Annotated in this window: 48 protein-coding genes and 2 tRNA genes (1 of these 50 running past the window's edge); 26 read left to right on the top strand and 24 right to left on the bottom strand. The window is 59.0% G+C overall.

Going from position 1 to position 57,671, the window contains the following annotated elements:
- The 6 genes from ACVWZG_RS06965 to lysS form a co-directional block, all read left to right on the top strand.
- Nucleotides 1-107, top strand: partial view of an AMMECR1 domain-containing protein gene (locus ACVWZG_RS06965; RefSeq protein ID WP_457406184.1) — the final stretch only. 628 nt of this gene lie to the left of the window's left edge; the window shows 107 of its 735 coding nt (coding positions 629-735); its start codon lies beyond the left edge, outside the window; it ends in the stop codon at nt 105-107.
- Complete coding sequence (locus tag ACVWZG_RS06960; RefSeq protein WP_011433124.1) at nt 97-861, top strand: pantothenate kinase; 765 nt, start codon at nt 97-99, stop codon at nt 859-861. The genes ACVWZG_RS06965 and ACVWZG_RS06960 overlap by 11 nt, the downstream gene beginning before the upstream one ends.
- A 53-nt stretch (nt 862-914) precedes the next feature.
- A complete protein-coding gene (gene aroC / locus ACVWZG_RS06955; protein WP_414351901.1) occupies nt 915-2,051 on the top strand; it encodes a chorismate synthase in 1,137 nt (378 codons plus the stop codon).
- Between the two features lie 12 nt (nt 2,052-2,063).
- Nucleotides 2,064-3,458: a DNA repair protein RadA gene (gene radA / locus ACVWZG_RS06950; RefSeq protein WP_457403476.1), complete on the top strand. Its 1,395-nt coding sequence runs from the start codon at nt 2,064-2,066 to the stop codon at nt 3,456-3,458.
- Between the two features lie 240 nt (nt 3,459-3,698).
- Complete coding sequence (locus tag ACVWZG_RS06945; protein ID WP_457406187.1) at nt 3,699-4,607, top strand: Uma2 family endonuclease; 909 nt, start codon at nt 3,699-3,701, stop codon at nt 4,605-4,607.
- A gap of 50 nt (nt 4,608-4,657) precedes the next feature.
- On the top strand, nt 4,658-6,193 hold the full coding sequence (gene lysS / locus ACVWZG_RS06940) for a lysine--tRNA ligase (protein ID WP_457406189.1): 1,536 nt from the start codon (nt 4,658-4,660) through the stop codon (nt 6,191-6,193).
- A gap of 93 nt (nt 6,194-6,286) precedes the next feature.
- On the opposite strand, the gene ACVWZG_RS06935 is transcribed toward lysS, so the two are convergent.
- The 5 genes from ACVWZG_RS06935 to ACVWZG_RS06915 form a co-directional block, all read right to left on the bottom strand.
- The gene (locus tag ACVWZG_RS06935; RefSeq protein WP_457406191.1) at nt 6,287-10,099 is read right to left on the bottom strand and encodes a tetratricopeptide repeat protein; all 3,813 of its coding nucleotides are present in this window, start codon (nt 10,097-10,099) and stop codon (nt 6,287-6,289) included.
- A gap of 158 nt (nt 10,100-10,257) precedes the next feature.
- Nucleotides 10,258-11,880 carry a copper resistance CopC/CopD family protein gene (locus ACVWZG_RS06930; protein WP_457406192.1) on the bottom strand — a complete coding sequence of 541 codons (1,623 nt, stop codon included), beginning with the start codon at nt 11,878-11,880 and terminating at the stop codon, nt 10,258-10,260.
- Nucleotides 11,881-11,897: 17 nt separating this feature from the next.
- Nucleotides 11,898-12,491 carry a YcnI family protein gene (locus tag ACVWZG_RS06925; protein ID WP_457406194.1) on the bottom strand — a complete coding sequence of 198 codons (594 nt, stop codon included), beginning with the start codon at nt 12,489-12,491 and terminating at the stop codon, nt 11,898-11,900.
- Nucleotides 12,492-12,553: 62 nt separating this feature from the next.
- On the bottom strand, nt 12,554-12,901 hold the full coding sequence (locus ACVWZG_RS06920; RefSeq protein ID WP_457406196.1) for a hypothetical protein: 348 nt from the start codon (nt 12,899-12,901) through the stop codon (nt 12,554-12,556).
- Nucleotides 12,901-13,242, bottom strand: coding sequence for a c-type cytochrome (locus tag ACVWZG_RS06915; protein WP_457406198.1), 342 nt, complete (start codon nt 13,240-13,242; stop codon nt 12,901-12,903). The genes ACVWZG_RS06920 and ACVWZG_RS06915 overlap by 1 nt, the downstream gene beginning before the upstream one ends.
- A 159-nt stretch (nt 13,243-13,401) precedes the next feature.
- Here ACVWZG_RS06915 and dnaG point away from each other — a divergent pair, with 159 nt between their 5' ends.
- Entirely contained in the window at nt 13,402-15,342 is a 1,941-nt protein-coding gene (gene dnaG / locus ACVWZG_RS06910) for a DNA primase (protein ID WP_457406200.1), read from the top strand.
- A gap of 147 nt (nt 15,343-15,489) precedes the next feature.
- On the opposite strand, the gene alaS is transcribed toward dnaG, so the two are convergent.
- Nucleotides 15,490-18,144 carry an alanine--tRNA ligase gene (gene alaS, locus ACVWZG_RS06905; protein ID WP_457406201.1) on the bottom strand — a complete coding sequence of 885 codons (2,655 nt, stop codon included), beginning with the start codon at nt 18,142-18,144 and terminating at the stop codon, nt 15,490-15,492.
- Between the two features lie 284 nt (nt 18,145-18,428).
- Between alaS and ACVWZG_RS06900 the strand changes: the two genes are divergently transcribed.
- Nucleotides 18,429-20,090 (top strand): protein kinase domain-containing protein, encoded by a 1,662-nt coding sequence (locus ACVWZG_RS06900; protein ID WP_457406203.1) that lies wholly within the window; start codon nt 18,429-18,431, stop codon nt 20,088-20,090.
- A gap of 241 nt (nt 20,091-20,331) precedes the next feature.
- On the opposite strand, the gene ACVWZG_RS06895 is transcribed toward ACVWZG_RS06900, so the two are convergent.
- Nucleotides 20,332-20,835, bottom strand: coding sequence for a hypothetical protein (locus ACVWZG_RS06895; RefSeq protein WP_414328876.1), 504 nt, complete (start codon nt 20,833-20,835; stop codon nt 20,332-20,334).
- 49 nt (nt 20,836-20,884) lie between these two features.
- Here ACVWZG_RS06895 and ACVWZG_RS06890 point away from each other — a divergent pair.
- The 4 genes from ACVWZG_RS06890 (at nt 20,885) to ACVWZG_RS06875 (ending at nt 22,954) form a co-directional block, all read left to right on the top strand.
- A tRNA-Asp gene (locus tag ACVWZG_RS06890) sits at nt 20,885-20,958 on the top strand.
- Between the two features lie 177 nt (nt 20,959-21,135).
- Nucleotides 21,136-22,317 (top strand): aldo/keto reductase, encoded by a 1,182-nt coding sequence (locus tag ACVWZG_RS06885; protein WP_457394714.1) that lies wholly within the window; start codon nt 21,136-21,138, stop codon nt 22,315-22,317.
- Nucleotides 22,318-22,451: 134 nt separating this feature from the next.
- Nucleotides 22,452-22,703, top strand: a complete 252-nt coding sequence (locus ACVWZG_RS06880; protein WP_457394717.1) for a DUF4258 domain-containing protein — start codon at nt 22,452-22,454, stop codon at nt 22,701-22,703.
- Nucleotides 22,700-22,954 (top strand): DUF2283 domain-containing protein, encoded by a 255-nt coding sequence (locus ACVWZG_RS06875; protein WP_011433140.1) that lies wholly within the window; start codon nt 22,700-22,702, stop codon nt 22,952-22,954. The genes ACVWZG_RS06880 and ACVWZG_RS06875 overlap by 4 nt, the downstream gene beginning before the upstream one ends.
- 298 nt (nt 22,955-23,252) lie before the next feature.
- On the opposite strand, the gene ACVWZG_RS06870 is transcribed toward ACVWZG_RS06875, so the two are convergent.
- On the bottom strand, nt 23,253-23,702 hold the full coding sequence (locus ACVWZG_RS06870) for a gamma-glutamylcyclotransferase family protein (protein WP_457406206.1): 450 nt from the start codon (nt 23,700-23,702) through the stop codon (nt 23,253-23,255).
- Between the two features lie 93 nt (nt 23,703-23,795).
- Here ACVWZG_RS06870 and ACVWZG_RS06865 point away from each other — a divergent pair, with 93 nt between their 5' ends.
- Nucleotides 23,796-26,147, top strand: a complete 2,352-nt coding sequence (locus tag ACVWZG_RS06865) for an AAA family ATPase (RefSeq protein ID WP_457406210.1) — start codon at nt 23,796-23,798, stop codon at nt 26,145-26,147.
- A gap of 227 nt (nt 26,148-26,374) precedes the next feature.
- Here ACVWZG_RS06865 and ACVWZG_RS06860 read toward each other — a convergent pair.
- A tRNA-Pro gene (locus tag ACVWZG_RS06860) sits at nt 26,375-26,448 on the bottom strand.
- A gap of 290 nt (nt 26,449-26,738) precedes the next feature.
- Here ACVWZG_RS06860 and rpsB point away from each other — a divergent pair.
- The 4 genes from rpsB (at nt 26,739) to queG (ending at nt 31,102) form a co-directional block, all read left to right on the top strand.
- Complete coding sequence (gene rpsB / locus ACVWZG_RS06855; RefSeq protein WP_414358039.1) at nt 26,739-27,533, top strand: 30S ribosomal protein S2; 795 nt, start codon at nt 26,739-26,741, stop codon at nt 27,531-27,533.
- A gap of 144 nt (nt 27,534-27,677) precedes the next feature.
- A complete protein-coding gene (gene tsf, locus ACVWZG_RS06850) occupies nt 27,678-28,469 on the top strand; it encodes a translation elongation factor Ts (protein WP_457384367.1) in 792 nt (263 codons plus the stop codon).
- A gap of 222 nt (nt 28,470-28,691) precedes the next feature.
- The gene (locus tag ACVWZG_RS06845; protein WP_457406213.1) at nt 28,692-30,098 is read left to right on the top strand and encodes an amidohydrolase; all 1,407 of its coding nucleotides are present in this window, start codon (nt 28,692-28,694) and stop codon (nt 30,096-30,098) included.
- A gap of 14 nt (nt 30,099-30,112) precedes the next feature.
- Nucleotides 30,113-31,102, top strand: coding sequence for a tRNA epoxyqueuosine(34) reductase QueG (gene queG, locus ACVWZG_RS06840; RefSeq protein WP_457415311.1), 990 nt, complete (start codon nt 30,113-30,115; stop codon nt 31,100-31,102).
- Nucleotides 31,103-31,410: 308 nt separating this feature from the next.
- On the opposite strand, the gene ACVWZG_RS06835 is transcribed toward queG, so the two are convergent.
- From ACVWZG_RS06835 to pyk, 5 genes are all read right to left on the bottom strand, one after another.
- Complete coding sequence (locus ACVWZG_RS06835; protein WP_457415308.1) at nt 31,411-32,628, bottom strand: RNA-guided endonuclease InsQ/TnpB family protein; 1,218 nt, start codon at nt 32,626-32,628, stop codon at nt 31,411-31,413.
- A gap of 132 nt (nt 32,629-32,760) precedes the next feature.
- Entirely contained in the window at nt 32,761-34,137 is a 1,377-nt protein-coding gene (dnaN, locus tag ACVWZG_RS06830; protein WP_457394728.1) for a DNA polymerase III subunit beta, read from the bottom strand.
- Between the two features lie 740 nt (nt 34,138-34,877).
- Complete coding sequence (locus tag ACVWZG_RS06825) at nt 34,878-37,160, bottom strand: RelA/SpoT family protein (protein WP_457407290.1); 2,283 nt, start codon at nt 37,158-37,160, stop codon at nt 34,878-34,880.
- Nucleotides 37,161-37,310: 150 nt separating this feature from the next.
- Nucleotides 37,311-37,541, bottom strand: a complete 231-nt coding sequence (locus ACVWZG_RS06820) for a DUF4327 family protein (protein ID WP_414330443.1) — start codon at nt 37,539-37,541, stop codon at nt 37,311-37,313.
- 137 nt (nt 37,542-37,678) lie between these two features.
- Complete coding sequence (pyk, locus tag ACVWZG_RS06815) at nt 37,679-39,538, bottom strand: pyruvate kinase (protein ID WP_457407287.1); 1,860 nt, start codon at nt 39,536-39,538, stop codon at nt 37,679-37,681.
- A gap of 170 nt (nt 39,539-39,708) precedes the next feature.
- On the opposite strand from pyk, the gene ACVWZG_RS06810 reads away from it, so the two are divergent.
- Entirely contained in the window at nt 39,709-39,951 is a 243-nt protein-coding gene (locus ACVWZG_RS06810) for a hypothetical protein (RefSeq protein ID WP_414351871.1), read from the top strand.
- Between the two features lie 88 nt (nt 39,952-40,039).
- On the opposite strand, the gene ACVWZG_RS06805 is transcribed toward ACVWZG_RS06810, so the two are convergent.
- The 3 genes from ACVWZG_RS06805 to ACVWZG_RS06795 form a co-directional block, all read right to left on the bottom strand.
- The gene (locus ACVWZG_RS06805; protein WP_457407286.1) at nt 40,040-40,702 is read right to left on the bottom strand and encodes a hypothetical protein; all 663 of its coding nucleotides are present in this window, start codon (nt 40,700-40,702) and stop codon (nt 40,040-40,042) included.
- Nucleotides 40,703-40,845: 143 nt separating this feature from the next.
- Nucleotides 40,846-41,592, bottom strand: coding sequence for a GvpL/GvpF family gas vesicle protein (locus tag ACVWZG_RS06800; protein ID WP_011433160.1), 747 nt, complete (start codon nt 41,590-41,592; stop codon nt 40,846-40,848).
- Nucleotides 41,570-42,691 (bottom strand): nucleotidyltransferase family protein, encoded by a 1,122-nt coding sequence (locus tag ACVWZG_RS06795; protein WP_414329069.1) that lies wholly within the window; start codon nt 42,689-42,691, stop codon nt 41,570-41,572. The genes ACVWZG_RS06800 and ACVWZG_RS06795 overlap by 23 nt, the downstream gene beginning before the upstream one ends.
- A gap of 302 nt (nt 42,692-42,993) precedes the next feature.
- On the opposite strand from ACVWZG_RS06795, the gene hisG reads away from it, so the two are divergent.
- The 4 genes from hisG (at nt 42,994) to ACVWZG_RS06775 (ending at nt 47,225) form a co-directional block, all read left to right on the top strand.
- The gene (hisG, locus tag ACVWZG_RS06790; protein ID WP_011433162.1) at nt 42,994-43,701 is read left to right on the top strand and encodes an ATP phosphoribosyltransferase; all 708 of its coding nucleotides are present in this window, start codon (nt 42,994-42,996) and stop codon (nt 43,699-43,701) included.
- Nucleotides 43,702-43,809: 108 nt separating this feature from the next.
- Entirely contained in the window at nt 43,810-44,604 is a 795-nt protein-coding gene (locus tag ACVWZG_RS06785; protein WP_457394739.1) for a photosystem II manganese-stabilizing polypeptide, read from the top strand.
- Nucleotides 44,605-44,971: 367 nt separating this feature from the next.
- Entirely contained in the window at nt 44,972-46,156 is a 1,185-nt protein-coding gene (locus ACVWZG_RS06780; protein WP_457394741.1) for an NAD(P)/FAD-dependent oxidoreductase, read from the top strand.
- A gap of 97 nt (nt 46,157-46,253) precedes the next feature.
- A complete protein-coding gene (locus ACVWZG_RS06775; protein ID WP_457394744.1) occupies nt 46,254-47,225 on the top strand; it encodes a GDP-L-fucose synthase family protein in 972 nt (323 codons plus the stop codon).
- Here ACVWZG_RS06775 and ACVWZG_RS06770 read toward each other — a convergent pair.
- The 3 genes from ACVWZG_RS06770 to ACVWZG_RS06760 form a co-directional block, all read right to left on the bottom strand.
- Nucleotides 47,222-47,959: a DevA family ABC transporter ATP-binding protein gene (locus ACVWZG_RS06770; RefSeq protein ID WP_011433168.1), complete on the bottom strand. Its 738-nt coding sequence runs from the start codon at nt 47,957-47,959 to the stop codon at nt 47,222-47,224. The two genes, ACVWZG_RS06775 and ACVWZG_RS06770, sit on opposite strands and share 4 nt — an antisense overlap.
- Nucleotides 47,960-48,184: 225 nt before the next feature.
- Nucleotides 48,185-49,369 (bottom strand): ABC transporter permease DevC, encoded by a 1,185-nt coding sequence (gene devC / locus ACVWZG_RS06765; RefSeq protein ID WP_414427300.1) that lies wholly within the window; start codon nt 49,367-49,369, stop codon nt 48,185-48,187.
- A 9-nt stretch (nt 49,370-49,378) separates the two neighbouring features.
- The gene (locus ACVWZG_RS06760; RefSeq protein ID WP_414329074.1) at nt 49,379-50,530 is read right to left on the bottom strand and encodes an ABC exporter membrane fusion protein; all 1,152 of its coding nucleotides are present in this window, start codon (nt 50,528-50,530) and stop codon (nt 49,379-49,381) included.
- 294 nt (nt 50,531-50,824) lie between these two features.
- Between ACVWZG_RS06760 and murC the strand changes: the two genes are divergently transcribed.
- The 3 genes from murC to ACVWZG_RS06745 all read left to right on the top strand — a co-directional run bounded on the left by murC (nt 50,825) and on the right by ACVWZG_RS06745 (nt 53,719).
- The gene (gene murC, locus ACVWZG_RS06755) at nt 50,825-52,300 is read left to right on the top strand and encodes a UDP-N-acetylmuramate--L-alanine ligase (protein ID WP_457407284.1); all 1,476 of its coding nucleotides are present in this window, start codon (nt 50,825-50,827) and stop codon (nt 52,298-52,300) included.
- A gap of 61 nt (nt 52,301-52,361) precedes the next feature.
- The gene (murB, locus tag ACVWZG_RS06750) at nt 52,362-53,348 is read left to right on the top strand and encodes a UDP-N-acetylmuramate dehydrogenase (RefSeq protein ID WP_457407282.1); all 987 of its coding nucleotides are present in this window, start codon (nt 52,362-52,364) and stop codon (nt 53,346-53,348) included.
- A gap of 104 nt (nt 53,349-53,452) precedes the next feature.
- Nucleotides 53,453-53,719 (top strand): hypothetical protein, encoded by a 267-nt coding sequence (locus ACVWZG_RS06745; protein WP_041436475.1) that lies wholly within the window; start codon nt 53,453-53,455, stop codon nt 53,717-53,719.
- Nucleotides 53,720-53,768: 49 nt separating this feature from the next.
- Here the strand turns inward: ACVWZG_RS06745 and ACVWZG_RS06740 are convergent, their stop codons facing one another.
- On the bottom strand, nt 53,769-54,419 hold the full coding sequence (locus ACVWZG_RS06740) for a cadmium resistance transporter (RefSeq protein WP_457407279.1): 651 nt from the start codon (nt 54,417-54,419) through the stop codon (nt 53,769-53,771).
- A gap of 4 nt (nt 54,420-54,423) precedes the next feature.
- Entirely contained in the window at nt 54,424-54,741 is a 318-nt protein-coding gene (locus ACVWZG_RS06735) for a hypothetical protein (protein ID WP_414375130.1), read from the bottom strand.
- Between the two features lie 97 nt (nt 54,742-54,838).
- Here ACVWZG_RS06735 and ACVWZG_RS06730 point away from each other — a divergent pair, with 97 nt between their 5' ends.
- The gene (locus ACVWZG_RS06730) at nt 54,839-55,648 is read left to right on the top strand and encodes a DUF3598 family protein (RefSeq protein ID WP_457407276.1); all 810 of its coding nucleotides are present in this window, start codon (nt 54,839-54,841) and stop codon (nt 55,646-55,648) included.
- Here ACVWZG_RS06730 and ACVWZG_RS06725 read toward each other — a convergent pair.
- A complete protein-coding gene (locus ACVWZG_RS06725; RefSeq protein WP_457407274.1) occupies nt 55,614-56,420 on the bottom strand; it encodes an alpha/beta hydrolase in 807 nt (268 codons plus the stop codon). The genes ACVWZG_RS06730 and ACVWZG_RS06725 overlap by 35 nt on opposite strands.
- Before the next feature lie 42 nt (nt 56,421-56,462).
- Nucleotides 56,463-57,236, bottom strand: coding sequence for a ZIP family metal transporter (locus tag ACVWZG_RS06720; RefSeq protein ID WP_457407272.1), 774 nt, complete (start codon nt 57,234-57,236; stop codon nt 56,463-56,465).
- Between the last annotated feature and the right edge of the window lie 435 nt (nt 57,237-57,671).

Genomic DNA, 57,671 nt, shown 5'->3' with positions numbered 1-57,671 from the left:
TGACGACGGAATGGCAGCTCGCCACTGCCAAGAGGTTGGCCGGGATCCCTGCCGACCAGCCGGTGGAGCTGTTTCGCGTGGAGGCAGAGCTGCTGCATGAGTTTTGAGGAGGGGGCAGATCTCAACGCTTCGCACTGTTGTCGTGAGTGGCTGGCAGCCGTGCTGGGCAACACTCACGTGCGCTGGGGTTGGTTTGTGGAGGAGACCCTGGTGAAGGTGGAGCGGTTTCCTGCTCACCAGCCCTTGTCCTGGCCGCAGCAGACAGAGCTGTGGCTGGCTCCTGTGGGCTCTGCCCCCCTGCCGCCAGCATCGCCCTGGGTGCATCAGTTGGAGCTGTCGCAGGTGCCGCTGCGGGATCCCTACCCGGGGTTGGGGCTGGATCGGGCTTTGGCCCTGTGGGCTGCTGGGATCCACTACGGCTGGCCCTGTTTGGTCATCGACGCGGGTACTGCCCTGACCCTCACAGGAGCTGACTCTGAAGGATCCCTGGTGGGAGGGGCCATCTTGCCCGGCCTGGGGTTGCAGGCGCAGGCGTTGGCTGATCACACAGCCCTGCTGCCCAAAGTGCAGTGGGATCCGCAGGATCCCTTGCCCCCTCGCTGGGCCAACGACACCGTGGCTGCCATCCGCAGCGGCATCCTCCACACCCTCTTGGCTGGCTTGCGCGAGTTCATTGCCGACTGGCGTCGCCGCTTTCCCCAAGGCCCCCTGCTGCTGACCGGCGGGGATGGGAAGTGGCTCCACCCTCACTTGGGCCCGCTTGACCCAGAGCTGCGCTGGGATCCCCACCTGGTGTTGCGGGGAATTGCCGGCTGCCGCCAGCTGCACCGCACTGCCCGCCACTCCCCTAGTGCAGAATAGAAAACAGTCTCTCCCAGCCGCCTGCGAGTAACGGCTTCTTGCTTGGGGATCCCATGGCCAACGGCAACTCCTTCGGTGTCCTGTTTTGCGTGACCACCTATGGCGAGTCCCACGGGGGGGCGGTGGGGGTGGTGGTGGATGGCTGCCCGCCGCGGCTGCCCTTGAGCGAGGCCGACATTCAGGCAGAGCTGGATCGGCGGCGTCCTGGCCAGAGCCCCATCACGACGCCCCGCCAGGAAGCGGATCGCTGCCAGATCCTCTCCGGGGTTTTTCAGGGCTTTACGCTGGGCACCCCCATCCACATCCTGGTGCGCAACCAGGATGCCCGCCCCCAGGACTACCAGGAGATGGCCACCACCTTCCGCCCTTCCCATGCCGATGCCACCTACCAGGCCAAGTACGGCATCCGCAACTGGCAGGGGGGCGGACGGGCCTCAGCGCGAGAAACCATTGGCCGGGTGGCTGCCGGGGCCATTGCCAAGAAGATCCTGCGCCTAGCGGCAGGGGTGGAGATCCTGGCCTACGTGCAGCGGGTAAAAGACGTGGAAGCCCAGGTGGATCCCAGCTCGGTAACTGCAGAGCAGGTGGAGGCCAACATCGTCCGCTGCCCCGATCCCCAAGCGGCGGCGGCCATGATCCAAAAAATTGAGGAGGCGGCGCGGGAAGGGGATTCGCTGGGGGGAGTGGTGGAGTGTGTAGCCCGCCGGGTGCCGCGCGGGCTGGGATCCCCGGTGTTTGACAAGCTGGAGGCCGACTTGGCCAAGGCGGTGATGTCCCTGCCAGCCAGCAAGGGGTTTGAGATTGGCTCGGGGTTTGCCGGCACCTACCTGACGGGCAAGCAGCACAACGACGAGTTTTACATGACCCCCGGCGGCTGGCGCACCCGCAGCAACCGCTCCGGCGGCATCCAGGGGGGCATCAGCAACGGCGAAGACATCGTCCTGCGGGTAGCCTTTAAGCCCACTGCCACCATTCGCCAGCCTCAAAACACCGTCACCCTCAATGGGCAAGAGACGGTTTTGGCGGCGCGGGGACGCCACGATCCCTGTGTCTTGCCGCGGGCAGTGCCGATGGTGGAGGCGATGGTGGCCCTGGTCCTCTGCGACCATCTGCTGCGCCACCACGCCCAGTGCGGATCCCTGGTCTTGCCGGAGGTGCCCCTCCCTGTCGCCGCTGCTCCCCAGGCCTAGGAGTCCCCGGCTATGGCCAAGGCCAAAACCGTCTGGGAGTGCAGCCAGTGCGGCGAGCGCTATGCCAAGTTTTTGGGCCGCTGCGACCATTGCGGCGCCTGGAACACCCTGACGGAAGTGGTCGTCGCCCCAGCGGCCAAGTCCCCACGGGCCCAAGCCCTCGCTCCTAGGTCCAACCGCGCCAATGGGATCCCCCGGTCGGCCCTCCCCCTCTCCCAGGTCTCCTCAGATCGCCACCCTCGCCTCTCCTCCGGCTATGGCGAGTTTGACCGGGTGTTGGGAGGTGGCATTGTGCCGGGATCCCTGGTGTTGATTGGCGGGGATCCGGGCATTGGCAAGAGCACCCTGCTGCTGCAGAGCGCTGCCCACCTGGCCAAGAGCGGGCCCATCTTATACGTGTCGGGGGAAGAATCAGCCCAGCAGATCAAGCTACGCGCCGAGCGGCTGGGGGTGGAAAGCGAGCAGCTCTACCTCTTGGCCGAGACCGACCTGGAGGCCATCGTGGCGGAGATCCAGGCTCTGCAACCGCAGGTGGCGGTGATCGACAGCATTCAAGCCATCTTCTGGGGGCAACTCACCTCGGCGCCGGGATCCGTTTCCCAGGTGCGGGAATGCACCGGCCTGTTAATGCGGCTGGCCAAAAAACTGGGGGTGGCTCTGCTGATTGTAGGCCATGTTACCAAAGACGGATCCCTGGCCGGGCCGAAGGTGCTGGAGCATTTGGTGGACACGGTCTTGTACTTTGAGGGGGATCGCTTCCAAAGCCACCGCCTATTGCGCGCCGTCAAAAACCGCTTTGGGGCAGCCCAGGAAATGGGTGTTTTTGAGATGACCGCCTCTGGCTTGGTGGAGGTGGAGAACCCCTCGCAGCTTTTTTTGAGTAGCCGGGATCAGGCCATGCCCGGAACAGCCACCATCGTTGCCTGCGAGGGCACCCGCCCCTTGGTGGTGGAAGTGCAGGCCCTAGTCAGCCCCACCAGCTACAGCTCCCCCCGCCGCACCTCCACCGGCATTGAAATCAACCGCTTTTTGCAGATCTTGGCTGTGCTGGAAAAACGGGTGGGGATCCCGCTTTCCAAATACGATGCTTACATCGCCTCTGCCGGCGGCATTCAGGTAGCCGAGCCAGCTGCCGACTTGGGGGTAGCAGTGGCCGTGGCCGCCAGCTTCCGGGATCGACAGGTGGATCCCTTGACGGTCTTGATCGGCGAAGTGGGGTTGGGAGGACAGGTGCGCCCGGTGGCCCAATTGGAGCAGCGCTTGAAAGAAGCCAGCAAGCTGGGGTTTCGCCACGCCATCATTCCCAACAGTCCCGTTTTGTCAGATTATGGATTGCGCTTGAGCCGGGTGCAGCGGGTGCTGGAGGCTCTGCTCGTGGCTCTGCCCGGTTCCCAGAGCCCAGAATGAGGGCAGTTGCCCAAGAAAATCCCCTTGCACTTCATCCCGTCGCCGGGTTTTGCTGCGCCCTATCTCCAGAGGCTACGCCTGCTGCAGGAACATCGTCGGCTGCTCTGGTGGTGCCTTCATCACTTTCCCGAAGACTTTTGTTACTCTCAAAAAAGGTTACGCCTGCTGCGCGAACAGCTCAGTAGCATGAGTCAAACCCCAGCCCTCAGTTAGCGGCACCAGCAACGGATCCCGGTGAGCATGGTTTCTGCACTCTCCAGCCCAGTCCAGCCCTCGATGCCGGAGGCGGCATTTCCTCTGCCAGAGCCACCGGATATTAGTGACCTGGTCATCGAGGACGATGAGCCTGTGGACAGCATTCACTCGGAGAAGCTGCAGCGCCTGCTCACCGGTGCCCTCTACACCTCATTCCAGCCCAAGGCCAAAGACACCGGGGAACCGATCCCCTTTTTGGCCACGGCCAATGTCGGTCTGTTCTATGCCCTCAAACTGCCCCCCCTGATGCCCGATGTGACGCTCAGCCTGGAGGTGGCTCCCCCCGCCAGCTTTGAGCGCAAGGAAGATCGCACCTACCTGGTCTGGGAGATGGGTAAGCCGCCGGATGTGGTCATTGAGATTGTCTCCAAGCGCAAAGGGGAAGAGCTGGGCCGCAAACGCAAAGACTATGCCCGCGCCGGCGTCAGCTACTACGCGGTCTACGATCGCACAGCGGGCGTAGCCTCTCCCTTGCGGCAACTAAGGGAACTGCAGGGATCCCCTCTGGCCCTTTTTCAGCGGCGGGGAGGTGAGTTTGTCCCCTTCGCGTCCACATGGCTGGAGGAGAAAGGACTCCGTCCCGCTAACGCGATCGGGCTGGGCTTAACCCTCTGGCAGCGATCCTTTGAGGTCGTGAATACCGAATGGCTACGCTGGTGTGATCGGGAGGGGCAGGTTTTGCCCACCGGCGAAGAAAAGGCTGCTCTGGAACAACAGCGCGCTGAGGCAGAACGCCAACGGGCCGAAGCCCTTTTGGAGCTGCTGCGTTCCCACGGCAAAGGACTCCGTCCCGCTAACGCGAAAGGACTCCGTCCCGCTAACGCGAAAGGACTCCGTCCCGCTAACGCGAAAGGACTCCGTCCCGCTAACGCGATCGCACCGCCGGCAGCCTGAAAAATCCCGTCCCTAACGGGGCTTCCATTGTCCATTGCCTATCCACCGCCATGTCTACCCTCCCCAGCAGCAGCGAAGTTGCCCAACGGGCCGCCCGCCTGGAAAAAGCCCAACACCTGCGGGAACAAGGGATCCCGCCCTATGCCTATTCTTTTCCTGTTACCCATCTGGCTGCCGAGCTGCAGGAGCAATTTGCCGACCTAGAGCCCGGCGGCGAGCGGGAGGATGTGCAGGTGGCGGTGGCCGGGCGGATCCGGGCGCGGCGGGTCATGGGCAAGCTGGCTTTCTTTACCCTTCAGGATCGCTCCGGCACCATCCAGCTTTACCTGGAGAAGCAACGGCTGACGGAGCATATGGGGGAGTTGGCCTTCAAGAACTTGGACAAGCTCATCGACGTGGGCGATTGGCTGGGGGCCAAGGGCTGCCTCAAGCGCACCGAAAAAGGGGAATTGTCGGTGCGGGTGGACGAGTACCAGGTGCTAACCAAGGCGCTGTTGCCGCTGCCGGACAAGTGGCACGGCCTGCGGGATGTGGAGAAACGCTACCGCCAGCGCTACGTCGATCTCATCGTCAACCCTGAGGTCAAGCAGACCTTGCTCGACCGCGCCCAGATCATCCGCTCCCTGCGGCAGACTCTGGAAGAGCGAGGTTTTGTGGAAATTGAGACGCCAGTGTTGCAGGTGATCCCCGGCGGGGCGGAGGCGCGGCCTTTTGTTACCCACCACAACGCCCTGGATCTGGATCTCTACTTGCGCATTGCCACCGAGCTGCACCTGAAGCGGCTGGTGGTGGGCGGGATCGAGCGAGTCTATGAAATTGGGCGGGTCTTTCGCAACGAAGGCATCTCCACCCGCCACAACCCGGAGTTCACCTCTCTAGAGGCCTATCAAGCCTTCGCCGACTACCACACCATGATGGAGCTGACGGAAACCCTGGTCTGCAACGCCGCCCTGGCGGTGCGGGGATCCCTGCAGCTCACCTACCAAGGGGAAGCCATCGACCTCACCCCTCCCTGGCGACGGGTGACGATGCAGGAGCTGGTGGAGGAGGCCACTGGCATTTTCATCGATGTGGAAAAGGGATGCCCTGAAGAGCTCTTGCCGGCCTTGGCCGCCCAAGGGATCCCCGATCTCTCCCCCCAGGACTCCCCCGGCCAGTTGCTGGTCAAAGCCTTTGAGCACTGCTGCGAGAGCCGCCTGCGCCAGCCCACCTTTGTTCTGGACTACCCCCTGGATGTGTGTCCCCTCACCAAGCCCCACCGCAGCAAACCGGGGTTGGCCGAGCGCTTCGAGCTGTTCATCGTTGGGCGGGAGACGGCCAACGCCTACTCCGAGCTCACCGATCCGGTGGATCAGCGGCAGCGGCTGGAGGCCCAGGCAGCCCTGAAGGCAGCCGGAGATGAGGAGGCCCACTTTCTGGATGAAGACTTCCTCACGGCCTTGGAATATGGCCTGCCCCCCACCGGCGGCCTGGGCGTGGGGATCGACCGCTTGGTGATGCTGCTGTGCGACGCTCCCAGCATTCGCGATGTCATTGCCTTTCCGCTGCTGCGGCCCGAGACGGGAGAAGTGGCGGAGGAGGCTTGAGCCGATCCCTCTAACTGTCCATTCAAATCCCATCGATTTCTAAGAGAGGTTGGAGGTGGCCGCGGCGACGGCGCGGAGCCTTTGGGAAGTGTCTCAACCTATTTTGAAATAACTAGCGATAACGTCTTCCAAAAGCCGACCTTCGTACCCTTGCATCTGGAGGGCAGCCTGGAAATCCTGGCAGGCTCTCTGCCAATCCCCAAGGGCAGTCCGGGCCAGGGCGCGGTTGAGGTGGGCCTTGAGGTGGCAGGGATCCCTATCGCTCGCGTCAGCAGTGCAGAGTGTTATGGCTTGGTCGTAGTCGCGGATGGCCGCCGAAAAATCCCCCTGTTGGGCGTAGGCCCAGCCGCGGTTGTTCAAAACCCAGACCCGCTCCTGGGGATCCAGCTCCAGTTGCAGCAGTCGGGTGTAGTCTTCTATCGCTTTGTCCGTCTGTCCCTCGCCATCCCACAGGAGAGCTCGGTGGAGCAAAGCAGAGTGCTCCTGGGGGTTCAAGGCCAGGGCCTGCGTGTAGTCGGCAATGGCCAGCTCAGGGCAATTGGCCTGCCGGTGTAGATCCCCCCGTTGACGGTAGGCCAGGGCAGCATCGGCCACCCCCCAGTTCTGGTCGAGGCTCAGAGCTTGGTTGAGATCCGCCAATGCCGCCTCTTGATCCCCCAAAGCCAGATGCACCCTTGCCCGCAAAGCAAAAGCCTGAGAAGCCTGCGGTTGCTGCTGGATCAGCGCCGTGAAATCGGCCAACGCCCCAGCCAGATCCCCCCTCTCTTGGCGACACAAGCCCCGATACAACAGGGCTTCGGTGACCAGCACTTCTGGATCCCCTGGGCTGGCCAGCTCCAAGACCCGATCCCAATCGGCTATTGCCCCCTCCAGGTTGTGGCGCAGGCGGCGGACTTGGGCCCGCTTCAGGTGGGCCTCCAGATAGAGCTGCCGGGACTGTTCCCCGTCTTGGGCCTCTTCCTGGATGACTTGGTCGAAGTCGGATTCAGCCTGCGCGTAGTACCCCAGCTCCAAGGACTCCGTCCCGCTGACGCGATCCTGCTCCGCACGGTTGGTAGGGCCATCGGTGCCGCGCACTGCCAACGTCAACAACAGAGAGCCGCGGGCCAAGCGGGCCATCCTGTGTTGGGGATCCCGCTGCAGCAGACGGTTTAGATCTTGCAAGGCCGCTTCGGTCTGACCCAACTGCTGCAGGGCTTGTCCTCGGTGCCACAGCGCTTCCCTGTGGTCAGGATCCTGCTGCAAAACCCGGCTGAGATCCTGAATGGCGGAATCCCAGTTGCCCACCTGTCCATGGGCCATGCCCCGTCCCAGCCAAGCCGTCCAGTCCTGAGGATCCTGCCGCAACACCTCGTCGTAGTCGGCAATGGCCTCTGGCCACCGGCCCAGCTGTCGGCACAACTCAGCTCGCTCTTGGCGCAGATCCCGCCGTTCCGGCTGCAAGCGCACCGCCTCGTTCAACTGCTCCAAGGCCGCCTGCAGATCTCCCGTCTGGATTTGGGCCCGCGCCAGATCTCGGCGGATATCCGCCTCGGCCACTGCCACCCCCAGCGCCAAAGCCTGGTGGTAATCCTGGATGGCCCCCAGCCCATCTCCCAGAGCAGCCCGCACTTGGCCGCGATGGAAATAAGCCAAGCCCGACTGAGGATCCCCTTGCAGAGCTTGGTCGAAATCGGCCAGCGCTCCCTGCCAATCCCCCAACCGTTGCCGTGCCATACCGCGGCGCAGATGGGCATTAACCAGCAGCTCCGGCCCGCGTGGGATCCCAGGCCTCGCCGCCCACTGCAACACCTGCGAGAAGTCCTCACAGGCTGCCGGCCAATCTTCCCGCTCAACATGGAGTTGGCCGCGGTTGAAGTAGAGCTGAGGGTTCTGCGGATCCCGCTCCAGGGCAGCCGTGTAATCCTGCAGAGCCGCTAGGGGATCCCCCAGCAGCCAATGAATTCGCCCGCGGCTGCTGTAGGCACTGGCATCTTGGGGATCCAGAGCGATGGCCTGGCTCAAGTCCGACAAAGCCGCTTCGATGTTGCCCAAGTCCAGGTGGGCAATGCCCCGGTTGAGGTAGGCTTTGGCCATCTGGGGATCCAGCTCCAGGGCGCGGTTGAAGTCTGCCAGAGCGCCGCCGGGATCCCCCAGCCCCTGGCGAGCCAAGCCCCGGCAGAGATAGGCCCGCGACAGGTTGGGATCCAGACGGAGAGCCTGTTCACAATCGGCCAGCGCCGGCTCCAGGGTGTTGCTGCTCAGGTAGGCCATGGCCCGCTGCAAGTAGAGATCCGCCTGGGCTGCCGCCTCTGCCTCAGGTAGCTCAGTGGCCTCAGCAGACCGTAGGGATAGGGCCTGAGAAAAATCTTCAACGGCCCCTTGGGGATCCCCCAACGCTTGCCGGGCCAGGCCCCGGTGGTAATAGGCTTTGCCGTGGCGAGGATCCAACTGCAGCGCTTGGGTGTAGTCCTCGACGGCCCCTTGCAAATCTGACAACTGGACCCGCGCCACTCCCCGGTTGAAGTAGGCTTCCCCGTCCTGAGGGTCCCGCTTGATCACCTCGGAAAAATCGGCTGCTGCCCCCTGCGCATCTCCCAGATGGCCGCGCACCACGCCGCGGTTGAAATAGGCCCGCACATCTTCCGGGTTGAGCTCAATGGCCCGCGAATAGTCTTCGATGGCCTGCTGCTGCTGATTGAGTTGCCGGTAAGCATTGCCACGGTTGTAGTAGGCCACCGCCCATTGTGGGTTGAGGCCGAGAGCCTGGGTGTAGTCGGCAACAGCTCCCTCGTAGTCCTCCAGCCGGTAGCGGGCAATGCCGCGGTTGAAATAGGCGCGGGCGTCCCCTGCCAGTTGAATAACTTGGGTGTAATCTGCGATGGCCCCTGCCAAGTCCCCACTTTTGTAGCGGGCGCTGCCCCGCTGGCTGTAGGCGCGGCTATTTTGGGGATCCAATTGAATGGCCAACGTGCAGTCGGCAATCGCCCCCTGGAAATCCCCTTGGCGAGCTTTCTCCTGTGCGCGGGCCAACAGGCGCGTCGCCAAAACCTGATCCACCGAAACATCGCCGAGCGTCGCCTCTTGGGGAAAAGGCAACAGGGGCCGCAGCGCCTCCAACACTTCAGCAGCGGACTGGAAGCGCTCTTGCCAGTGGGGGCAGATCAGGCGATCCAAAATCTCGGCCAGCTCCTCGCTGACCTGAACCAAATCCCGCCAGAGCAGTTGGCCGGTGCGGGGATCGTCCCGGATCTTATGGGGAGGACGACCGGTGAGGGCTTGGATGGCCAGCACCCCTACGGAGTACAGGTCGCTGCAGGGCTGGGGCTTGCCGTTGAGCTGTTCGGGCGCCATGTAGCCAACCGAGCCAATCACCGTCGCCAACTGGGTTTGGCCGGGGGCATGGCTGACCAACCGCCCCACTTCCTTGACTGCCCCAAAGTCGATCAACACCAACTTGCCATCGGCATCGCGGCGCATCAGGTTGGCCGGCTTGATATCCCGATGGACGATCTGGTGGGCGTGTACATGGCGCAGGATCTCCAAAATATCCCACAACAGTTTCAAAACCTCGGCCTCGCTCAGCGGCTTGCCCGGGATCAGCTCCTGGCTGAGATCATGCCCGGCAACAAACTCTTGCACCAAGTAAAAATCCTGATCCTGCTCGAAGTGGGCCAAAAGGCGGGGCACCTGGTCGAAGTGGTTGAGCCGGTTGAGAACCTTGGCTTCCCGTTCAAAGAGCTTGCGAGCCGTGGCCAACGTATAGGGATCCGTGGAGAGGGGGCGAAGGCGCTTGACGACGCAAGGGCTATCGAAGGTGTCTTGATCCACCGCCTTGTAGGTTACGCCAAACCCTCCTTCCCCGAGGGGATGGAGAATGCGATAGCGTCCCCTGAGCACACTTCCCGCTCTGATCTTGTCTTCCATAGCCAAGCCAGTCGCCTGAGCGGAGCAGCCTTTTGCCACTACGAGCTGGCTCGATTCTGCCACAGGCCGACGCCCTTGGGCGGAGCAACCCACAGCTCCTATCCAGGGTCTTTTTCTGCTTTTTCTTTTCGCGATCTTCAATGTCTGTAACAATTCAGTCAGAGAGAAACCGCGATCTGACCTCGCCGCTCTTCAAAATCGCTGATCAGCAGTCTCACCTCGATCTGCCATTCCCCCGCCAGGGCTAGGGGCACATTTTCCACCACAAATTGGCCAGGCCCATCCGGCGCTACAGTGCGGCGTAGAGGGGGGATCCCCTGTTCTGGCAGGGAAAACCCAAGGGTCAATTCCTGGGCCGGGACTCCCTTCACCTCAGCCCGAATTTGATTTTCCCCAGGACGACAGGGCAGAATCTTCAGGTGCAGGCTGCCTTCCGGCCAGTTCAAGCTCTCTTCACAACTGGTCTGCCAACCTGATTCCAGGGGGGATCCCATGCCGTGCCTTCCATTACTGGGAGGAGCCTGGGCCACCAGGAAGCTGGTCAAGGCCAGCACCAGCATCAGCCCCACCAACTCCAGGCGGACGATCCGGCGCAGCGACCGGCCCACCGTCTGCCCACCCTGTTGCAATGCCGGCACCAGCCGAAACTTGTTGTGAGCGCCCAGCCCCACCATCATCAGCACCAGCAGCAGCTTGGCCCAGAGATACTGCCCATACGGATGATCCCAGTCCCAGCCGCGGTGGATCCCACCCATCCCCACCCCCGCCAGGATAAGCCCCGGTACCGCCCAGGTGGCCACGTCAGAAAACCGTTGGATGATGCCTACAGATGGGTAGGGAGCAGATTCCTTGCCCAGCAGGCGCTCCAGCCCCCACAACCCTCCCAACCAGAAAGCTGAACCGGCCAGATGCAGCCCCAGCAGCGCCATTGTCCCCATCGGATGCTCACTGGTGAGAGCATGGCCAATGGGCAAAAAGGAGCCGAGCACCAACACCGACCCCATACCGCTGGCCCAGACGGCACCTCCCTCACAGGCCCAGATCAGGATCCCTAGCCCCACCAGCCGCAGCCCTGTACCCCAACCGTAGGGAGAAAGCATCACACGCAGCAGCTCTCGCCCATTAAAGTAAGGGTAGAGCTGGGCCAAATGCAGACTGAAGGCCACCGCGGTCAAGCTGAGGGTGATCCAAGCTGTCGCAAAAGCCCAAGATAAGGGCTCCGCCCCGCTGACGCGATCAGAATCGGCGAAACTGCTCCGCTGCCCCCGCAACAGTCGCCACCAGCCCAGCACCCCCACCACAAAGAGGCTGCCCAAGTAGATCCCCCAGCGTACCCCCACCAGCGGCCAGTACAAGGGATCCCTTCCTTGAAGCTGGGTCGCCCTCACCGTCTGAACTCGCTCCGGATCCGCTCCCACCAGGAAAACAAACGAACCGCTTACCGGATGAGAATCGGCAGAAATGGCCCGCCAGCTGACAATGTAAACCCCCTCTGGGATCTCCTGGGGCAGATCCCCCTGCGGCGCGTTGCCGGTGCTCACCACGTTTTCCAAAGCTAGCGCCCGTCCGCTGCTACCCAAAACCTGGAGTTGCGTGATCCGCACCGGCTCATTGAAGACCAGCCGCACCTGGGCCGGAGCTTCCTGCAACACTGCCCCATCCTCCGGGAAGGTGGAGAGCAAGCTGGCATGGGCAAAAGCGGGCGGGATCCCGGCCACCCACAGCAAGAGGCAGAGGATCCCAGACCAAATCCAAGCAAAACCCCTTTTGGGATGAAACATGCTCCTAAGCAGACCGCTTAGCGGGTACCGTGACCATGCCCATGTCCATGCCCGTGGCCGTGCCCATGTCCACTGTCTCCACCTGTCAGCTTCAGCAGCGGAGCCGGCTCCGGCAAACTGTTGGGATCCTCGCCAGGCTGAGCCACCTGAATCCAGCGGTACATGCCCTGCTCGCACTCCTGAATCACTGGGATGGGGATGACCTCACCGGGGCGATTCGGCAGCTTGAGGCTGATGCTGAACTCATCCATGAACTCATCGGGCAGCGAGCCGCCGCTCCAGATCACCTCGGCAACCGTTTCGGTAATCATCTTCCCATGCGACTCATAGGGGGTCTCCAGCGGCTTTTTGACCGTCTCGATTTTCCACAGGGGATGCACCATCGGCTTCACAGAGACGAATCCCTCCGGGATCTGCACCCGCAGGCGCACGGTCGGGGATCCATCGCAGCCATGGGGCACCCGAAAGGTGAGCTTGGCAAAGCTGCCCGCCGGGGCCTCTTTGGGATGGACGGTAACATGGGCCCAGGCAGAGGAAAGGGGTAAAAAACTCATTCCCAGGGCCAGCAGAGATTGCTTGGCCAGGGTCAAGTAACTTTGCAGACTGAACATTTGCAGATGCTCCTTGCAAGCCTGTAGAGAAAGAGAAAAATGCAGTGTTTGTTGGTCAAAACCTAGGGGTGGTGATGGGATCCGTGGGATTCCGTTACGCTCATGCTGTGCTGTCCCCAACTGGAGAGGCCCATCGACACCAGGCCGGCACTGGCCAAGCCCATCGACACCAGCCCGAACGAGAGCGCTCCCATAGCCACCAGGCCGATAGAGAGGATGCCGTGAGTCACCACGCCGATGGCCACCACCCCATGGGCGGAAATGCCCACCGCCACCAAGCCATGGGCTCCCACGCCAACCGACAGGATTTTGCGGCGGGATCCCTTCCCTTCACATCCCTGCTCGTGAGGCAGCCGCTCCGCCGGGCTTTCCTGCAGCAAGGCTGGATCTTGAGTCTTCTCTTTGGCCACTAGCCTTTACTCCAGTTGTGCTCAGCGCGATCCAAGACATAGGCCGCCACTGCCTCGATCTCCTCCGGCTTGAGGATCTTGGCAAAAGCCGGCATGGCTCCTTTGCCGTTTCTCACCTGGGCCTGGATCAGCTCAGGGGTATCCACGTGGTACTCATGAAGAGCTGCCAGAGAAAGGTTTTTCGCTGCCACCAAAGTGTTGCGCCCGTTCAAGTGACAGCCCACGCATTTGGCCTGAAAGACCTTAGCTCCCAAGGCCAAATCCGGCTCGGCAGAAGCCGCTTGCGGGCTCAAAAAGAGGGCAGAGACTGCCAACAAAAGCCCTATAAAAAGGTTGATCATTCGCATTTTCATCTCAGAGATTGACCCAAAACTAGCCTTCGTGCTTTGCACCGCTAACGCGAACAAAGCTGGCTTATTGTCCCAAGCCCGTTGGGCCAGGTCAAAAGACAGCCTGTCGAGTTTCCCCCGGCTACCATAAGGTCAGGATCCCCCGAAGCCATGAGCGGTCTGCCCCCCGATTTCATTCAGTTGGTGCGCCAAAAGGCCGACCTCGTGGAAGTGGTGGCCGAAAAAGTGGTGCTGCGCAAGCAGGGAAAGAACTTCGTTGGGCTTTGCCCTTTCCACAACGACCACAAACCCAGTTTTCAGGTCAGCCCCAGCAAGCAGATCTACAAGTGCTTCTCCTGCGGGGCAGGGGGAGATGTGCTGCGCTTTGTCATGCAGACCGAGCATCTCTCCTTTGCTGAGGCCGTGCGCCACTTGGCGCGGCGATACCACATCCCTCTGCCCACCCGCAATCCCGAGGCGCAGCCCTTGGGATCCCTTGATGAGCGGGAGCTCTCCCACCGGGAAAAGCTGCTGGAGATTTTGGCCATGGCTGCCGATTTTTATCGGCATGCCCTCCGCTCCCAGCTAGGATCCGCCGCCCGCCAGTACCTGCACAGCCGCCACCTGAGCGAGGAAACCTTGCAAAAATTTCAAATTGGCTTTGCTCCCCCCGGCTGGCAATCTCTCTACGAATACTTGGTCAACCACAAGCGCCAACCGGTCAAACTTTTAGAAGAGGCTGGATTGCTGGTTCCCCGCCAGCAGGGATCCGGCCACTACGACCGCTTTCGCAACCGGATCATGCTGCCCATTTTCGATGTGCAGGGGCGGGTGATCGGGTTTGCCGGCAGAGCCTTGGGGGAGTCAGGACAGCCCAAGTACCTCAACTCTCCAGAAACAGAGCTCTTCAACAAAAGCCAGGTGGTCTATGGCCTCAACTTTGCCCGCGATGCCATTGCCAAAGCCGATCAAGTCTTGGTGGTGGAAGGCTATTTCGATGTCATCGCCCTGCATCAGGCGGGGGTTGCCTATGCCGTAGCCGCTATGGGCACCGCTTTGACACCCCACCAGGTGAAGACCCTGCTGCGCTACACCCAGTCGAAGCGGCTGATCCTCAATTTTGATGCGGATCGGGCCGGTTTGAACGCCGCCAACCGAGCCATTGAAGCCGTTGAAGAACAAGCGCGGCGCGGAGAAATTGAGCTGCGCATTCTCACCCTTCCTGAGGGCAAAGATGCCGACGAGTTTTTGCGGGAGTACAAGAGCTCGGCCCCGCCGACGCGAGCGGTTTCTGAACTGCAAACCCTGATCGAGCAAGCTCCCCTGTGGCTGGATTGGCGAATTGAACAGGTGTTGGCCGGTCGGGATCTGAGCCGGGCCACCGATTTTCAGCAGGCCCGTCAAGCCCTTGTGCGACTGCTGGCCGGTTTGGGTGGACAATGGCGCTCTTTGTATTTGCACAAAGTGGCAGAATTGCTCAGCCGCGGCAACGGTCGCCTCAGTCGAGACTTGGAAGAAGACCTGCGCCGAGCGGTGCGGCAGTACCGCTGGGCCAAACCCCGGCAACCTTCCCTCAATAAGGGATCCAAACTCTTGCAATCTGAGTCCCATCTTTTGCAGATCTTTCTGCATTTTGGCGAGTATCGCCACGAAATTCGGCAAACTTTGCTGGAGCGAGAGCTGCAATTTAGTTTTCGCCCCCACCGGGAGCTGTGGCAGCGGATCTTGGAACTGATCTCGGCACAGCCGGAGCTGGAAGACCGGGGAGAGACTTTGCTGACGGCTTTGCGCACCCTCTGTGCCCAAGATGAGCAGCTCAACGAGCGCCTCAGCCATCTGCTCTGGTTGGACGAAAATACCCGCGTAGCCCTGATGCGTCCGCAGATGGTGGTGCGGGCCGCCATTGCCAACATGGAGCTGGAAATTCGCCAGAAGCGCTACCGCTACTGGACCCAACTGTGGGATCAAGCCTTTTCCGAAGGCAACACTGCCCTGGCCGCCCAGTACCAGGCCAGCATCCAGCAGGAATACCAAGCGATTCAGGCGCTGCAGCGGCAGGTGCAACTGAGCCTGGAAGACATGTCGGAAACCCCACTGGCCGAAGATTTATAGTCATTTCGATTCAAACTAGGACACTAAACCCATAACCCCATACGCGGCCAGAAGGCTTCTCTCTATAGCCCGAGTGTCTCACCCTAAACTGAACAGACTGTAGTGGCTGATGGACGGCCTGTTGGTGCTCAAAAGGGCTTCGCTCCCCTAGCGCGAGATCAGCTCCGCTTGCAACCGCTCCCGGGCCACCTGCAAAGCCTTTGGCAATTGTTCCGGCTGTTTGCCCCCAGCTTGGGCCAAGTTGGGCCGTCCGCCGCCGCCCCCTCCGGTGAGTTTGGCAATCTCGCCAATGAAGGATCCCGCCTTCAGGCCAAGTTGCTGCACAGCAGGGCTAAAGGCAGCCACCAGGCTGACCTTGCCGGCTTCCGGCACCGATCCCAGCACCACTGCCCCTTCCCCCAGCTTGTGGAGCAGATGCTCGGCAGCGGTTTTGAGGGCCTCAGGGGTGGTGGATCCCAGTTCGGCCACCAGCACCTTGAGATCTCCGACGGCAACCGCTTGGGCCAGCAAACGTTCGGCCTGCACCAAGGCCAACTGGCTGCGCACCTCCTCCAGCTCCTTCTGAGCAGCTTTCAGCTCCGCCTGTAGGGCAGCAACCCGCTCCGGCAGTTCCTGGGGCTTGGCTTTGAATTGGGCGCTCAGCTCCCGCACCACCCTGTCCCGCTCGTTCAGGTATTCCAGTACAGCCGGCCCGGCCACGGCCTCGATGCGACGGATCCCAGCAGCCACTCCAGTCTCGGCGATGATCTTGAACAGGCCAATCTCAGCGGTGTTGTTGACGTGGGTGCCACCGCACAGCTCCATCGACACCCCCGGAAAGTCGATTACCCGCACCTCGGCGCCGTATTTTTCCCCGAACATGGCCACAGCACCTCTGGCTTTGGCCTCGGCCAAGGGCATGATCGCCACCTGAGCAGCATGGGCCTCGGCGATCCAGGTGTTCACCAAGTTCTCGATCTGTTCCAGCTCCTCAGGGGTGACTGGCCGGGATAGGGTGAAATCAAAGCGCAGCCGGTCAAAGGCCACCAGGGATCCCGCCTGACCAATCGAGGGATCGACAATTCTTTTCAGGGCTGCCTGCAGCAGGTGGGTGGCGGTGTGGTGGGCTTGGGCGCGCCGCCGACAGGCCAGGTCGATTTGGGCTTGGACGGGATCCCCCACCCGCAGGATCCCGCGTTCCACACGGCCAAAGTGAACGAACAGATCCCCTTGCTTTTGCACATCTTCAATCCGCACCAGCAGGCCGTCCCCAGAAAGGTAGCCCCGGTCACCAATTTGTCCACCGGCTTCGGCGTAGAAGGGCGTGCGATCCAAAACGACCTGCACTGCCTGCCCTGCCTCCACTTGGGGCACCGATTTTCCCCCGACCAGCAGGGCCTCGACCACGCCGCGGGCAGAAGATTGGCTGTACCCCAAAAACTCCGTTTGGCTGAGGAAATCCGCCAGCTCGTCCAGGGATCCCTGGGCTGTGAGGTCGATGGTTTGGTGGGCGGCGCGGGCCCGCTGCCGCTGTTTCTCCATCTCTTGCTCAAAGCCCTCCAGATCCACGCTGAAGCCGTGTTCCTGGGCAATTTCTTGGGTTAGCTCCAGCGGAAAACCGTAGGTATCGAAGAGCTTGAAGGCGTCGGCGCCGGAGATCTGCTTTGGCGAGCTGCTGTCACGGCGGGAAGATTCGACGGCAGTAAACAAATCCAGCAGTAGCCGTTCCCCCCGCTCCAGGGTTTTGAGAAATTGCTCCTCCTCCCGTTGCAGCTCGGTCTTGATCAGGGTTTCTCGCTCCCGCACCTGAGGATAGGCAGCCTCGGCCAACTGAATCGCGGTCTCGATCACCGGGATGGTGAAAGGCTCGCCGATCCCCAGCAACCGACCGTGGCGCACCATCCGCCGGATCAGCCGCCGCAGCACATAGCCCCGATCCACATTGGAAGGGAGCACCCCATCGGCAATCAAGTGCATCACTGCCCGCGCGTGATCCCCGATCACCTTCAGAGAGATCTGCTGCTCCGGGTTGGCCTTGGAGTAGTTCAGCCCGGCGATCCCAGCCGCCGTCTGAATGATGGGAAAGATCAAGTCTGTCTCGTAGTTGTTGGGCACCCCCTGCAACACTTGGGCCAACCGCTCCAACCCCAGGCCGGTGTCGATGTTTTGCTTGGCCAGCGGCATCAGGTGACCTTCGCTATCCCGGTTCAGCTCCATGAACACCAGGTTGTAGATCTCCAGAAAGCGGGAGTCATCCTCCAAATCGATCCGCTCATCCCCCAGCTCCGGCTTGAAGTCGTAGTAAATCTCAGAACAAGGGCCACAGGGGCCGGTGGGGCCGGCAGCCCAGAAATTATCCGCCTCTCCCATGCGCTGGATGCGGTGGGCCGGGATCCCTATCTCATCTCGCCAGAGGGCAAAAGCCTCCTCATCTTCGCGAAAGACGCTCACCACCAGCCGTTCCGGGGGCAGGCCGAAAACCTCCGTCACCAGCTCCCAGGCCCAGGCGATGGCCTCCTTTTTGAAGTAGTCGCCAAAGCTGAAGTTGCCCAGCATCTCGAAGAAGGTGTGGTGGCGCGCCGTTCGGCCCACATTCTCGATGTCGTTGGTGCGCACACATTTCTGGGCCGTTGTAACCCGTGGGTACTCCGGATCCCGTTGCCCCAGGAAAATGGGCTTAAAGGGCAACATGCCGGCAATGGTCAGCAGCACCGTCGGATCTTCCGGCACCAAGGAGGCGCTGGGCAACACCTGGTGGCCCCGCTGAGCGTAGAAGTCCAGAAAAGTTTGCCGAATGGCAGCACCGGAAAGCGCTGGAAACATGACAGGCGAAGATGGCTGTATTCATCAATTCTAAGTTTTCCCTCTGCAGGGCAGTCCAGCCCTTGTTGTTCTCCTCTGTTCCACCAAACCCCATCCGCCGAAAACCTAAGCGATTTGTCCGATTAACCTCAGGGCGGGCAGACGCTAAGATCAGCCTATCTGAGGCAGTTGTGCAAGATTTGTTTCTTCTTGGTCTAACCTGTATGTATCTCTCACAACTTGCCTGCCGACTTCTTGGCTCCGTCTCGGTTGTCCGGATCGCCAGCCGGTAACCCCAAACTGGTATGCCCAACTGCTACTGCCTTAACCCTGCCTGTTTGCACCCGGAAAACCCGGCGGACGCTTCTACCTGTGCCTCTTGTGGCCATCCCTTGCTGCTGCGCAATCGCTACCGGGCCTTCAAGCGCATCGGCCAGGGGGGATTTGGCTCTACCTTTTTGGCGCGGGATGAGGACATGCCCTCCAAACCTTGGCGGGTGATCAAGCAGTTGCGCCCGGTCGAGGGATCCCCGCAACTGGCCAAGCTGGCGGAGGAGCTCTTCAATCGCGAGGCCCAAGTGTTGGAGCGCCTGGGCGAACATTCGCAGATCCCCAAGCTCTACGCCCACTTTCAGGAAGGCGGCAAGTTCTACTTGGTGCAGGAATTTATCCAGGGCACCACCCTCTCCCAAGAAATGCGTCGCAATGGGCCCTTTTCCGAAGAACAAACCCGGCAGGTGATGCAGGAGGTGCTGCTGATCCTCAGCTATGTCCACAGCCAAAACACGGTTCACCGAGACATTAAACCTGCCAACCTCATTCGCCGCAAAGAGGATCAGCGGCTGGTGCTGATCGACTTTGGGGCCGTAAAGGAACTGGGGCCAGCCCAGGAGCAGGCGGCAGAAGTGACAGCAATCCGCTCCCTTGGCTTTTCTCCCCCGGAGCAAGTAGCCGGCCAGGCGGTCGGTCCCTCTAGCGATCTCTATGCCTTGGCTGCCACCTGCATCAACTTGATGACGTTGGAATCTCCGGCCAAGTTTTATAACCATGAAACGGGACAGTGGGATTGGTCGGATTGCCTGCAGCTCAGCCCGGAATTCGACGCCATTCTGCACCGCATGTTGCAGCCGGCCATCAATCAGCGCTTTGCCACCGCCACCGAGGTCTTGCGGGCGCTGCAAGGGATCCCGGTGGAAGAGGCAGGCGGCCCGATCTCTCAGCCGATTGTGTTGCCCAGCTCTCCCCTGTCTGCCAATCCCAGCACATCGGTGATCTCCGGCTACTGGGCCAAGCGCCGCTCAGGCGGTTTCTCGCCCACACCCCTACCTCCGTCCACCGCAGGGGGAATGACAGCCAGCAGCCCGCTATCCATCCCCTCTGAGTGGGGGAGCACCACCGGTTTTACCCAACTGGGCCGAGCCAGCAGCATCACAGGCAGCGGACGGATCAAGCCGGCTACCCCACCGCGGATCCCTTCCATGGCGGGGGCCGATCTACGGGGCAAGTCCTTTGCCAACCAAAACTTGGCCGGCTATGATTTGCGCCAGGCCGATCTGCGGGGGGCCGATTTCTCAGGGGCCAACTTGCAGGGGGCGGATCTGCGCGGCATCCTCTTCAACACCCCTCAACCCTACTGGCTGCGGGTTTTGATCCAACTGTCTGGATCGGCCAAGACGTTGGGAGGGATCCTGACAGGCTTGGGGGGGCTGCTGGGCTCAGGGATCCTGGCCTTTTTGCTTGTCCGCCTGACCACGGGCAATTTGGTTTATGCGTTAGGAGCGGCTGGGATCGCCTTGGTGGTGGCCAGCTCGGTGATCTGGTCGATGGGCGGTGGGGTTCGTTTGGCTCGATACCCAGAAGAAAAGAGCAAGCGCTTTACCAACTTTTGCAAAGCAGATCTGCGGGGGGCGCGGATGGACGAGAAGCTACGGAAGTTTGCCCGTCGGCAGGGAGCCATTTTGAGCTGACGCAGGGCGGACTGCGGATCTGGCGGATCTGGAATTTTGCGTTGCGATCTTTAAACTTTATAGATCTTTAATAGTTTTAATAGTTTTATAGTTGTTTCAGGTTAGGATGAGACGTCTGGGCTACTGATCGCGCCGGCGGGACGGAGTCCTTAGAAAAGCCTTCTGGCCCTCCGCATTCAACGCTTTGTCCTAGTTTGAATCGAAATGACCACAAAACCATAAAAGAGAAAAGTTCAAGAGCTCAAGCCATTGAAGGGGGTGGAGAGGCCCATCTGCGAAGCGATTGATTGACCTGTTCCATCAAAGCTCGGCAGGCCACGGTCTTGCCCTGTTGCCGATCCCCAGCTTGGTCGTAAAAGACAATACCATCGGCCCGGGAAAGGCCCAACGCCAAGAACAACAGCTCCAAAACCCCAAAAGAAGCGGTCTCCAGCTCCGGCGCTCGATCCTTAAGCTCTGCCAGCGTGGTGTGGGCATCTTCCAGGTGGCCGAAGGCCGGGATCCACAGATGGGTCGTCGGCTGGGATCCCTCTGAGGATGAGTCGCCAGCAGCAGGCTCCTCGACCACCCGCACCGTCAGCCAGCCGCCATCGGGGTAGCGCAAGGTGGTGTATTGCAGGTGATCCAGGTGTTGGGCCACCTGGGTGAGCACATCCGCCACCTGTTGCATTGCCGCCGTCGGGATCCCGTTTTGGGGAGCAGTATCCACAAGGGTTGCGGCCTGTGCTGCCAAACTAACCACCATGATTGACAACAATCCTCATCCACATCCAGAATAGATATTCGCAGCGATTGGGGCTGTAGTTCAATTGGTTAGAGCACCGCCCTGTCACGGCGGAAGTTGCGGGTTCGAGCCCCGTCAGCCCCGTACTCCTAAAACACTCTAGCTTAGTCGCTCCCCTGCAGCCCTCACATTTCCAGACTGATCTGATTTCTTGATTTCTGACGGTGACTGCTGCACAATGCGGCCGGCTCAGGGTTCAAGTTTCGGCGGTGGGGTATGGAAAGCCCGCCCTAAAATGGGGCTTAGTCCAGGGGAAAAACCATGCAGTATCGCAGATTTGGGCGTACCGAGCTGTCTATGCCCGTGCTGAGCTGTGGTGGCATGCGCTATCAACACAGTTGGCAAGATACTCCTTGGTCAGGGATCCCAGCGGCAAGCCAGCAGAACCTGGAGGCGACGATTCGCCGGGCCTTGGAGGTGGGCATCAACCACATCGAAACTGCCCGCGGCTATGGCACTTCTGAAATGCAGTTGGGCCGCATTTTGCCGCTCTTTCCCCGGCAAGATCTGATTGTGCAGACGAAAATTGGCCCCAGCGCCGACCCGCAGCAGTTCCTGGCCAAGTTCGAGCAATCGATGAGCTACTTGAACCTCGATTATGTGGATCTGCTGGCCATCCACGGGTTGAATACCTGGGAAGACTTGGAGCACAGCCTGCGTCCAGGGGGGTGTCTGGAGGTGTGTCAGCGCCTAGTACGGCAGGGACGGGTGCGTTTCGTTGGCTTCTCCACCCATGGGCCAACGGAGTTGATTGTGGAAGCCATACAGTCAGGGGGCTTCGATTACGTCAACCTGCACTGGTATTTTGTCAACCAGACCAACTGGCCTGCCATTGAGGCCGCCGCTCAGCAGGATATGGGGGTATTCATCATCAGTCCCTCGGATAAGGGGGGCAAGCTTTACGATCCGCCCGCCAAGCTGGTGCAGTTGTGCCAACCCCTCAGCCCGATGGTCTTCAACGACCTGTTCTGTCTGTCCCATCCCCAGGTTCACACCCTCAGCATTGGGGCGGCCCGACCCAGCGATTTTGATGAGCACCTGCGGGCGGTGGAGCTGTTGGATCGGGCTGATGAGCTGTTGCCGCCGATCCTGGCCCGCCTAGAGCAAGCTTTGATCGAGCAGGTGGGGGAACACTACGCCAAAACTTGGCACCAGGGCCTGCCTCGCTACGACCAAACCCCCGGACAAGTGAATATCCCGTTCATTCTGCTGCTGCGCAATTTGGTCTTGGCCTATGACTTGGTGGACTATGCCAAGAGCCGTTACAACCTGTTGGGCAATGCCGGCAGTTGGCTCCCCGGCCAGCGGGCAGACAAAGTGGATGCCGAAGCCCTGCGACCTTATCTTATCCACAGCCCCCACCGCGACCGGATCCCGGCTTTGTTGCAAGAAGCCCATCGCCTGCTCTCTGGAGCTGAGGTGAAGCGCCTATCTCAGAGCTAGCTTGCTCAGGGATCCCCCCGTTTGACGGTCGAGATCCGGTGGAGAAGATGATATGGCAAGGTTTACTCTTTAACCGCAGGAAAAAAAGAGTTGTCAGTTCCCGCCAGCGGCTCCTTATCTCATTTGGGTAGCTCGTGTTAGAGTCTGAGCATGCGTTGAGACGGCTGCAGCAGCGACAAGAGATCGCAAGCCAGTGGATCGAGAGAGTTCTGAGCTGCCCTGACTACGTACAAGTGGATCCCAAAGATCCTCAGCTCAAGCAAGCCTATGGTCGAATTCCGGAGTACGGCAATCGCCTCCTGAAGATTGTTTACGATGAATCAACGGATCCTTGGACAGTGGTGACTATCTTTTTTGATCGAACAATGGGGAAAAAGCTGCCATGAGACCTTTCATCGAGTTTGATCCTGATGTGGATGCTGGATATATTCGTTTGACAACAGCTCAAGTCCAAAGCTCAGAGGAGATTGCCCCTGGGGTTGTTTTGGATTTCGACAAGGAAAATCAACTGGTTGGAGTTGAGGTTCTCTCTGTTCATCGACAAATGGATAGCGACATTAAAATGCTTCCGCAAGAGATTCAAGACTACATCGTTTTATTGAGAAACTCCGTGTTGCAAGAACAGTTACTGAGTTAGATGAGAGTCTGGCAACACTAGCCCCACCGCATCTGTAGACGCAAGAGGAGTACCATTGCGATGGCCAGCCTTTTACTGTGGCCTGTTTGGCATGGTTGTAGGTGATTGAGATAACAGTCGCCGACCTTTCGGATTGCCAACGGATGTGCCGTCACTTTTATCGGATAGGCCGCACTCTCTTGGATCTGGACGCTGCCAAAACCGTTCGGGATCAACCCACCTGGTTTGAGGCTCCATCTTAAGGTCAGGGGCAGGAACCTGTTTGCCAGCAGCCTCAATCCCCTTGGACAGAGTGCTCTCAGCCACCCAACCCCATCGCTTCAATTTGATGAATGTAGTCGGGGGGAAGCCCATGCTCTCGTGCCCCCTTCAAGATTCCTTGAAGATATCCCTCGCTTGGGATCAATGAATCATCAATGAATGAATCTCCCGCCACGTAAGTCATTGCTTCGATCACTTCACCCTCATCGCTTCGAACCTGAACCTGCTGGCGACGGTAATGACCTCCCGGAATTCCTTTATACCGATCCATCCTCTCCAGCCTGTCCGAGCTGCACAGATAGGCAACTCCCCACACAACCCCAGAGGGATCCCGGACAATGTTGGCCTTGCCAGTTCCATCGTTGCCGCGCTTGTTGAACGTCAGGCGGTATCCCTGCAAACGAGCACGCCTAGCTTCCTTGAAATCAACAGCACGGTGTCCCATCTGCTGGGCATCTAGGTTAGTATGCAAAATACCACTGCTCACTCATCTCTAGTTCCCTTGGTGTCGGGTGAACCCGCCTACCCAGAATTACACTGAGATATTGAGCACATTAGCATCACGGGATCCCGCCCCTCCATGAGCTACTTGGTTATCGACACCGAGGGCAACCCCAACCTCAAAGAAATCGCCCTTATCGACAGCAGCGGCCAGCTCATCTACCACGCCTACACCCAAGAATACTCGCCCCACCACCCCCAGCCCAAGCCCCTGACCCAGATCGTTGCGGATCTACAGCGCTTGACACAAGGTAAAACCCTTGTTTTCCACCATGCAGATCACGACCTAAAAATCCTTAAACAAGCCTTTGACCAAGTTAACCAAGATTGGCTTCCTAACCCCATCTTCTGTACTTGGTCAGCCGCCAAGCAATGTTTTCCCAACCTTGCCGGTTACAGCCTAGAGTATCTCAGCAAACATCTTGGGATCCAACTGGAGAGCGGTTACTTCAACTCCAAACTGGCCCACGACGCCAGCTACGATGCCCTCTTTACCTACCACCTCTATCGCCACCTCACCCACGCTCAGCTCAAAGCCCAGAATGTTCCCAATCCTTTCGCCAACAGCAGAGTTGACAATCCCTTTCAGCATTATCCCGACGAGACCACCATCTATCAGCCTCAGTACCAGCAGCTCACTGCCACCCTACAGGACATCCAACGGGATCCCAACCACCAGAGCCGAGGGGTTGTCTTACTGGGAGAACCTGGATCCGGCAAGACCCACCTGATCATGCGGGTGGCCCAAAACCTCCTGCGCCACAACCGTCTCCTGTTTATCCCTCAGCCCACCCATCCCGACAACATCTACCACCACATCTACAGCCACACCCTGGAATCCCTGCGCGAACGGGTAGATGCCCATCACCACACCCAGCTCGACTACTTGATTGCCAAGAGCTTTGTGGAAATCTTGAAAACCTTCCCCCAAACCTCAAAAACTGAAGAGCTTCTCTCCCTTCTCACGGCGGATCCCCTCAACCTCTTTCATCGCCTGGGAGCAGAAGGCAGCGAGCGTCGTCGTCAGCAATGGCAAGCCATTGAAAAACTGGTTCTGCGCTGGTGGGCAGAGCAAAACTTCCTTACCGGTTCCACCGAAAACATTCTCAAGGGCATCATCAAATACTGCAGCTACAGGGATCCCAACCGCCGTCACCAGATCATCCGCTGGCTCAGCGGTACCGACCTGGATCCTGAAGAAACCAACTTGATTGGGTTGCCCCCTTGGAGTGCAGATCTCGACCGCAACACCTTTGCTCTAGAAGGGATGAAAGTCATCGGTAGGCTCTCGCTGCTTGACCGACCTCTCATTATTGTCTTTGACCAATTGGAAGCTTTGGGCCGAGAGGAAAATCGAGATATCCTTCTCAACTTTGGCGATGCTCTAAAAGAGCTTTTTACCCGTATTCCCAACAGTCTGTTTGTCCTTAATTTGTTTCCTGATCGTTGGCAACATTTCCAAACCCAATTTGACCGGGCTACCGTCGATCGCCTCTCCCAAACCGTCCTCTCCCTAGATCTCCCCTCTCTTCCCCAGCTTCAAGCCCTTCTCCAGAGCCGCCTGCCTTCAGGGATCCACCTCCAAGCTCTCTTTACCGCCGATGACCTCAGCGATATCCTCAGCCAACCCTCCATCCGGGCCATTCTCAACCGGGCCTCAGCCTACTATCGCCACTACATCAACGGGATCCCTCTCCCTCCCCAGGTGCAAGTTGTACCCACTGCCAGCAATCTAGCCGCCCGTGTCCAGCGGCTCGAAACTGAGCTGCAAACCCTCAAACAACTGCTCATCCCCCTTCTGCCTGCCCACGGCCCCTCCATCGTTCTATCTCCACCCCTTCGGGATCCCAGCCCATCTGCCGATCTTGTTGAGACGCTGGATCCCTATCTCCGCACCACTGAGGCTCAGCTCCGCGCCGCCTATCCCCAAGAGGCGATTATGGACAGCACAGCTGATATCGGCAAATTGCGCACCATCGTCAATGCCCTGCAAGGGATCCATCCTGTCCCCATGAGTGCCCTGAGACTGGGCAAACGCAAGCTTCCAGATCACCTCTATTTCCCCAGCCAAAAGCGGGTGATTGCCTTTATCCAAGTGGCTGCTGGCAGCATGTGTGGACAGCTCAAGAACTTCAACCAATTGGTGATTGCTCACCCTGAGCTTCAGTTTCTTTTGCTACGGGATGCCCGCCTTAAGCCTCCTTCCAAAACGGCTACCGCCACCCAAGCGGCCTTGGCCGCCCTCAACAACAGCCCCAATGGCAAGTATGCTCTGCTCACCCAAGACGACCGCATCCATCTGGAGCTTATGCACAGGATGATCACCGACATCCAAAACCGCGACCTGGAAATCGACCTGACCCAAGCCGTTCGGTATTATCTTGACCACAGGGATCCCCCCCTTATTGCCTGGATCCTGGGCCGTGATTAAGCGCTCCAGATCCGTCGAAACCCCGTGTTGTTCAAGGTCGGCTCCGCATCGGGATCCAGCACCGTAAAACCGGGATCCCATATTGTCCGGCCAAGCTTGTGACCTGATTCTTAAGGCTGCCGATCAACGGAGCCAATGGCAAGGGATTGACAGCGGAGCCAAAGTACCTCAAAGTTTCCGGCATAGTGGGCTTTGTCCGGCTCAAGCCCTCCCCTGATTACTCAGTATCGGAGCGGCGGGATTTGAACCCACGACCCCCACTACCCCAAAGTGGTGCGCTACCAAGCTGCGCTACGCCCCGACGCACTTACAGGTAGAAGCCTATGAAGCGCTTAGCCAGTTTAGCATTGGATCGCCGCCAGAGTTAACCCCAAGCTGCGGGATCCCGTGGAAAACATGCTAGCTTAGTTAAGCCGTTAAGAAATCGCACGCCTGAACCACCGGGTGTCCTTACAGCCCTTTCGCGGTTTGCTGCAACAGCTCCTGAGTTCCTTGCCAATGGGGGTAGAGCGCTCTATGCAGGTAACCGGCGGGAAGGCCGTAACTGGGATCCGTTCGGGCGGAGGCTAACCCGTAGGAGAGGAAAAACTCATGAGCGTAGTCAGTTTGCCTCAACTGTTGGAGGCAGGGGTTCACTTCGGCCACAAGGCCAGCCGCTGGAACCCGAAAATGCGGCCCTACATCTTTACCGAGCGGAACGGCATCCACATTATCGATTTGGTGCAGACGGCCCGCTATCTGAACGAAGCCTACGAGTATGTGCGGGATGCTGCTGACAGGGGTTGGCGCTTCCTGTTTGTGGGCACCAAACGGCAAGCTGCCGGGATCATCGCTCAAGAGGCTCGTCGCTGTGGCAGCTACTATGTCAACCAGCGCTGGTTGGGGGGTATGCTCACCAACTGGGCCACCATCAAAACCCGCATCGACCGCCTCAAAGAAATTGAGGAGATGGAGAGCAGTGGTCTTCTGGATCGCCTGCCCAAACAAGAGGCCAGCCGTCTGCGGCGAGAGTTGGCCAGGCTGGAAAAGTACTTGGGCGGCATTAAAACCATGCGCAAGCTCCCCGATGCGGTGATCATCGTCGATCAGCGGCGGGAGGCCAACGCCGTTCAGGAATGTATCAGGCTGAACATCCCGATCATCTCACTGCTGGACACCAACTGCGACCCCGATCTCAGCGATATCTTCATTCCCTCTAACGACGATGCCATTCGAGCGATTAAGCTGATTGTAGGCAAGTTGGCGGATGCCATCTACGAAGGGCGGCATGGGCAGCTCGACACCGTTGAAGAGGATGAGTACGACTACGAAGGGGCCATGGATCTGGACGACGACATGCTGGAGGATATGGAGGACGAAGAAGAAGGAGAAGCCGAGGAAGGCTAGACCGAGGGCAGGGATCCCGTGCAATCCGGGTACTTCCCTGCCTGTTCCCTATCCAGAGGCGTGTATTCTTGAAATCTAGGTTTACAATTCTACCGAAGCCCGCTCATTCTCACTCATATCCCGCCACATTCTTCCCGTTCTTTCATTCGAGGAGCCCTCATGAGCATTGATGCCAAACTGGTCAAAGAGCTGCGCGAAAAGACGGGCGCAGGCATGATGGACTGCAAAAAAGCCCTGGAAGATTCCGGTGGCGATATGGAGAAAGCCATCACCTGGCTGCGACAGAAAGGGTTGGCAGGGGCAGCCAAAAAGGCCAGTCGCGTCGCGGCAGAGGGGGCAGTTGACAGCTACATCCACTTCGGCAATCGAATTGGGGTGTTGGTGGAAGTGAACTGCGAGACGGACTTCGTGGCCCGCAGCGAAGATTTTAAGAAACTGGTGCAAGACATCGCCAAGCAGATTGCCGCCTGCCAAAACGTAGAATACGTCAGCGTTGACCAGATCCCTGCTGAAGTGGTGGAGCGGGAAAAAGCCATTGAAATGGGCAAAGAAGATCTGGCCAATAAGCCAGAGAACATACGCGAGAAGATCGTGCAAGGTCGCATCGAAAAGCGCCTGAAAGAGTTATCCCTGTTGGATCAACCCTTCATTAAAGATTCCTCGATCACGGTGGAGGAATTGGTCAAGCAGCACATTGCCAAACTGGGGGAAAACATTCGGGTGCGGCGGTTTGTGCGCTTTGTCCTGGGAGAGGGGATCGAGAAAGAAGAAGTGGATTTTGCTGCTGAGGTTGCCGCTCAAGCCGGTCTCAAGCCGGCAGAGGCCCCCAAAGTGGAAGAGACTCCACCCGCTCCTCCTGAAGAACCTGCCCCAGAACCGGCCCCTGCTGCCGAGAGCAAGCCGGCCAAAAAAGGCTCCGCCAAGAAAAAGAAATAGCCGGTCAAGGCTGAGCTGTAGGGCCATGTCGGCGGTGCAGAGGCGTTGAAACTGCGTTATGGAGAGTGTGGGCACCTCTATGTCGGCAGTTCTATAACCACTACGCTTGGGTATCCCTTGGGGGAAAGGCTAGGTTATGCATGCAAATGTTCTGATCCTCCCGCCTTGGCAGGGTTAACTCCAGCACGCTAAGGTAGCAGACGGCCTTTTTGGATCCCGGGCATGAGTTTTATCTTGCGCAATGCGTTAATTCCCACCGCCACCGGCTACGAAACCGCAGATGTGCGAATCGAGGGGGAACGGATTGCTGCCATAGGCAGAGGGTTACCCGCAACGGGCGCAGACAGCCTGGAACTGGATGCCAGTAACCAACTCTTGCTGCCGGGCTTTGTCAATGCCCACACCCATTCTTCCGAAATGTGGCAACGAGGGATCATCCCACCCTACCCCCTGGAGCTGTGGCTGGCGCAACTGCACGAGTACTCGCCGCCAGAGCCGGAAAAGGTCTACCTCAGCGCCCTGGCTACGGCGGTGGAGACCCTGCTGACGGGCGGCACAACAGTGGTGGATCATCTGGTGCTGATCCCTGGCCAGGAACTGGCCACCATTGAGGCAGCAGTGCGGGCCTACCGGGAGGCCGGGATCCGCGCTTTCATTGGCCCGCTGCTTCAGGATCAGGCTCTCCCCACTTGCCTGCCGGGCGGGGAAGGAGAGCCAACAGCTTATCCCCTCTCCACCCTGGAGGTGTTGGCCATCCTGGAAGAGGCAGTTCAGAAATACCACCGCCCCGAGGAAGGCATCAGCCTGATGGTGGCCCCTACAGGGATCCAACTGTGCTCAGACGAGCTGTTCAAGGGCTGTGCGGAGTTAAGCCAGAAGTATGACCTACCCCGCCACGCTCACCTGCTGGAAACCCGTGCCCAGCAGATGCTGGCCCAGGAAAAGTACGGCTGCAGCGCAGTCGAGCATCTGGAGCGCCTGGGCTACCTAGACCAGAGAACTTCCCTGGCTCACTGCGTCTGGCTCAGCGATGCCGATATTGAAATCCTGGCCCGTACCGGCTCTACGGTTGTTCACAACCCCTTGAGCAACCTGCGCCTAGGCAGCGGCATTGCCCCCATCTTGAAATACCGCCGGGCAGGGGTGAACGTGGCCTTTGGCTGCGATGGATCCGCCAGCAACGATTCGCAGGATTTGCTAGAGGCCATCAAAATCGGCACCATCCTGCACAACATCACGGATCCCGACTACCGCCACTGGATTTCTCCCCGCGAGAGCATCGAGATGGCAGCCCGAGGTGGGGCAATCGGCTTGGGCCTGGGGGATCAGATGGGATCCCTGGAAGTGGGCAAGCAAGCGGATCTGGTGCTGTACGATCTCACCCAACTGTCGCTGTTGCCCCGTACCGATCCCATTGGGCTGCTGGTGTTGGGTCGGCCCACCCAGGCAGTGCATAGCGTTTGGGTGCGAGGAAAACAGGTGGTGTCCGGCGGAGCCGTGACGACGGTGGATGTGGCCAAGCTGCGGCAGGATCTGTTTGCCCACAGCACCTGGGATCCCTTCCGCCGATCCCAGCAGGCAGAGCATCTGGAAGCTCGTTATCGTCGGGTGATGGGCTTGCCAAAGTAGCGTTGGATGTCCCTGTGTGGCCAGAAGAAGCAGACCGGGCCAGCATCACAGAGCAGGTGAAACGACAGGCGCTGGCGCTGGGCTTTGACAAAGTTGGCATTGCCAGCACAGAGGATCCCCCCGACTTGCGGGGCCTGCAAGCTTGGCTGGCTGCGGGCATGGCCGCCGACATGGCCTGGATGGCGGATCCTAGGCGAATGGATCCAAAGCAGGTGCTGCCGGGGGTGCAGTCGTTGATCTGTGTGGCTTTGAATTACTACACCCCCATCCGCCACAGCCAGGATCCCGGCAAGGGCAAGATCTCCCGCTACGCCTGGGGGCGAGATTATCACCGCGTGTTGGGGCGGCGGCTGAAGCAGCTCCACCTCTGGATGCAAGCGCAATTTCCGAACTACCGCGGTCGATGCTATGTCGATACCGGCCCGGTGGCGGAAAAGCCCTGGGCCATGCAGGCGGGCTTGGGTTGGATCGGCAAAAACAGCCTGTTGCTCACCCGCGAGTACGGCTCCTGGGTGTTTCTGGGAGTGATCCTGACCACCCTGCCGTTGCTCCCTGACCAGCCCCACACCGCTCACTGCGGCACCTGTACCCGCTGCCTAGAGGCTTGCCCCACGCAGGCCATCGTCAGCCCAGGGGTGGTGGATTCCCGCCGCTGCGTTGCCTACCACACTCTAGAAAGCCACGCCGAGCGGATCCCTGCCAAGATTGCCCAGAACCTGCACAACTGGGTGGCCGGCTGTGACATCTGCCAGGAGGTCTGCCCTTGGAACCAACGCTTTGCCCAACCCAGCCGGATCCCGGATTTTCAGCCCTACTCTTGGAATGTTGCCCCTGATCTCCAGGAGCTGGCCCGGATCGATGATCGGGAATTCGACCACAAGTTTCCGGCCTCTGCCCTGCGCCGGCTCAAGGCCCACCGCCTGCGCCGCAACGCCCAAGCAGCCCTGGAAGGCAATTCCAGCTCTGCAGCTGGCAGCAACGATTTGGAAGCCCCCTCTACTTAACTTGGATACGCTTTCCTAGCAGGATCTTGCGGCCTCGAGGCCGGCGCCAGAAAATGGTGGGGCTATTGTCTCTGGGCCAGGGACGCAAGCTAACATACATGCCCTACCCTCTTTCTGAGGCCACAGTGCTGGGCCGCCATGGTCTTGCTCTCGTGGGAGCGGTTTTGCGCAAAGGACGTGTGGACTTGGTGCAGGAGTTTACCCACCGCTTTGTTTGAGCTGGATCGACTCAAACACAGTAGCCCCACCTAAAACACGGTCATTTCAAGCTAGATTAGGACACTCCGTAAACTACCCGGCTCCGACCGCTAAGCGGTACGGAGCGGGCTTTCAGTAGCCCTGAGCCTGTTCTGCTCTACCAGAGAACAAAACAAGCCCGGACCTCTAGGCTGGTTTACGACAGCCCCCAAGAGCGCAATCACATTCGCACCATTCAAATCCGCATCCCCTTCCCATCCACAGTGCCCACACTTGAACGACTTGCCACTGCGGTAGGATTGCGCAGGGTCGGGATGGATGTGCAAACACCGGTGGCAGGTCTGCGACGTGTAAGCAGGCGGAACAAGAATCAGAGAAACCCCTGCAACCCTCGCCTTGTACTCCAGAAACTGACGTAGTTGGTAGAACGCCCAACTGTTGGTCCTACGCCGCTCGGCTTTGCTGCGGGGTTGTTGATTGACCCTTTCCCGGATCCCTGTCAGGTCTTCCAGAGCAATAGCGCTGTTGGTAGCTTTTGCCCTAGAGACAATAGCTTTGGAGATGCGATGATTGACCCACGTTTTTGCTACGCAACGCTGACGCGACTGAAAGCGTCTCTCCTTGCCAGACAGCCGTTGCAACAGTTCTCTGCATCTGCGCCGCGAACTGCGTGTGCCCTTACTGGCTTTGCGTTGGAGTGCCGCCCTCAACCGGGAGTAGTGGTCGCGGACTCTGTTCAACTGCTGTCCATTCCAGTTGTCCCCCTCTGACGTATGGGCAATATCTGTCCTTCCCAAGTCCACCCCGATCACCTTGTCGGTATCTTGTTGCCTGGGTGGTTTTTTCTCTACGCAAATCTGGATGTAGTAGGAGCCATCCTTCCGCTGGACTAGGGTGGCCGATTTGGGGTTAGAGCCAGCCAGCATTCCCCTCTGGTAGTTACCAATGGCTAGCTCAAAGCGTTCTCTCCCTTCCACCGTGGTCAGCGACACCGTCCAGTCTTTCTCGCGAAATGAGAAGATACGTGCGTCGTAGGTAACGAACCTACGCTTGAACTCTTTAACCGGACGGTTGCGCTGTCTCGCCACTTTGCGAGCGCCCGCCACCCGTCTGCACACCTGTTGAGCCAAGTTACTGGACAAGCCGAACCGAGCTCGAATCTCGTAGTAGCAAAGGGATTGCAGTTTAACCGCGTTGACGATCTTCTCCGGCGTGTTCTGGTTGACCCAGTTCAATGCCTGCACAAAGACATCCATCGTCGCGTCCAATTTGGCGGCTTGTGACGGGAACGCCTTGAGCTTACAGGATATGGTCAGGACTTGGCTCATAAGTTCATTGTACTTCATCAAAGCGCATTCCTCCCGGCACTGACCCTACGGGTACAGTGCGGGGCTCCTGCGATTTCTAGCTGAGATGACCTTGAGAGTTTTGGACTAGAGCTGGGTGGAGCTCTCCTAAGACTAGGTAGCCCGTAGCTGCACCGGCATAACCAAATAACAGAGCCGCATTGCCCCAAGGGGCTTCCAGATGGCCGGCTGCGTGGCGCCGTTTAGCTCCAGGCTCACCTGCTGCGTATGAAACACCCTGAGGGCATCCAGCAGGTAACGCACATTGAAGGCCAGCTCCAGGTCAGGGCCGGACATTTGCACCGGCAACGATTCCTCGCCACTGCCCACATCGGGCGCCTCGGTGCTGATGCGCAGGGTTTGGGTTGCGGCAGAAAGATTGAACTTGACGATGTCGTTTCTTTGGGCAGCAAGTACTCCCACCCGTTCCAGCGACTCAATCAAAGGCCGACGCTCCAGGGTTATCTGCCGCTCAAATTGCCTGGGAATCAGGCGGTTGTAGTCGGGATATTGGCCCTCCAAAAGGCGGCTGGTGATCCGCTGTTGGCACTGCGTTTTGCTGGCGCGAGGAGGCAGCACAAACTGCACCTGGGATCGGTCAAACCGCAATTCCACCGTAGAGGCCGCGGTCTGGGTGCCGAGGATGCGCTCCACCTCTCGCAAAGTGCGAGCGGGAATGGTGAAATCCAACCCTATTTCCCCATGGGCCGAAGCAACCGGGATCCCTTCGGCCTCCACCTGCACCATCGCCAGACGGTGCCCATCGGTGGCTGCAAACTCCAGGCAAGGGGGATCCCCCGCCAAGAGCTTGACATGCACCCCTGTGAGCACCTGCTTGGTCTCATCTCCAGAGGCCGCAAAAAGGGTTTGGCCGATCCCTTGCAACAGGCTCTCGATGGGCAGCTCCAGGGCCTGAGCTGTTGGGCTTTCCTCCCCCACAAAATCGCCATCTGCGTCGGCGGTGCGGAGCGATATTTCCGGTAGGGTGGGGTACTCTTCAGCCGACATGCTGCGCACTTGGTACTGGCCGGCTGCCGACATGAGAATCACAGGGGCACTCTCCTGGGCTTGGCTGCTCGCGTCAAGAGTCACTGGGCCGCTGGGCAGACGGCTGACGATGTCGCTGAGCAGCTTGGCCGGCAGGGTGGTGCAACCGGATCCCTTGACCTGAGCCTCGAACTCGCTGCGAATGCACAAGTTCAAGTCAAAGGCAGTGAGGGCAACCCGTTGAGTTTCCGCATCGACCTCTACCAACACGTTGGCTAAAACGGGCAGGGCGGGGCGGCTGGCCACAGCCCGTCCAACGGAAGCGAGGTGGTGGCTGAGATCGGCTTGCTCGCAGGTGAAGCTGAAACCCTCCGGAGACGAGTCCACGGCCCCGTCAAGGTATCCCTCCCCACGCTGAGGAGCTGCAGTCTTGCTGCTGCGCAACACTGCCGCAAATGACTCGGCCTCGAGTTCTCGATCCACAGGACGTTGAGCTTGCACCATGGGGGGCACTTGAGGGCTGCACACGCAGATCCTACACCGACTGCCCCGGTTGGATCCCTCCCCTTGCGGTCGAGTTTTGGAAAATTTGCCTCGCGCGTAGGACAGATCTGAAATTTCGATCCCTGCCTAATTTAATTTTTTGATCTAGTAGTAGTAGGGGCTGTGGAAACTGTGGAAAGTGATCGTCAACACCTTGCGCCATGAGCTTTTGAGCTTATTCCCCACCTGTGGAAAAACTGTGGATAACTTGGCCACTTTTCCACAGAGTATTTATACCTGTTAATAACTTGGGGGGTTTTTCCACAGGTTTTCCACAAATTTTTCAGGTTTTTCCACAGGTTTTCCACAGGCTAATGTTGTGATTTCCTGACAAATTCATAAAAATTAACACACAGTCAGTGTAGGATCCCGTAATGTAGTGAGTCCTCCCCCTAGATATGGCCAGGAACTCCATCGGAGCTGGGGCGGGCTTCGCTGGATTTCCCCAGGTTTTCCACAGGCTGTCGAAGAAAGCCTGGGATATTGCTCTGGGCTTGTCGGCCTTGCCTGGCCACCTGTGAGCTGACACGGGATTTTTGGCAAGACCCCAGAGGAGCGGGAAAGCGCTCTGCGCACCAGAAGCGGCAAAGGAGGTCAGGATGAGGATGGGACAGCGCCTGACCCAAAATTGGGCTGCTGCAGGAGCGAGTCGCAATAGGGATGCGGTCTAGAGTCCGTACCCGCGAAGGGCCAGGCGTAGGTCAACGGGATCCGTTTTGGTGATGGCGGGAGCGCAGCACGATCACGTCAGAAAGCTGGCGCAGTTGACTTTGAACCTGGGTGAGCTGTTTCTTATCACGTACATCGATACAGAGATCGATCAGGGCGGTGCGGTTGGCAAAAGTTTGTACCTTAGCATTGCGAACATTAATGCCTTGATCCGATAGACGGGAAAGAATGTCCCGCAGCACCCCAACGCGGTCGATAACCTCCAGATGCAGTTCTACCGGGTAGATCTGGGTGCTCTGCCGCAGTTGCTCTTCGTTCCAGCGTACTGGCACCAGGCGTTCCCCCGAAACCTGAGCCACCCGTGGACAGTCCTGATGGTGGATACTAATACCCTTAAAGCGGGTGACTACGCCCAAAATCGGATCCCCCGGCAGCGGATTACAACACTTGGCCAACTGGTGTTTCAGACCCTCCACCCCCAGAATGGGAGATTGGGATTTGATAGAACTGGGAGCCGCAGAAGCCCGCGGCAACAACAGCTTGGATCCCTCAAGCGATTCCTCCTCTGTAGGGGGGGATACTGCCGGTTTGCTGACCTCCTGTAGCCGATGGATCACCAGCGTGGGGGTCGTCTCGCCATAACCCAGAGCGGCCAACAAATCCTCTACGCTGGCGTAGTTGAGCTTTTCGGCTACCTTCTGCATCCGCTCTGATTTGAGCAGGGCATCAAAGCCCGTTTTGCCAAGTTCCCGCTCCAGTAAATGCCGGCCCCGCGCGATGTTTTGCTCACGATTTGAGCGCTTAAACCATTGGCGAATGCGATTGCGGGCAGAGCTGGTGGCAACGAAATTGATCCAGTCCAGGCTGGGATGGGCATTTTTGTGCGTGATGATCTGCACAATGTCGCCGTTGCGCAGGCGGGTATCCAGGGGCACGATCTTGTTGTTTACCCGCGCTCCTGCACAGTGATCCCCAATTTCGGAGTGGATGCGATAGGCGAAGTCCACCGGACAGGATCCCTGGGGCAGAGCCAGCAAGTCCCCCTTGGGCGTAAAGACGTAAACCTCGCTCTCAAACAGGTTCTCGCGAAGGGTGTCCAGATACTCCTTGTCATCTTTGAGGTCGTTTTGCCACTCCAACAGCTGTCGCAGCCAGGTGAAGCGCTCCTCGTCGGGCTTGACAGTGGTGCTGCCGGCCTCCTTGTACTTCCAGTGGGCGGCGATCCCGTACTCAGCCACGCGGTGCATCTCTTCGGTGCGGATCTGCACCTCCACCGGTCTTCCCTGCGGGCCAATCACCGCCGTATGCAAAGATTGGTAACGATTGGCCTTGGGCAGACCAATGTAGTCTTTGAAACGCCCAGGGATGGGGCGAAAGCAGTTGTGAACGACTGCCAGCACCCGATAGCACTCGCTGTTGGTATGCACGATCACCCGCACTGCCGAGAGATCGTAAATCTCGTGAAATTCTTTGTGCTGCTGCTGCATCTTGCGATAGATGCTGTACAAATGTTTGGGCCGTCCGCTGATCTCAAAGCGTTCCAGTCCCGCTTGAAGAAGGTTCTGCCGCAGCTCTTCGATAAAAGCTTGGATCTCGGCCTCTCGCTCGGCGCGCTTGGCGTTGACCAATTCCTGAATCTTCCGGTAAGCCTCGTAGTCCAGATACTTAAAAGCCAAGTCTTCCAGTTCCCATTTGAAATGCCAGATCCCCAGCCGGTTGGCCAAAGGGGCGAAAATTTCCATGGTTTCGGCTGCAATTTGCCGTTGCTTACTGGGGGAGAGATACTGCAGCGTGCGCATGTTGTGTAAGCGATCCGCCAGCTTGACCACGATGACTCGAATATCTTTGGCCATGGCCACAAACATGCGGCGGAAATTTTCCGCTTGCTGCTCGGTTTTGCTGGAGAAATTGAACTTAGAGAGTTTGGTAACTCCTTCTACCAGTAGGCGAACTTCAGAGCCGAATTCAGCTTCCAGGGCTTCTGGGGTAACTTCTGTATCCTCAATAACATCGTGCAAAAGGCCCGCTGCCACCGTCACCGCATCTCCCCCCAGCTCCCGCAGGAGAGTAGCCACGGCTACCGGATGGGCAATGTAGGGATCCCCCGATTTGCGTTTTTGGCCCTGATGCAAACAATAGGAAAACTCAAAGGCACGGCGCAGCAGATTGGCTTCTTCAGCCGTGTAAGGCCGCAGCCCATCGCCGGGATCCTCGGCACCGGAAAGCAGAGCACGCAGCCACCCTGGCACCTCAAAACCGAGGCTATTCAGGTCGAGACCTCCATCTGAGGTGGCAATGACAGCCGTCTGACCCATGCGAACCCGGCGAAAAGGGATGTTTAATTACTGACTATAGTTCATCCAGCTTAACCGCCGACAGATCAAGAGGGAAAAAACGGGTGGAATAGAAAGAAGCATTGGCTGTCTGCCAACGCCGACCGCTTGCCATCCTCGGCAGATCGAGAGTCAGTCTTCGCTCCACTCCTCGCAGTTGCCGATCAAATCGCAGAGAGGATCCGAGGGGCAGTAGTCTTGCAGCTCCAGCTCTTGGGCAATCGCCTGCCACTCCCGCTGGGGGAAGAAGGGTTGCAGGTGGGCAATGGCTTCGGAGCGGCGCAAGACCCCCTGCCGGACAAGGCGACGAGCTTCCTCCTGGATAGCCTCAACCGCATAGTGGGTGGCTTGTAAAGTGGGCATAGCTTAACCTACACGTGGGATGAATGGGACGCACCGAGGGGTCGGGAAAATCTTGCCCTGTCACCCCCATCATAGAACTGGGTCTCGTTTCGTAGCAAGAGATACAAGTTTGTATTGCAGATAACTTCAGAGCCCGGTTAAAAGCCTAAGCCATCGGCTCCCGCAGTCACTATGCCTTTTTCTGCATCCAAAGTGACAATAGACCCATCCCGGATTAAGCGGGTGGCATCCTTGACCCCCACCAGCACCGGCACCCCCAGCCGCAGGCCAATGACCGCCGCATGAGAGGAAGCTCCCTCTTCCTCGGTAATCACCCCGGCTGCCTGTTTGATGGCCTCCACATAGTTGGCGTCGGTGGATTGGGCAACCAAAATGTCCCCGGCGGTGATTTTGCCGGCATCGAGGCTGGATCTCAGGATGCGGGCCGGGCCGCTGACAATGCCCTTGCCAAACCCTTTGCCTTGAGCCACCACCGCTTTCACCACATCCACCTTGATCAGGTCGGTGGATCCCGCAACCCCTGGCAGGGTTCCTGCACTGAGCACCACCAAGTCGCCGTCCTTGAGCAAGCCATCTTCCTGAGCCAAGCTGATGGCCGCTTGAAAGGTCTGGCGGGTGGTGGCCAAATCCATAACCAACAGCGGATGTACCCCCCAAACCAACTGCAGCCGCCGTGCCACTTCCACATGGGGGGTTACGGCTAGGATGGGAGTGCGGGGGCGAAACTTAGAGACATTGCGAGCAGTAGCCCCTGTTTTGGTCAGGGTCATCACGGCTACAGCATCCAACTCTTGGGCGATCTCCCCCACGGCGCGGCTGATCGAGTCGGTGATCAGGGTTTTGGGCCGCATCCCGGCAGGACTGTTGCCGTTGTTTTGGCTCAGCTCCTGCATGGCAAGGGCGCGAAGGCGTTGTCGTCGGTCGGCGGAGGTCAGGTCAAAGTAATCGCGCTCGGTGCGCACGGCAATGCGGGCCATGGTGGCAACGGCCTCGACAGGGTATTTACCCACAGCCGTCTCGTTGGAGAGCATGACGGCATCGGTGCCATCCAAAATGGCGTTGGCCACATCGGAGATTTCGGCACGGGTAGGCCGGGGGCTGTGCACCATGCTGTCCAGCATTTGGGTGGCCGTAATTACCGGGATCCCCAGGGAGTTGGCCAGGGCGATCACCCGCTTCTGCAGGATCGGCACCTCTTCCGCAGGCAGCTCTACCCCCAAATCTCCCCGCGCCACCATCACACCGTCGCTGAGGGCCAAAATCTGGGGCAGCTGTTCAATGGCCTCGTGTTTCTCGATCTTGACGATGATGGGTACCCGCTTGTCGGCTGAGCCGGAAGAAGGCCGTTTGGCTGAGGCAATGAGCTCCCGCAGCTCCAGCACATCAGAGGGATCCCGCACAAAGCTGAGGGCCACCCAATCCACCCCTTGGTTGAGGCCGAAGTAGAGATCTTCTTTATCCTTTGGGGTCACGGCGCGGATGCTCAGGCGCACACCGGGGAAATTGACCCCCTTGTTGTTGGAGAGGGTACCCCCGACAATGGTGCGGCAGAAGAGTTCGCCCGCTTCCGGATCCACGGCTTCCACCCGCATCTCCACTCGACCATCGTCGATGAGGATCGTCGCTCCTTCGGGCACTTCTTGGGCCAGCTTGTCGTAGGTGACCCAGCTGCGCTCTTGGGATCCCAAGACAGGTTTGCTGGTCAACACAAAGGGATCCCCAGCCTTGAGGGTGATCGAGCCTTCGGCGAACTTGCCCAGGCGGATTTTGGGCCCCTGCAGGTCTTGCAAAATGGCGACCTGGATGCCCAGATCCATCGCGGTTTGGCGGATCAGGCGAATGCTGCGGCGGTGTAGCTCGTGATCCCCATGGGAGAAGTTCAGGCGAAGGGTGGTTGCCCCTTGCAGGATCATCTCCCTGAGAATGGCTGGATTTGAGCTGGCAGGGCCGATGGTGGCAACAATTTTGGTGCGTCGAAAAGAATCCCTCAAATGCATGTCCACTGTTCCCAAGGGAGAGCAGCCCAGATCCTTCCCCCACATAGGGATCTCTCTGATTACGATAACCCGTTATGTCTTTTTTGAGGCACCGCTTTTTTAAAATCCCCAGCGAGAGAGGATGGGAAAATAGGCAAAGCAGAGTGTAGAGATCCATCTGGAGTCGAGCGATGCCGGTTGCCCCCGAATACGCCTTCCCCTTCGAGCACCATCAGAAGTTCTCTCTGGATAACCCCACCATCTCCAGCCCAGGGGTTTCCAAGCGGGAATACATAGCCAGCAGAGTACTGCAGGGTATCGTGAGCAATCCCCAGACTCCCGTCGGCGATTTGTCTCCTGAGCAACGACAGGCTTTGGTCTATACGGCGGTGTTGTTGGCAGATGATTTGTTGGCGGCCCTCGGCGCTCAGTAGAGAGGTTCTTGAGATTGCAGCGCACCCTCTTGGGGTGAGGTTTAGGCCGAGGTTGACCGTTCGCGGCGGGGGGCCGTAGGCTCTGCTGCTACCTACGCCGCAGCCGTTGAGTCAACTCTTCCCCCAAGCGCATCCATTTTGCTATCTCTTCGGGATTCACCTGTCGGTCATTCTGCCAGAGAATGAGGTGGGCGCCGGCCCCTTCGGCACAATAGTTGGGATATTGCTCCAAAAAACTGAGGACGCCGGGATGAAAACGTAGCCGAACTTGAGCTTCATCCTGTCCTCGCAAGAGATAGCTCCGAGAAAACTTAGGGTGGCTCTCGAAGTTGATATCTTGCATGCCAAAAGCTTTGGCGATGCCATGGAAAAAGGCATTTTCGGGGTGCAGCCGAAAACGGGGCAGATGAAGATCCTCGTGATAGGCGTAGAAGACGGACTGGCGATAAGTGCTGGAACTCTTGCCCCTGCCGCGGGTGTATTGGTAATCAAAAACGGTAATCTCAGTGCCATCGATCAGCCGCTTGGACATCGAATTATAGAAACGTCGCCCATGGCCTTGCTCAAACAGCCCAAAGCCGGCTTGAACCAGGCGGGATCGGATCTCTTCCGGCAATTGGGCAGAAAAGCGCATTCCTAGCTGTGCAGCTACCCGCTCCAGAGCTTCTCGACGTTTCTTGTCTTGATAAAAGGCCAGGGCTAACATCCCGACCGCCAGAGCTAAAAACAAGATAAAAATAAGCAACCCCATACCGTCTCCCTCGGCTTACAGACTGCAGCGCCCATCCCCACAATACCTGAGCAGATTTCCAAAAGGATCCCTGCCTTCGACCATTCAGCCGAGCGGTCTCCTCTTGTCTTTTGTAGAGAAGTGACCCAATACAGCTGAGTGTGTCAAAGTTTGACGAAATTGTAGGGAGCGGTGAAGTTGTTGTAGCGAATGCGCAGCCGCCCCTGGAAGGTCTGGTCTAGCTCCTCTACTTTTTGGGCAAAAACCGGCTCATCTTCCCAATTGATCAAAAACGAGCCGTTGTAGGCCATGTTTTCGGTGAGCAGATCTCCTTCTACGCGGTCGCTGGCCAAGGGGCTGAGGGCTGCTGTAAAGGTCTGGGCAATGCGCTGACGTCGCTGCTCTAAGAGCTGCTCCAGAGCCCGTCCGATCTCGACTACCGCGTCCAGCCCCAGAGGAGCGCCGGCCATTTCGTCTCGCCGAGCTTTGAGGGCAGGGTTTTCCTCTAGCCCCAGCTTGAGCTCCTGCTCGGGATCCCAGAAGACTTTGACTCCCACCTCCCGCTTGCCCTCCAGGCGCTCCAGCAGAGCCAGCAGATCCGCCAAGCGGGGCTGCACCAAGTCCCGTTCCACCTGCTCCCAGCCGCTCACCACCAGGCCAAATTGCAGAGGCAGCAGAGCCCGGTGTCCCTCGTTCATCACTTTTTCCAGCACGGCCTCATGGGCGAGCAAGTTGGCCCGGCTGGCCAGGTAGCGCTCCTGTCGAGCCTGGGAGTACAAGAAGGCCAGGGATCCCAGCCCATGAACCTGCACCGGCTGCTTGTCCAGCCCCACCACACTCAGATGACGCGGGCCAGGGGCAGCGACGATCCCGTAGAGGTAGAGGGCGCTATGGGGATTTGCCGTTGGCATTGCTGCGGGCATCTCCGATCAGCCACGTGAGGTTGGACTCTTCGGTGTCGATGGCATTGCCATCCGAGGAAATGCAGTAGCGACCCATCACCATCTGGTGGCGTAGGGTCACGCCTGCCGCAATCTGGGTGTAGTTAAAAATCAAGCTGCCATCCAGCGTACACCCTTCATTCAACACACATCCGTAGCCAATTGCCGTGGGGCCGATGAGTTTGACCCCGTCCGCCAAATAGCTGCTGGCCCCGATGTAGACCGGTGGCTCGATGTGGATGCGATCCCAGTTGGCGCGGATGTTGATCCCCGTCCATACGCCGGGTTGAATCTGGATCCCGGGCACCTTGACCCCCTTGATCTCGCCGCGCAGCACTTTTTGCACTGCCAGCCAGTAGTCGTGGGTGCGGCCAATGTCCACCCACTGAAAGTCAGCCGTGATCCCATAAAAGGGGGCACCCGCTTTCACCAAGGCCGGGAAGAGATCGCTGCCGATGTCGTAGGGGCAGCCAGGGGGAATGTAGTCGAACACTTCCGGCTCGAAAACATAGATGCCGGTGTTGATGGTGTGGCCGAGGGCCTCTTCCCGCCTAGGCTTTTCTTGGAAAGCAGTGATGCGACCCGTCTCGTCGGTGACTACCACCCCATAGCTGGAGACCTGGCTGGGATCCACCTGCCGCAGGACCACAGTGGCCAGCGCTCCCTTGGATTTGTGGAAGTTGACGATCTGCGTGAGGTTCAGGTCGATCAGGGCATCCCCACAGAGCACCACAAAGGTACTGTCGAAAAATCCGGAGAAATCCTGGATCTTGCGCATACCGCCAGCGGAGCCCAGAGGTTCGGCCACCGGCTGGCCGTTCTCAAAATGGCCTTCGAAGGAAAAGCCGATGTGAACCCCCCATTGCTGCCCATCTCGAAAGTAGTCTTCGATTTGGTGGGCCAAGTGGCTGGTGTTGACCATGATCTGGTCGAAGCCGTGTTCCCGCAGCAGCTCCACCAAAAATTCCATGACAGGCTTGTGCAAAATGGGGATCATCGGCTTCGGCATCATGTAGGTGATGGGCCGCACCCGCGTGCCTTTGCCTGCTGCCAGGATCATGGCTTTCATGCCGTCGTCACTCCTCCGGGCTAACCGTGCTCTGACTTTATCATCCCAGGATCGGCATTCCAGAGAACCGGCGGGGCTTTCAAGAGGCTGGGGAATCGCTGCTGGGATTCCGATCCCCTACAATCAAGGGGGCTTGCTCTTCTGGGCATTTCGCCAAGGGTTTCCCCTGAGCCCCTCGTTTTGCCCCGTCTCTCCTGAGAGTTCCACCCGGCAGACGGGGATCCCAGCATTCTTACATTGATTGCTCCTGGCCCAAGATTCAGACGGATGTATCAGAACAAATGTAGTAGATCCTGAAAAAGATGCTGGATGGCCGTCCCGACAGCCCACCCATCACGATTGCTCTGGCCAAGGGGGCCTTGCTGCCTGAGGCCATTCAATGCCTGCAGCAGGTGGGGATCGATTTCAGCCGTTTTTTGGATCCCGGCAATCGCCTGCTGCGGATTGAATCCCCCACCCGGCTGAACGGACAACGCTACGAAGCGCTGCTGGTGCGCACTCACGATGTGCCGGTGTACGTGGAGTACGGGCAGGCGCAGTTGGGCATTGTCGGCTACGACGTCTTGCGGGAGCGCTATGCCGGCACCGAAGCGCGGGTGGCCCACCTGTTGGATCTCCAATTTGGCCACTGTCGCATGTCGGTGGCCCTTCCCCAAGATAGCCCCTACCACTCGGCAGCTCAGTTGCCTGCTCATGCCCGCGTGGCTTCTAAGTTTGTCGGCTGCGCCCGGGAGTATTTTGACCGCCTGGATTTGCCGGTGGAGCTTATCTCTCTCTATGGTTCGGTGGAGTTGGCCCCCCTCACCGGCATGGCCGATGCCATCGTCGACTTGGTAGCCACAGGGCGCACCCTGAGGGAAAACGGCCTGATTGAGCGAGACTGCCTATTCGAGAGTACAGCTCGCCTGATTGCCCATCCCATCAGCTACCGTGTCAACCAACAGCCTATCCGCGAGTTGATCACCCAGATTCGGGAACGCTGGCTGGGATCCCTGTTGGTGGGTGGCTAATTTTGAGGCACTTCCTCTGAGGGGGATCACGATTGCGTACAATGGGGGCATTCGGGCTTATTTCCCCCAGCAGCGTTCAGATTCAAAAAAGGTTTTTCGAGGTTGATTATGCGGTACCGTCCACTGCTCGCCATCCTGTTGGCGCTTTGTTTGAGCGTCTTTGCTGTTCCGGCTAAGGCTGCCAAGGCGCCGCTGACCTATGACCAGATCCGCAACACCGGCAAGGCCGCCATTTGCCCTTCGGTCTCGGACAATGCCCGGGGCCGTATCGAAGTGCCTAGGGGGGGATCCCTGAAGCTGACGGATGTCTGCTTCCAGCCGGTGCAAATTGAGGTGGAAGAGGAAAAGCGGAACGGCGAGAAAGAGTTCATCAAGGCCAAAAACATCATGATCTCAGCGGCCACTCTGGGGCCGATTAAAGCTGAGGTGACTCCCAAAGACGGTGCGCTGGAGCTCAAAGTGGTGGATGGGATCACCTCTCAGCCGACCACCGGCCAAATGCCCCGCCGCGAGCTGGTGCCGTTTCTGTTTAGCGTGAAAGACTTGGTCGCCACTGCCCAGGGCTCCGCTATTGACCCTTCGACCGATTTTGAAGGGGAGTTCTTGGTGCCCGGCTATCACAGCAGCACCTTCCTCGACCCGCGCGGGCGGGGATCCAACACCGGCTACGACACTGCGGTAGGTCTACAGGCTGCCAAAGATGATTTTGCCACCAACCGCAAGGTGGACGAGGTTTCCCAGGGGAAAATGTCCCTGCGGATTGCTCGCGTGGATGCCAGCACTGGCGAAATGGCGGGATCCTTTGTTAGCATTCAGCCTTCCAGCACCGAGCAAGGGGCGATGGAACCCCACACTGTTCGCATTCAAGGCCTGTTTTACGCCCGCCTGGCGGGAGAGTCTTGAAAGCGCCTGAGGGCAGAGAATAACCCGCCTCAAACCAGGATGGGCAGGGATCCCGGAGATCTCCGCCCGTTTCTGTTGGCTATGTTCTCTGTCCAGGTTGGCCCCTTTTGCCTGTTGGGGAAGTGTGCAGCGATAAAGTCTGGGCCAGATGCCGCCACAGGTTCATTTGCAGATGGCCGATGCCACTAACCTGCCTTTTATGTTGACTCTGGACCCAAGGGGACTCTCAATCTGGACTCAAGGAAGCCCTTTGTGAGTTCCGCTTCAGCCAGTACCGCCACCAGTGCGGATCCGAGTTCTGCTGCGCTCGCTACCCCAAACTGAGCCTCTTTGCCGCAAGATGAGGTTCAGGGCAAAGAGGGAAGTGATGGCCAACTACGACTGGATTCTGATCGGCGGTGGGATTACCGGGGCAGCCCTAAGCTATGAACTGGCCCGCCAGGGGGGATCCGTTCTGCTGATGGAGAAAGATGGAGTGCTGAACGGAGCAACCCGCTACAGCTACGGGGGCTTGGCCCATTGGGCGGGCAAAACGCCGCTGCTCAAAGCTCTGGGGGAAGAAGGGATCCAACGCTACCGCACCCTGTCAGAAGAGCTGGAGGCAGATATTCAATTTCGCGAGCTGGATCTGCTCATGCCCATTGCCCCCGGCTACGATGCAGAGGCCGTTGAGGCGGATCTGGCCGACTGTCGCATCCCACCCCGGCGGATTTCGGTGGCGGCAGCCTGCGAGCTGGAGCCGCTGCTGGATCCGGCCGCTCTGGAAGTAGTCCTCTGGGCTCGGCATGGCCACATCAACCCCTTGTTGACGGCGCTGGCCTTTCAAAAAGCCTTTCAACGATTGGGGGGATCCCTCTTGATCGCAACAGCAACGGCCCTGCGGCGGCAGGGAGCGCGCATCACGGGCGTAGAGTCCGGAGCCGACTGCTACGGAGCAGGCCAGGTGGTGGTGTGCGCCGGCGGCTGGACACGGGCTCTGTTGCGCCAAGCGGGAATCCGGGTGCCCATCTACTACACCCATGCCGAATCCCTGGAGCTGGAGCCCTCGGATTTGCAATTGAAAGCGTTGGTGATGAGCGTGCCCGTGCAACGCTTGGAACTGGAACGACAAGCCGCCCATCCCGATCGGGATCCCCTTTGGGACGAGCCAGGGCACGAGCTTTGCCCGCCGATTCTGGATGCCGGGATCCTGCAATTTGTAGATGGCAGCATTCGCATGGGCCAGATCAGCCGGGTATTGACGGATCCCCATGCCGAGGTGGATGCAGCCGCCAGCGAAGCCCAGATCCGGGCACAAGCCGGTCGCTACCTGCCCAAGTTGGCCCACCTGCCTGGACGGTGGTATCACTGCTTGGTGGCCTTCAGCGCTGATCACCAGCCTCTGGTGGGATCCCTGCCCGGCTGGGAAGGCTTACAACTGTTTTCCGGCTTCAGCAATCCCCTGCCCATCCTGCCCGCTTTGGCCCGTCGCTTCGCCCAACAAGCCTATGGACAAGCGGATGAATGGATCCCTGCTCTGTCGCCGGCGCGGTTTGCCCAGGTTTGGAGTTGATGCCTTGCCTATTCTCGATGACCATCGCCAACAAGTCTGGAATACGGCTATCCCGTCTGCAGCATAATGAAAGCCGGAAGTTCTCTGCGTCGGATCTATGCCCAACAGCTTGCCCAGCTCCGTCGATCTCAGCCAGAAGCGCATTTTGCTCACAGGGGGCAGCGGCTTTTTGGGCAAACATGTGCTGCAACAGTTGCAGGTGCTGGGGGTAAAGCCGGAGCAGGTGCGCATCCCGCGCTCCCGCACCCAGGATCTGCGCCGTTGGGAAGTCTGCCAAGAGGTGGTGCAAGGGCAAGATATCGTCATCCATTTGGCCGCCCACGTGGGTGGCATCGGCCTCAACCAAGCCAAGCCGGCAGAACTCTTCTACGACAACCTCATCATGGGATCCCAGCTCATCCACGCCGCCTACCTGGCCGGGGTGGAGAAGTTTGTCTGCGTGGGCACCATCTGCGCCTATCCCAAGTTCACCCCCGTTCCCTTCAAGGAAGAGGATCTCTGGAACGGCTACCCAGAGGAGACCAACGCCCCCTACGGCATCGCCAAGAAAGCCCTGCTGGTGCAGCTGCAGGCCTACCGGCAGCAGTACGGCTTCAACGGCATCTACCTCCTGCCGGTGAACCTCTACGGCCCCATGGACAACTTCGACCCCGAAAGCTCCCACGTCATCCCAGCCTTGATCCGCAAAGTGCACGAAGCGCAGCAACGGGGCCAAAACTACGTCGAAGTGTGGGGGGATGGCAGCCCCACCCGCGAGTTTTTCTACGCTGAAGATGCGGCCCGCGGCATTGTCATGGCCACCCAGCTTTACGACGGGGCGGATCCCTTGAACCTGGGCACCGGTGAAGAGATCTCCATCCGGGATCTGATTGCCCTCATCTGCGAGCTGATGGAGTTCCGGGGAGAGATCCGCTGGCAAACGGACAAGCCCAATGGCCAACCCCGCCGCTGTCTGGATGTCTCCAAGGCCCGAGAGAGGATGGGTTTTGTGGCCAAAGTCGGCTTGCGGGAAGGGCTGCAGCGCACCATCGACTGGTACCGCTGCCACGCCTGTGCTGGGCAAAGCTAGGCAACGGCTTGGCTCTCCAGCCGGCCATCTTCCATGTGCAGCACCCGATCTGCAATGTCCAGGATGCGGTTGTCGTGGGTCACCATCAGGATGGTGCAACCCTGCTCCCGCGCCAACTTCTCCATCAGGGTCACCACCTCGCGGCCCGACTTACTATCTAGGGCTGCCGTGGGCTCGTCCGCCAGCACCAGCTTGGGATGGCTAACCAAGGCGCGGGCAATGGCCACCCGCTGCTTTTGTCCGCCGGAAAGCTGTTCCGGGTAGTAGTGGACGCGATCCCCCAGGCCCACCGCCGCCAGCATTGCTTCCGCTCGCTGCTGGGCTTCCTGAGGAGAGAGGCCGTTGTGCAGCTCCAGGGCCATGCGCACGTTTTGGGCTGCCGTCAGGGATCGCAGCAGGTTATGGGCTTGGAAAATGTACCCGACCTGGCGGCGGATTTGAATGAGAGTGCTCGGCTGAGCTCCCCGCAGCTCCTGTCCCAACACCCGCAAGCTGCCCTCCTGCACCGAGCGCAAGGCCCCCAGCAGCGTCAGCAGGGTGGTTTTGCCGGAGCCGGAAGGGCCAGTCAGCAGCACGATCTCCCCTGGCTGCAGGGCAAAGCTAATGTCGAAGAGAATCTGCTTGCGCAGGGATCCCTCGCCGAAATAGTGGTTTACACCTTCGGCTTTCACCACTGGCTCAACGGCATTCTGGGCAGAAGCAAGGGCAGCTTGATCGAGAAGAGGAGTCAGCATAGGAAACTCAAAATCTCAAAACTTTGCGTTGACAACTCATTGACCACTTAGGCCGTCATTTGGAGCGTTGAGATGAGACCATTTAGAAACCTTTGGCCGGAGAGCGTTGATGAGGATCCCAGAAGTTTTTAGACAGCCTAGCTCAAACCCTTCACCATCCATCCGATCCCCTTTGGCAGACTATTGACTTACCAACGCCCCGGCGCCCTGCCCACAGCCAAAACTCTAGAAAATGTCGGCAGGATCGGCTGCCCGCAGCCGTCGCACGGCAATCGCTCCTGAGATGAAACACATGCTCACCGCTAGCCCCAGCACCAGCATCGCCCGGTTGAAGGTCATGGCAATAGGCAGCAACGTGGCATTGGCCGTCAAATCGTAGAGCAAAACCGACAGGGCAAAGGCAGGAATGTACCCCAAGCCGGCCAGCAGGAGCGCCTCCTGAAATACCACCCCCAGCAGGTAGGTATCGGTATAGCCCATGGCTTTGAGAGTGGCATATTCCGCCAGGTGATCCGACACATCGGTGTAGAGAATTTGATAGACAATCACAATGCCGACAATAAAGCCCATGCCCACCCCCAGGCCGAAAATAAAGCCGATGGCTGTGCCCTCTTCCCAGTAGGTTTGCTCCATATCGATAAACTCCGCCCGTGAGAGCACCCGCACATCTTCCGGCAGCAAAGCCCGCATCTGCCGCACCAAGGGATCCGGATCCACACCCGGCTGGAGTTGCACCACGCCGATATCCACTAGGCCGCGCCCCCGCTGCGGAAAAATGCGCAGGAAATTGAGATCGCTGGTGAGAATGGTGCCGTCGGCTCCAAAGGTGGCCCCCATCTCAAACAGGCCCCCCACCTGGACGCGGCGGTTTCCCACCTCAGTAACCACCTCTCGCCCGGACTCAAACCACTCTGGGATGGGGCCAAACTCGCTGCGGGAGCGGCGGTCAAAAAGCACCACGTCCGCCTTTTTGATCTCTTCCAGCTTGTCCGGCGTCAGTTCCGGCAAGTCCAACAGGTCAGCCGAGGGATCCACTCCTACCACAAAAATGCTGCGGGTACGGCGGGTCTCTGGGTTTTTCCAGAGGGCAAAGCCCACATAGACAGGCGAGATGGCCCGCACCCCCTCAAAGCCCAAAGCCTGATAGAGTCGCCGCTGGGAGAAGGTGTTCATGGCAATCAGGGCGTTGGACTGAGGGCTGACCAGGAAGATCTCTCCCTTCAGGGCCACGTGGAAGCGGATGGCACTTTCCAGCAGGCTGTCTTGGAAGCCCAACTGCATGAACATCAAGATGCAAGCAAAGGCAATGCCCGCCAGGGCCACCAGCAGGCGGATCTTCTCCCGCGTCAACTGCAGCCAGGCCAACGGGATCCGATGGGCGATAAAAGCCACACTGAACAGGCTGTACATGGGCTGAGCCTACCCCTCGACATCGATGGCCACATTCACCTGCAGGTTGGTCAGGCCAGCCACGCGGGCGCTGCTCTCCGGATCCAGGCGGATATACACCTCTACCACACGGGCATCCACATCGGCAGCTGGGTCGGTGTTGAGCACATCTTTCTTGCCAATCTGCAGGCCTACCCGCTCCACTCGGCCCTGCAGGGTTTCTGGCAGAGCGCGGTTGCTAATGGTGGCCTGCTGGCCTGGCCGAACCCGCAAGATGTCTGTTTCGTAGACCTCGGCCACCACCATCATTTGGTCAGTGTTGCCCAGCTCGAGAATGCCCTCGCCGGCGGGGATGACCTCTCCAGGGCGGGTGTGGATCTTGAGCACCTGTCCAGCACGGGGAGCGCGGATGAGGGTGCGCTCTAGGCGAGCTTCTGCCAGTTCCAGATTGCGGGCCAGGGATCCCAGTTGGACTTGGGCTTGGGCCAGACTCAGTCCCGCCTCGGCAGCTTGGACTTGGGCTTGGGCATTGAGCAGATCCCGCTCACGGGCCAGGCGCAGTTGGCTCAGGGTGGCCTCGGCAGCCCGCAGATCCTCCTGTCGTTGCCGCACCAGCAGCCGGCGTTGATCCAGCTCTTGTTGCGAGATTGCTCCTTCCTGCCAAAGCTCCTGAAAGCGAGCCAGATTGGCCTCAGCATCGGCCAGCTCTGCCCGGATACGCTCCACCACCGCTTCCTGGGAGCGGATTTGCATCTGTTGCGGCTCGTCCAGACGGCTGAGGCGGGTGCGTGCCTCTTGGATTTGGGCCTGACTGAAACGGGTCTCGGCCTGCAACCGGGCGCGGGCTTCTTGAAGTTGGGCGGCAGCGTACTCTCGCTCCGCCAACCGCTCGGCGTAGCTTTCCAAGCGGGCCAGCACTTGGCCTGCCACCACGCGATCCCCCTCGGCCACCAGCAGCTCTCCCAGCCGTTCTCCGGGGGAACCGGCAATGCGCAGCACTTCCCCCTCCGGCTCCAGGCGACCCAAAGCACCAACTTGCGGAGGCAGCCGCATTTCCACCGTTGCCTCTGCACTTCCCGATACCGACTGTGTGGCTCCCTGTTGGCTCAATCCCAGCCATGCCAGACCGGCACAACCAAGTAGCCCGACTCCTGCCAGCGACCAAAGCGCTCGTGGGTTCATGGCCTTTTACCCGCTGTGGCTTTGCAGACGACAAACGCCGCCTCTTTTTCTTAAATAAGTGTAAAGTTTTTGGGATGAAAATGTCCAGCTGTATTCTGTGTTGCTTGTGCTCACCGTATTTTCACCCCCTGTGGGTTCCCCAAGGTGCCGGCAGATCACGGCAACCGGTGGGGCGCAGCCTACCTAGCTCTGGGGATTCCTGATATGATGTGGCCTGTTCGAACCTGTTTGTAGTCAGCAGAACGCAGTCCTTTTTTTGGAGTGTGGCGGTTTTAGGAGTGGGGTGGAGTTGCGATGGTGGAAACAGTTGGAGGAAGGGATCCCATCCCGCCGTTGCCGGTTCCGTCTCAGCCTCTGCCCCTGCATTTGGATCCCCTAGATCCCTTGCTTTCCACCTATCACTTTGTGGGCATTGGTGGAGTGGGGATGTCGGCCCTGGCCTATATCCTGGCTAAACAAGGGTTTCGCGTTTCCGGATCCGACATTGTCGCCAATGGCCGTACCCGCCGCCTGGAAGCTTTGGGGGTGCGCTTCTTTCAGGGCCACAGCTTGGAGGGGTTGGTCGGGGATCCCCAGGTGGTCTATTCCAGCGCCATTCGCCCCACCAATCCAGAATTGGCTGCTGCCCTGGGCAAGGGATTGACGGTTTGGCACCGGGCAGACTTGTTGGCGGCTCTGTTTAACCGTCGCTCTGGCATTGGGGTGGCCGGCACTCACGGCAAAACCACCACCAGCAGCATGATCGGCTATGTGTTGCTCTCGGCGGGCTGGGATCCCACCTTGATTATCGGCGGGGAAGTGGATGCCTGGGATGGCAATGCCCGTCTGGGTAAGGGGGAGTATTGGGTGGCCGAGGTGGATGAGTCGGATGGATCCCTGGTGCGGCTCTATCCCAAGATTGGGGTGATCACCAACATTGAGCTGGATCACCCCGATCACTACGCCGATTTGGGGCAGGTGATCCGGGCTTTTCAACAGTATGGGCAGCAAAGCCAAACCCTGGTGGCCTGTCTGGACTGTCCCAACGTGGCGGCTCACCTGAGGGTGGATGTGGGCTACAGCCTGACCGGTCATCCCCAAGCCCAGTACCAAGCTCGCCAAATCCTCTACACTGCCAGTTTCACCTGCGCCGAGATTTGGGAAAGGGGATCCCTCCTCGGACAGCTTCGCCTACAGGTGTTGGGATCCCACAACCTCAGCAATGCCCTGGCGGCGGTTGCCGTTGGGCGACAGTTGGGCTTGGAGTTTGCGGTGATTGCCTCGGCTCTGGCCGAGTTTCGAGGGGTGCAGCGGCGATTTGAAGTCAAAGGCGAGGTGGAAGAAGTCACCTTTATCGACGACTATGCCCATCATCCCAGCGAGATTCGAGCCACCCTGCAGGCAGCACGGCTACAGCAGCGGCGGGTGGTGGCGGTATTTCAGCCCCATCGCCACAGCCGCTTGGCTGCCCTGTTCCAAGATTTTGCCCGCTGCTTTGGGGAGGCGGACGTGGTGGTGATCGTGCCTACGTATGGAGCGGGAGAGCCGGCGCCTGAGGGTTCCGACAGCTTGCGCTTGGCCGTGGCGGTGGCGGAGCACCATCCCCATGTGCGCTATGTGTCGTCTTTGCCGCAATTGCCGGAGGTGTTGCCGTCCGTCCTGCAGCCTGGAGATCTCGCCGTTTTTTTGGGCGCAGGGGACCTAAATCAGCAGATAATCGCTACGATGCGGGCATATGCGGCTCAGGTGAGGGAACAGCCTGGGCAAGCCAAAAATCCAAACTTCAGCTGAAAAGGAAAGCCAAAAATCCAAACTTCAGCTGAAAAGATAGCTGCTTCTGAGGTATTGAATCATGACGACGGCTCCGGTGGTGCCTCAGCGGGACGGTTCCTGTGAGTCTGAGGCGGCAAGTCTTACCGCTGAAGACAGGCTTCTCCCCCGCGGGCCGGCGGCTCTGCTATCTGGACGAATTCAATCGGGGATCCCGTTGGCTCCTCTGACCACCTTTCGCGTGGGCGGCAAAGCGGAGTGGTATTGTGAGCCCCGTAGCCATCTGGAGCTGCAGCAGTGTTTGGCTTGGGCGCGAGCAGAAGGGATCCCCACGACGCTGTTAGGGGCAGGTAGCAATCTGCTCATCAGCGATGCGGGGTTGAAGGGGCTGGTGATCGGTACCCGCCGTCTGCGCGGGATGCAACTGTTGGCGGGGGGGAGAATGTGGGCCGCTGCCGGAGAGCCTTTGGTCAATCTGGCGCGGGCAGCCGCCAAGCAAGGCTGGAGCGGTTTGGAGTGGGCCATCGGGATCCCGGGCACCCTGGGGGGAGCCGTGGTGATGAATGCGGGTGCCCACGGACGCGCCATGGCGGATGTGCTGGTGGAAGTGCAGATTTTGGACGAGGAACAAGAGCCCTGCCGCCTAGAACCTGCCGATCTGCAATTTGGCTATCGCCGCTCTCGCCTACAGGACTCCCCCTGGACGGTGACAGGAGCGACGCTGCAGTTGATCCCAAGCAGGGATCCGGCCCAAGTGCAATGGGAGACCCAGCGCTACCTCAACCAACGCCTGAGCTCTCAACCCTACCATTTGCCCAGTTGTGGCAGCGTCTTTCGCAACCCAGAGTCTCACCCTGCCGGCTGGCTAATCGAGCAGGTCGGCTTGAAGGGGTACCGCATCGGTGGGGCCCAAATTTCAGAGCGCCATGCCAACTTCATCCTCAATTGCCATCAGGCGAGTGCCAAGGACATTTACCGCTTGATTCGCTTGGCCCAGGAAAAGGTCTATCAACAATGGTCGGTGCTTTTGGAGCCGGAAGTGCGCATTCTGGGATCCTTTGAGGATTAGAGGAGCATTGGGCAGACAATTTGGACTGTTTTCTTTTGGTGATTTTGATGATTCTGCTCTTAAACTGTTCTTACCGCCTTTTGTAGATGTTCGCCTATCGGCTTATGAGTCAAGATGTAGCCACTTTACGTCGTTTAATTCGACGGCTCAATCAGTCCCACACCACTGCGGAAGAACGCCGCTATTTGGTGGAGATCGGCAGCCTGGCTGCTTTGCTCACCCCAGAAGAGGCTGCCGCTTTGGCCCAAGATCCCAAGCAACTCACCGCCGAGCAGCACTATCGCATTTGGGACTGGGTGCATCGCTGGGAACGGGAGCACCGCCACGAAGATCTGGACTGGGATCCCTCTCTAGACCGACACAACGACTAGAACTCGAAAGAATCCCGTCCCGCTATCACGAACAAATCCCGGCCAGAGTCTAAGACAAAAGCCATCTCCAAGTCTCATTTTTGAACAGGATCCACACCCCCAAGCCCATGAGAATCCAGGGCACCCAGCGCTCTCCCCGCTCGGCCAAAACCTTGGCTACTTCAGGTTGCATTGTCAGTTTTTGAGCCACTGCAAACCACAATCCCTTCATCAGAAAAAAGATCGTGGGAAAAAGGGCCAACTGAGGAGGGGTGCTGCCGGCAAACAGAGGAACGTACAGGCTGACATTATCTCCACCATTGGCAAAGGTGAGGAGCATGGACATCAGGGCTGGTGGGGGCAAAAAAACTGACCAAGCCTTTTGGGTTGGGCGCTCTTGCAGTTCTTCCAGCTCTTCTTCCAGGGCTTCTTCCAGCTCAGGTTGCCACAATTTCCAACCGCCTACCGCAATCGGGATCAACCCCAGCAGCCCAATCGCAGGTGGCGGCAACAGCAGGCCCCCCAGGTATCCCAGAGAGCTGAGCAGGATCAACCCTGCCAAGCCCAAGTAGCCTCCCAGCCAAATGTGCCAGCCCTTCCACAGGGGTTGCAGCTGCGCCTGGGCAAACAACAGAACCAGCAAGAAAAAGTCGTCGATATGGGTGGCAACAAAAGCGAGGATCCCTTCGACTAAAGTTGCCCAGAAAATTGCCAGCGGCATAGGGTTAAGAAATGGGGAAGATGGCGCTGATATCGACGAGGTGAAACTGAAGCAGCCCAACAATTGCCGAAGTATAGGCGGTAGAAGAAGCCAGCCCAATCAAGAGATCGCGTTTCATATTGCGGGGTTTCTCGCCTTTCTCGACGACGTCCGTAGCGCCAAACTGCATCATGAGAATGCCTATCAAGTTGGAGAGCCAGTACCCCACGAGGGTTCCGCCCAAAAACCACTGTGGCTGCCACAGGCTACAAAGGTAGCCAAACCCATAGGCAATCGGCAGGTTGAAAAACAAGTCATTCCACCAGGAAAGGGGAGACAGCATAAACCCTAAAATCAGTAAAATGCCACCTCGGAGCTTCTTCCCCATAGGTCTTGCTCTCCAGCGTTACGTCCTCACAATCTTAGCTTCACATTGCTTCATGAAAACCCAAAAACAATGTCTGGCTCTCCACCTGGGAGTGTGGCACGGCCTCTTCTCCAACTATCGACCCACCGCCGGCGGCTGGGAGCTGGGGGGCCAAAAGCGCAGCCTCATCACCTTTGAGGCCTTGGCTCCATCCTCTTCTTCAGGAAGTCCGGCGGCAGGGAGCGCGATCCGCCAAACCAACGCCTACTACCCCCTACAGGGATCCCCCACTCCCGAAAGCTCCCAGAGCTGGGTCTACCAGGATTTCTCGCCGGGATTGCGCTTTTTCCCCGATGGATCTTTTTCCAATGGGCGGCTGCAGCTGGCGCCGTTTAGTGATTTTGCCGTCGAGCAGGGCTTTCTCTGGGGGGATCGCAAGGCGCGGCTGGTGCAACAGTGGGATGCCCAAGGTCGTCTGGTAGAGGTAACCGCGATCCTGGAGCGGCGCGGCCAAGCTTTGGATCCCGTTGCAGACTGTGCACCCCTGAGCAGAGAGCGACTGAGGGCCTGTCTACAGGGGAGATGGCGGGGGATCGCCCAGAGCTTTACGGTTGCTGAGGGCCGGTTTGCCGAAACCGAGGTGGACTGCTCGGGGGCAGAGTGGTTGAGCAACTGGGATCCCTTGCCTGGGGGGCTGTGGATTGGCGGGCCGGATCCCTTGCCCATCCCCACTGCCCAGCGGGATCGCAGCTTTTCGGTGAGCCTGAGCTGGTTTCCGCAGCCGGAAGACTGCCACTGTCTCTTGCGTTTGAGCCGAGACTACGATGCCCGCGGTGCTTGGCAAGGGGTTACGCTGATCCGGGCGCAGAGGGATCCCGTTTGAGAAAGGCGCAAACCTGGGCAAACACCGTTTCCCGCTCGCAGTCCAAAGTGAGGATGTGGTCGGAGTGCTCCAGCCAATGCAAGATCTTCTCCTCGGATCCCAGCTCTTGATAGAGCCACGCTGCCTGTTCAGGATCCACTACTGTATCTTGGCGAGATTGCAGGATCAGAGTGGGAACCCGGATGCCGGCCACCTCTCCCTTGACCCGCTCGATCAGCTCCAGAGCGCTGCGCACCGCCGACAGATTAAAGCTGCGGAAATAGGCTACCTTTTCCGCCAAAGCGCGGACATCCCCGTCCCGAATGGGCAGATGGAAGCGGGGGACATCCTCCAACAACCACCCCAGGCTGTTCAGGTACTGCTCTGGGCGAAAAAGATAGTACCAGCGGTGGCGAATGGCGAAAAATGGCGCCAGCAGCACCAATTTATGGATGGGATGGGCAAAAGCCAGGTGCAAAGCCAGCAGACAGCCGGTGGAAAAGCCCACCAAGGAAACGCGCGGGTACTCCTGCCGCAAAGCCAGGTAATGCTCCAAAGCCCGCCCGTACCACTCCGTCCAGCGGGAAGGGGGCATGTGGGCAGACCGGCGGTCGTGTAAGCGATGCGGAGCACTGTCATGGCCGGGATAGTTAAATCCCTGCACCGTCAGGCCAGCCGCCAACAGCCGCTCTGCCAGCCACTGCAGCTCGTAGATGCCACCTCCCAACCCGTGCAGCAGCAGACAGGCGTGTTCCCCTGCTCCTCGCCACAAAAAGGGTTCGTTACTCAACATAAAAAAATAAAACTCCGTTCCACTTCGCGACGGGATCCCTTGCTAGCCCAAGGTGATATCCAGCAACATCATCACCACAAACCCACTGATGACCCCAAAGGTGCCCTCCCGCTCCAACCCCTGCCGGTGCGACTCAGGGATGATCTCATCTGAGATGACAAACAACATCGCCCCTGCCGCAAAAGCCATGCCCCAGGGCAACAAGGGCTGCGCCAGAGAGACCACCGTTGCTCCCAGGATGCCGCCGATGGGCTCCACCAGCCCGGTCACCAGGGCAATGCCAAAAGCGAACAGCCGCGAGTACCCCTGGCCCACCAGTGACAAAGCCACCACCAGCCCTTCTGGCATGTTCTGCAAGCCGATCCCCAACGCCAACGCCAACCCATCGCCGACTTGGCCGGTAGCGAAACCCACTCCCACCGCCAGTCCTTCCGGGAAATTGTGCAGGGCGATGGCAATGATAAAAAGCCAAATCCGTTTCAAATGGGCGCGGTTCTCCCCTTCCACCCCTTTGAAAAAGTGCTCGTGGGGAAAAAAGCGGTGGGCACTCTCCAGGAAGATCGCCCCCAACAACAGGCCTGCCACCATCACCACAGCCGCCCCAAATGGGGAATACCCCAGCGCCATGGCTGCCTCGGTGCCCGGCACCAGCAGGGAAAAAGAGGTGGCCGCCAACATCACCCCACCCCCAAACCCCAGCAGGATCCCTTGCGCCCTTTCCGAGAGCGAGGGGAGAAACAGAGCGGGCAAGGCCCCTAACCCGGTTGCCAACCCGGCGATCAAGCTGGCCAGGGATCCCATCGCGATTGGATGCACAAGCCCCTCTCCACAAAGGCCGAATGCTTCTCAATTCTCCTCCCTTTCCAACGTTGTGTGAACATTGCTGGCTCGAGCGGCATAGGCGAGGTTCTGAAAGTTGGCTTGGAGCGCCAGATTTTGTGCTTACAAGCAAGGTACCTAAGAGCAAGTCTGAAGGAGCTATTCCCCAGTTGGAGCTTGCCATCTGAGGCAAGGTTTATTCCCAACAGTGGTAGATTGCGTGGGCGCAGAAGCATCCTAAGCAGCAATTTGACCAGGCTATGCTATACTCTAGGTCGTGTTGATCTTATGTTAGGATAGAGAGAATAATTTATAGAGGAAAGAGGATGAAGTTGGTTTTTTTTAGATGAAAACAAATGGCAGAAGATATTGGCTTTTTTACAGACAGAAGAGAGAGTTAACATTGGGAAAGAAGCAAACTGCAAACAGTTT

Source organism: Thermostichus sp. OS-CIW-33 (assembly GCF_054059615.1).
The sequence above is the reverse complement of the archived record's forward strand: the minus strand, read 5'-3'. Positions and strand labels throughout refer to the sequence as shown.

Coding starts and splice junctions, on each gene's coding strand:
- ACVWZG_RS06945 (WP_457406187.1), top strand. CDS start 3,699: ATGGTTTCTGCACTCTCCAGCCCAGTCCAGCCCTCGATGCCGGAGGCG.
- murB (WP_457407282.1), top strand. CDS start 52,362: ATGACGACGGCTCCGGTGGTGCCTCAGCGGGACGGTTCCTGTGAGTCT.
- ACVWZG_RS06760 (WP_414329074.1), bottom strand. CDS start 50,530: ATGAACCCACGAGCGCTTTGGTCGCTGGCAGGAGTCGGGCTACTTGGT.
- ACVWZG_RS06820 (WP_414330443.1), bottom strand. CDS start 37,541: ATGCCCACTTTACAAGCCACCCACTATGCGGTTGAGGCTATCCAGGAG.
- ACVWZG_RS06865 (WP_457406210.1), top strand. CDS start 23,796: ATGAGCTACTTGGTTATCGACACCGAGGGCAACCCCAACCTCAAAGAA.
- pyk (WP_457407287.1), bottom strand. CDS start 39,538: ATGCATTTGAGGGATTCTTTTCGACGCACCAAAATTGTTGCCACCATC.
- ACVWZG_RS06780 (WP_457394741.1), top strand. CDS start 44,972: ATGGCCAACTACGACTGGATTCTGATCGGCGGTGGGATTACCGGGGCA.
- ACVWZG_RS06800 (WP_011433160.1), bottom strand. CDS start 41,592: ATGCCAACGGCAAATCCCCATAGCGCCCTCTACCTCTACGGGATCGTC.
- ACVWZG_RS06810 (WP_414351871.1), top strand. CDS start 39,709: ATGCCGGTTGCCCCCGAATACGCCTTCCCCTTCGAGCACCATCAGAAG.
- ACVWZG_RS06725 (WP_457407274.1), bottom strand. CDS start 56,420: ATGTTGAGTAACGAACCCTTTTTGTGGCGAGGAGCAGGGGAACACGCC.
- ACVWZG_RS06835 (WP_457415308.1), bottom strand. CDS start 32,628: ATGAGCCAAGTCCTGACCATATCCTGTAAGCTCAAGGCGTTCCCGTCA.
- lysS (WP_457406189.1), top strand. CDS start 4,658: ATGTCTACCCTCCCCAGCAGCAGCGAAGTTGCCCAACGGGCCGCCCGC.
- ACVWZG_RS06925 (WP_457406194.1), bottom strand. CDS start 12,491: ATGTTCAGTCTGCAAAGTTACTTGACCCTGGCCAAGCAATCTCTGCTG.
- murC (WP_457407284.1), top strand. CDS start 50,825: ATGGTGGAAACAGTTGGAGGAAGGGATCCCATCCCGCCGTTGCCGGTT.
- ACVWZG_RS06900 (WP_457406203.1), top strand. CDS start 18,429: ATGCCCAACTGCTACTGCCTTAACCCTGCCTGTTTGCACCCGGAAAAC.
- ACVWZG_RS06785 (WP_457394739.1), top strand. CDS start 43,810: ATGCGGTACCGTCCACTGCTCGCCATCCTGTTGGCGCTTTGTTTGAGC.
- aroC (WP_414351901.1), top strand. CDS start 915: ATGGCCAACGGCAACTCCTTCGGTGTCCTGTTTTGCGTGACCACCTAT.
- ACVWZG_RS06825 (WP_457407290.1), bottom strand. CDS start 37,160: ATGGGTCAGACGGCTGTCATTGCCACCTCAGATGGAGGTCTCGACCTG.
- ACVWZG_RS06915 (WP_457406198.1), bottom strand. CDS start 13,242: ATGATCAACCTTTTTATAGGGCTTTTGTTGGCAGTCTCTGCCCTCTTT.
- ACVWZG_RS06895 (WP_414328876.1), bottom strand. CDS start 20,835: ATGGTGGTTAGTTTGGCAGCACAGGCCGCAACCCTTGTGGATACTGCT.
- rpsB (WP_414358039.1), top strand. CDS start 26,739: ATGAGCGTAGTCAGTTTGCCTCAACTGTTGGAGGCAGGGGTTCACTTC.
- ACVWZG_RS06935 (WP_457406191.1), bottom strand. CDS start 10,099: ATGGAAGACAAGATCAGAGCGGGAAGTGTGCTCAGGGGACGCTATCGC.
- ACVWZG_RS06795 (WP_414329069.1), bottom strand. CDS start 42,691: ATGAAAGCCATGATCCTGGCAGCAGGCAAAGGCACGCGGGTGCGGCCC.
- alaS (WP_457406201.1), bottom strand. CDS start 18,144: ATGTTTCCAGCGCTTTCCGGTGCTGCCATTCGGCAAACTTTTCTGGAC.
- radA (WP_457403476.1), top strand. CDS start 2,064: ATGGCCAAGGCCAAAACCGTCTGGGAGTGCAGCCAGTGCGGCGAGCGC.
- ACVWZG_RS06730 (WP_457407276.1), top strand. CDS start 54,839: ATGAAAACCCAAAAACAATGTCTGGCTCTCCACCTGGGAGTGTGGCAC.
- hisG (WP_011433162.1), top strand. CDS start 42,994: ATGCTGGATGGCCGTCCCGACAGCCCACCCATCACGATTGCTCTGGCC.
- ACVWZG_RS06805 (WP_457407286.1), bottom strand. CDS start 40,702: ATGGGGTTGCTTATTTTTATCTTGTTTTTAGCTCTGGCGGTCGGGATG.
- ACVWZG_RS06740 (WP_457407279.1), bottom strand. CDS start 54,419: ATGCCGCTGGCAATTTTCTGGGCAACTTTAGTCGAAGGGATCCTCGCT.
- dnaG (WP_457406200.1), top strand. CDS start 13,402: ATGAGCGGTCTGCCCCCCGATTTCATTCAGTTGGTGCGCCAAAAGGCC.
- ACVWZG_RS06930 (WP_457406192.1), bottom strand. CDS start 11,880: ATGTTTCATCCCAAAAGGGGTTTTGCTTGGATTTGGTCTGGGATCCTC.
- ACVWZG_RS06775 (WP_457394744.1), top strand. CDS start 46,254: ATGCCCAACAGCTTGCCCAGCTCCGTCGATCTCAGCCAGAAGCGCATT.
- ACVWZG_RS06745 (WP_041436475.1), top strand. CDS start 53,453: ATGAGTCAAGATGTAGCCACTTTACGTCGTTTAATTCGACGGCTCAAT.
- dnaN (WP_457394728.1), bottom strand. CDS start 34,137: ATGGTGCAAGCTCAACGTCCTGTGGATCGAGAACTCGAGGCCGAGTCA.
- ACVWZG_RS06875 (WP_011433140.1), top strand. CDS start 22,700: ATGAGACCTTTCATCGAGTTTGATCCTGATGTGGATGCTGGATATATT.
- devC (WP_414427300.1), bottom strand. CDS start 49,369: ATGTACAGCCTGTTCAGTGTGGCTTTTATCGCCCATCGGATCCCGTTG.
- ACVWZG_RS06960 (WP_011433124.1), top strand. CDS start 97: ATGAGTTTTGAGGAGGGGGCAGATCTCAACGCTTCGCACTGTTGTCGT.
- ACVWZG_RS06885 (WP_457394714.1), top strand. CDS start 21,136: ATGCAGTATCGCAGATTTGGGCGTACCGAGCTGTCTATGCCCGTGCTG.
- ACVWZG_RS06845 (WP_457406213.1), top strand. CDS start 28,692: ATGAGTTTTATCTTGCGCAATGCGTTAATTCCCACCGCCACCGGCTAC.
- ACVWZG_RS06770 (WP_011433168.1), bottom strand. CDS start 47,959: ATGCTGACTCCTCTTCTCGATCAAGCTGCCCTTGCTTCTGCCCAGAAT.
- ACVWZG_RS06735 (WP_414375130.1), bottom strand. CDS start 54,741: ATGCTGTCTCCCCTTTCCTGGTGGAATGACTTGTTTTTCAACCTGCCG.